Origin of the sequence: Streptomyces sp. Da 82-17, assembly GCF_046098215.1 — a bacterium.
In the GTDB taxonomy this organism is placed as follows: Bacteria; Actinomycetota; Actinomycetes; order Streptomycetales; family Streptomycetaceae; genus Streptomyces.
In genome coordinates this window covers 1-55,623 of the sequence record NZ_JBJURH010000025.1, presented here as the reverse complement: position 1 = coordinate 55,623, position 55,623 = coordinate 1, and the positions used below count along the sequence as shown (strand labels likewise).

At 72.4% G+C, this 55,623-nt stretch carries 51 protein-coding genes, 1 pseudogene and 1 riboswitch; of the genes and pseudogenes, 27 read left to right on the top strand and 25 right to left on the bottom strand.

Translation table 11 applies throughout. The annotated features are described in order from the left end of the window. The first annotated feature begins 64 nt into the window (after positions 1–64). Entirely contained in the window at positions 65–1,339 is a 1,275-nt protein-coding gene (locus tag ACIDOF_RS31970; RefSeq protein WP_409009676.1) for an APC family permease, read from the top strand. Positions 1,340–1,342: 3 nt separating this feature from the next. On the opposite strand, the gene ACIDOF_RS31965 is transcribed toward ACIDOF_RS31970, so the two are convergent. Continuing rightward, entirely contained in the window at positions 1,343–1,648 is a 306-nt protein-coding gene (locus tag ACIDOF_RS31965; RefSeq protein WP_409009675.1) for a PadR family transcriptional regulator, read from the bottom strand. Positions 1,649–1,788: 140 nt separating this feature from the next. On the opposite strand from ACIDOF_RS31965, the gene ACIDOF_RS31960 reads away from it, so the two are divergent. The 3 genes from ACIDOF_RS31960 (at position 1,789) to ACIDOF_RS31950 (ending at position 4,263) form a co-directional block, all read left to right on the top strand. Next, a complete protein-coding gene (locus ACIDOF_RS31960) occupies positions 1,789–2,586 on the top strand; it encodes a thymidylate synthase (RefSeq protein ID WP_409009674.1) in 798 nt (265 codons plus the stop codon). A gap of 109 nt (positions 2,587–2,695) precedes the next feature. Next, positions 2,696–3,382 carry a dihydrofolate reductase family protein gene (locus ACIDOF_RS31955; protein ID WP_409009673.1) on the top strand — a complete coding sequence of 229 codons (687 nt, stop codon included), beginning with the start codon at positions 2,696–2,698 and terminating at the stop codon, positions 3,380–3,382. Between the two features lie 32 nt (positions 3,383–3,414). Then, positions 3,415–4,263, top strand: coding sequence for an arginase family protein (locus ACIDOF_RS31950; RefSeq protein WP_409009672.1), 849 nt, complete (start codon positions 3,415–3,417; stop codon positions 4,261–4,263). Positions 4,264–4,301: 38 nt separating this feature from the next. Here the strand turns inward: ACIDOF_RS31950 and ACIDOF_RS31945 are convergent, their stop codons facing one another. Both ACIDOF_RS31945 and ACIDOF_RS31940 read right to left on the bottom strand, forming a co-directional pair. After that, positions 4,302–5,966, bottom strand: a complete 1,665-nt coding sequence (locus tag ACIDOF_RS31945; protein WP_409009671.1) for an FAD-dependent oxidoreductase — start codon at positions 5,964–5,966, stop codon at positions 4,302–4,304. A gap of 510 nt (positions 5,967–6,476) precedes the next feature. Next, positions 6,477–7,451 (bottom strand): zinc-binding alcohol dehydrogenase family protein, encoded by a 975-nt coding sequence (locus ACIDOF_RS31940; RefSeq protein WP_409009670.1) that lies wholly within the window; start codon positions 7,449–7,451, stop codon positions 6,477–6,479. Between the two features lie 122 nt (positions 7,452–7,573). Here ACIDOF_RS31940 and ACIDOF_RS31935 point away from each other — a divergent pair, with 122 nt between their 5' ends. After that, positions 7,574–7,951, top strand: a complete 378-nt coding sequence (locus tag ACIDOF_RS31935; protein WP_409009669.1) for an ArsR/SmtB family transcription factor — start codon at positions 7,574–7,576, stop codon at positions 7,949–7,951. A 105-nt stretch (positions 7,952–8,056) separates the two neighbouring features. On the opposite strand, the gene ACIDOF_RS31930 is transcribed toward ACIDOF_RS31935, so the two are convergent. Both ACIDOF_RS31930 and ACIDOF_RS31925 read right to left on the bottom strand, forming a co-directional pair. Beyond that, a complete protein-coding gene (locus ACIDOF_RS31930; RefSeq protein WP_409009668.1) occupies positions 8,057–9,601 on the bottom strand; it encodes a glycoside hydrolase family 32 protein in 1,545 nt (514 codons plus the stop codon). A 279-nt stretch (positions 9,602–9,880) separates the two neighbouring features. Beyond that, positions 9,881–10,888, bottom strand: coding sequence for a LacI family DNA-binding transcriptional regulator (locus ACIDOF_RS31925; protein ID WP_409009667.1), 1,008 nt, complete (start codon positions 10,886–10,888; stop codon positions 9,881–9,883). A gap of 469 nt (positions 10,889–11,357) precedes the next feature. Between ACIDOF_RS31925 and ACIDOF_RS31920 the strand changes: the two genes are divergently transcribed. Further along, positions 11,358–12,749: a sugar porter family MFS transporter gene (locus tag ACIDOF_RS31920; RefSeq protein ID WP_409009666.1), complete on the top strand. Its 1,392-nt coding sequence runs from the start codon at positions 11,358–11,360 to the stop codon at positions 12,747–12,749. A gap of 123 nt (positions 12,750–12,872) precedes the next feature. Here ACIDOF_RS31920 and ACIDOF_RS31915 read toward each other — a convergent pair whose 3' ends face one another. Then, positions 12,873–13,643 (bottom strand): transglycosylase SLT domain-containing protein, encoded by a 771-nt coding sequence (locus tag ACIDOF_RS31915; RefSeq protein WP_409009665.1) that lies wholly within the window; start codon positions 13,641–13,643, stop codon positions 12,873–12,875. A 4-nt stretch (positions 13,644–13,647) separates the two neighbouring features. Beyond that, a riboswitch (cyclic di-AMP (ydaO/yuaA leader) is annotated at positions 13,648–13,812 on the bottom strand. A gap of 552 nt (positions 13,813–14,364) precedes the next feature. On the opposite strand from ACIDOF_RS31915, the gene ACIDOF_RS31910 reads away from it, so the two are divergent. After that, positions 14,365–14,952, top strand: a complete 588-nt coding sequence (locus tag ACIDOF_RS31910) for a class I SAM-dependent methyltransferase (RefSeq protein WP_409009664.1) — start codon at positions 14,365–14,367, stop codon at positions 14,950–14,952. 46 nt (positions 14,953–14,998) lie between these two features. Here ACIDOF_RS31910 and ACIDOF_RS31905 read toward each other — a convergent pair whose 3' ends face one another. Then, positions 14,999–15,235: a hypothetical protein gene (locus tag ACIDOF_RS31905; RefSeq protein ID WP_409009663.1), complete on the bottom strand. Its 237-nt coding sequence runs from the start codon at positions 15,233–15,235 to the stop codon at positions 14,999–15,001. Positions 15,236–15,435: 200 nt separating this feature from the next. On the opposite strand from ACIDOF_RS31905, the gene ACIDOF_RS31900 reads away from it, so the two are divergent. The 3 genes from ACIDOF_RS31900 to ACIDOF_RS31890 all read left to right on the top strand — a co-directional run bounded on the left by ACIDOF_RS31900 (position 15,436) and on the right by ACIDOF_RS31890 (position 18,005). Then, positions 15,436–16,809 carry an MBL fold metallo-hydrolase gene (locus tag ACIDOF_RS31900; RefSeq protein ID WP_409009746.1) on the top strand — a complete coding sequence of 458 codons (1,374 nt, stop codon included), beginning with the start codon at positions 15,436–15,438 and terminating at the stop codon, positions 16,807–16,809. An 84-nt stretch (positions 16,810–16,893) separates the two neighbouring features. Beyond that, the gene (locus tag ACIDOF_RS31895; protein ID WP_409009662.1) at positions 16,894–17,262 is read left to right on the top strand and encodes a rhodanese-like domain-containing protein; all 369 of its coding nucleotides are present in this window, start codon (positions 16,894–16,896) and stop codon (positions 17,260–17,262) included. After that, complete coding sequence (locus ACIDOF_RS31890; RefSeq protein WP_409009661.1) at positions 17,259–18,005, top strand: sulfite exporter TauE/SafE family protein; 747 nt, start codon at positions 17,259–17,261, stop codon at positions 18,003–18,005. The genes ACIDOF_RS31895 and ACIDOF_RS31890 overlap by 4 nt, the downstream gene beginning before the upstream one ends. A gap of 196 nt (positions 18,006–18,201) precedes the next feature. Here ACIDOF_RS31890 and ACIDOF_RS31885 read toward each other — a convergent pair whose 3' ends face one another. Continuing rightward, positions 18,202–18,489, bottom strand: coding sequence for a metal-sensitive transcriptional regulator (locus tag ACIDOF_RS31885; protein ID WP_409009660.1), 288 nt, complete (start codon positions 18,487–18,489; stop codon positions 18,202–18,204). A gap of 83 nt (positions 18,490–18,572) precedes the next feature. On the opposite strand from ACIDOF_RS31885, the gene ACIDOF_RS31880 reads away from it, so the two are divergent. Further along, positions 18,573–19,148 (top strand): rhodanese-like domain-containing protein, encoded by a 576-nt coding sequence (locus ACIDOF_RS31880; protein ID WP_409009659.1) that lies wholly within the window; start codon positions 18,573–18,575, stop codon positions 19,146–19,148. Between the two features lie 413 nt (positions 19,149–19,561). Here ACIDOF_RS31880 and ACIDOF_RS31875 read toward each other — a convergent pair whose 3' ends face one another. The 3 genes from ACIDOF_RS31875 to ACIDOF_RS31865 form a co-directional block, all read right to left on the bottom strand. Continuing rightward, positions 19,562–21,892: a family 20 glycosylhydrolase gene (locus ACIDOF_RS31875; protein WP_409009658.1), complete on the bottom strand. Its 2,331-nt coding sequence runs from the start codon at positions 21,890–21,892 to the stop codon at positions 19,562–19,564. Between the two features lie 341 nt (positions 21,893–22,233). Next, positions 22,234–22,599: a DUF6223 family protein gene (locus tag ACIDOF_RS31870; RefSeq protein WP_409009657.1), complete on the bottom strand. Its 366-nt coding sequence runs from the start codon at positions 22,597–22,599 to the stop codon at positions 22,234–22,236. Between the two features lie 212 nt (positions 22,600–22,811). Then, positions 22,812–23,276, bottom strand: a complete 465-nt coding sequence (locus ACIDOF_RS31865) for a winged helix-turn-helix transcriptional regulator (RefSeq protein WP_409009656.1) — start codon at positions 23,274–23,276, stop codon at positions 22,812–22,814. A gap of 154 nt (positions 23,277–23,430) precedes the next feature. Between ACIDOF_RS31865 and ACIDOF_RS31860 the strand changes: the two genes are divergently transcribed. The 5 genes from ACIDOF_RS31860 to ACIDOF_RS31840 all read left to right on the top strand — a co-directional run bounded on the left by ACIDOF_RS31860 (position 23,431) and on the right by ACIDOF_RS31840 (position 31,952). Further along, positions 23,431–24,702, top strand: coding sequence for an MFS transporter (locus ACIDOF_RS31860; RefSeq protein ID WP_409009745.1), 1,272 nt, complete (start codon positions 23,431–23,433; stop codon positions 24,700–24,702). 60 nt (positions 24,703–24,762) lie between these two features. Beyond that, the gene (locus ACIDOF_RS31855) at positions 24,763–26,022 is read left to right on the top strand and encodes a sensor histidine kinase (RefSeq protein ID WP_409009655.1); all 1,260 of its coding nucleotides are present in this window, start codon (positions 24,763–24,765) and stop codon (positions 26,020–26,022) included. A gap of 4 nt (positions 26,023–26,026) precedes the next feature. Then, the gene (locus ACIDOF_RS31850; protein WP_409009654.1) at positions 26,027–26,695 is read left to right on the top strand and encodes a response regulator; all 669 of its coding nucleotides are present in this window, start codon (positions 26,027–26,029) and stop codon (positions 26,693–26,695) included. A 228-nt stretch (positions 26,696–26,923) separates the two neighbouring features. Beyond that, positions 26,924–27,436, top strand: coding sequence for a CU044_2847 family protein (locus ACIDOF_RS31845; RefSeq protein WP_409009653.1), 513 nt, complete (start codon positions 26,924–26,926; stop codon positions 27,434–27,436). A gap of 37 nt (positions 27,437–27,473) precedes the next feature. Beyond that, entirely contained in the window at positions 27,474–31,952 is a 4,479-nt protein-coding gene (locus ACIDOF_RS31840) for a trypsin-like peptidase domain-containing protein (protein ID WP_409009652.1), read from the top strand. Positions 31,953–31,971: 19 nt separating this feature from the next. Here ACIDOF_RS31840 and ACIDOF_RS31835 read toward each other — a convergent pair whose 3' ends face one another. Next, positions 31,972–32,529 (bottom strand): helix-turn-helix domain-containing protein, encoded by a 558-nt coding sequence (locus ACIDOF_RS31835; RefSeq protein WP_409009651.1) that lies wholly within the window; start codon positions 32,527–32,529, stop codon positions 31,972–31,974. A 168-nt stretch (positions 32,530–32,697) separates the two neighbouring features. Here ACIDOF_RS31835 and ACIDOF_RS31830 point away from each other — a divergent pair, with 168 nt between their 5' ends. Next, on the top strand, positions 32,698–34,005 hold the full coding sequence (locus ACIDOF_RS31830) for a benzoate/H(+) symporter BenE family transporter (protein ID WP_409009650.1): 1,308 nt from the start codon (positions 32,698–32,700) through the stop codon (positions 34,003–34,005). Between the two features lie 15 nt (positions 34,006–34,020). Continuing rightward, positions 34,021–34,224 (top strand): annotated as a pseudogene (locus ACIDOF_RS31825) (DUF6000 family protein); the annotation flags it as partial. A gap of 30 nt (positions 34,225–34,254) precedes the next feature. Here ACIDOF_RS31825 and ACIDOF_RS31820 read toward each other — a convergent pair. Then, on the bottom strand, positions 34,255–35,229 hold the full coding sequence (locus tag ACIDOF_RS31820) for a hypothetical protein (RefSeq protein ID WP_409009649.1): 975 nt from the start codon (positions 35,227–35,229) through the stop codon (positions 34,255–34,257). 146 nt (positions 35,230–35,375) lie between these two features. On the opposite strand from ACIDOF_RS31820, the gene ACIDOF_RS31815 reads away from it, so the two are divergent. Continuing rightward, positions 35,376–35,939 carry a dihydrofolate reductase family protein gene (locus ACIDOF_RS31815; RefSeq protein WP_409009648.1) on the top strand — a complete coding sequence of 188 codons (564 nt, stop codon included), beginning with the start codon at positions 35,376–35,378 and terminating at the stop codon, positions 35,937–35,939. Here the strand turns inward: ACIDOF_RS31815 and ACIDOF_RS31810 are convergent. Genes ACIDOF_RS31810 through ACIDOF_RS31795 form a run of 4 tightly spaced genes read right to left on the bottom strand, consistent with a single transcriptional unit; the run spans position 35,901 to position 39,899 of the window. Further along, positions 35,901–36,791 carry a sugar phosphate isomerase/epimerase family protein gene (locus ACIDOF_RS31810; RefSeq protein WP_409009647.1) on the bottom strand — a complete coding sequence of 297 codons (891 nt, stop codon included), beginning with the start codon at positions 36,789–36,791 and terminating at the stop codon, positions 35,901–35,903. The genes ACIDOF_RS31815 and ACIDOF_RS31810 overlap by 39 nt on opposite strands. Before the next feature lie 43 nt (positions 36,792–36,834). After that, on the bottom strand, positions 36,835–37,671 hold the full coding sequence (locus tag ACIDOF_RS31805; protein WP_409009646.1) for a carbohydrate ABC transporter permease: 837 nt from the start codon (positions 37,669–37,671) through the stop codon (positions 36,835–36,837). Then, positions 37,665–38,552, bottom strand: coding sequence for a carbohydrate ABC transporter permease (locus ACIDOF_RS31800; RefSeq protein ID WP_409009645.1), 888 nt, complete (start codon positions 38,550–38,552; stop codon positions 37,665–37,667). The genes ACIDOF_RS31805 and ACIDOF_RS31800 overlap by 7 nt, the downstream gene beginning before the upstream one ends. A 27-nt stretch (positions 38,553–38,579) precedes the next feature. Next, a complete protein-coding gene (locus tag ACIDOF_RS31795; RefSeq protein WP_409009644.1) occupies positions 38,580–39,899 on the bottom strand; it encodes an ABC transporter substrate-binding protein in 1,320 nt (439 codons plus the stop codon). Between the two features lie 363 nt (positions 39,900–40,262). Between ACIDOF_RS31795 and ACIDOF_RS31790 the strand changes: the two genes are divergently transcribed. The 3 genes from ACIDOF_RS31790 (at position 40,263) to ACIDOF_RS31780 (ending at position 43,428) form a co-directional block, all read left to right on the top strand. After that, positions 40,263–41,264, top strand: coding sequence for an SIS domain-containing protein (locus tag ACIDOF_RS31790; RefSeq protein WP_409009643.1), 1,002 nt, complete (start codon positions 40,263–40,265; stop codon positions 41,262–41,264). Positions 41,265–41,401: 137 nt separating this feature from the next. Further along, positions 41,402–42,313 carry a PfkB family carbohydrate kinase gene (locus ACIDOF_RS31785; protein ID WP_409009642.1) on the top strand — a complete coding sequence of 304 codons (912 nt, stop codon included), beginning with the start codon at positions 41,402–41,404 and terminating at the stop codon, positions 42,311–42,313. 11 nt (positions 42,314–42,324) lie between these two features. Further along, positions 42,325–43,428, top strand: a complete 1,104-nt coding sequence (locus ACIDOF_RS31780; RefSeq protein WP_409009641.1) for a LacI family DNA-binding transcriptional regulator — start codon at positions 42,325–42,327, stop codon at positions 43,426–43,428. A gap of 11 nt (positions 43,429–43,439) precedes the next feature. Here ACIDOF_RS31780 and ACIDOF_RS31775 read toward each other — a convergent pair whose 3' ends face one another. Next, the gene (locus ACIDOF_RS31775) at positions 43,440–43,862 is read right to left on the bottom strand and encodes an ester cyclase (RefSeq protein WP_409009640.1); all 423 of its coding nucleotides are present in this window, start codon (positions 43,860–43,862) and stop codon (positions 43,440–43,442) included. A gap of 475 nt (positions 43,863–44,337) precedes the next feature. On the opposite strand from ACIDOF_RS31775, the gene ACIDOF_RS31770 reads away from it, so the two are divergent. Beyond that, positions 44,338–45,969 (top strand): phytoene desaturase family protein, encoded by a 1,632-nt coding sequence (locus ACIDOF_RS31770; protein WP_409009639.1) that lies wholly within the window; start codon positions 44,338–44,340, stop codon positions 45,967–45,969. A 55-nt stretch (positions 45,970–46,024) separates the two neighbouring features. On the opposite strand, the gene ACIDOF_RS31765 is transcribed toward ACIDOF_RS31770, so the two are convergent. The 4 genes from ACIDOF_RS31765 to ACIDOF_RS31750 all read right to left on the bottom strand — a co-directional run bounded on the left by ACIDOF_RS31765 (position 46,025) and on the right by ACIDOF_RS31750 (position 48,915). Next, positions 46,025–46,852, bottom strand: coding sequence for a Mut7-C RNAse domain-containing protein (locus ACIDOF_RS31765; RefSeq protein WP_409009638.1), 828 nt, complete (start codon positions 46,850–46,852; stop codon positions 46,025–46,027). A 12-nt stretch (positions 46,853–46,864) separates the two neighbouring features. Continuing rightward, positions 46,865–47,476 (bottom strand): hypothetical protein, encoded by a 612-nt coding sequence (locus ACIDOF_RS31760; protein ID WP_409009637.1) that lies wholly within the window; start codon positions 47,474–47,476, stop codon positions 46,865–46,867. A gap of 65 nt (positions 47,477–47,541) precedes the next feature. Next, positions 47,542–47,820, bottom strand: a complete 279-nt coding sequence (locus ACIDOF_RS31755) for an acylphosphatase (protein WP_409009636.1) — start codon at positions 47,818–47,820, stop codon at positions 47,542–47,544. A gap of 327 nt (positions 47,821–48,147) precedes the next feature. Further along, positions 48,148–48,915, bottom strand: coding sequence for an AraC family transcriptional regulator (locus ACIDOF_RS31750; RefSeq protein WP_409009635.1), 768 nt, complete (start codon positions 48,913–48,915; stop codon positions 48,148–48,150). Positions 48,916–48,966: 51 nt separating this feature from the next. On the opposite strand from ACIDOF_RS31750, the gene ACIDOF_RS31745 reads away from it, so the two are divergent. Then, positions 48,967–50,190 carry an MFS transporter gene (locus ACIDOF_RS31745; RefSeq protein WP_409009634.1) on the top strand — a complete coding sequence of 408 codons (1,224 nt, stop codon included), beginning with the start codon at positions 48,967–48,969 and terminating at the stop codon, positions 50,188–50,190. Positions 50,191–50,217: 27 nt separating this feature from the next. Here ACIDOF_RS31745 and ACIDOF_RS31740 read toward each other — a convergent pair whose 3' ends face one another. Then, positions 50,218–50,520 (bottom strand): dsRBD fold-containing protein, encoded by a 303-nt coding sequence (locus tag ACIDOF_RS31740; RefSeq protein WP_409009633.1) that lies wholly within the window; start codon positions 50,518–50,520, stop codon positions 50,218–50,220. A 292-nt stretch (positions 50,521–50,812) separates the two neighbouring features. On the opposite strand from ACIDOF_RS31740, the gene ACIDOF_RS31735 reads away from it, so the two are divergent. After that, on the top strand, positions 50,813–51,688 hold the full coding sequence (locus tag ACIDOF_RS31735; protein WP_409009632.1) for a universal stress protein: 876 nt from the start codon (positions 50,813–50,815) through the stop codon (positions 51,686–51,688). 134 nt (positions 51,689–51,822) lie between these two features. Here the strand turns inward: ACIDOF_RS31735 and ACIDOF_RS31730 are convergent, their stop codons facing one another. After that, positions 51,823–52,413 carry a CBS domain-containing protein gene (locus ACIDOF_RS31730; protein WP_409009631.1) on the bottom strand — a complete coding sequence of 197 codons (591 nt, stop codon included), beginning with the start codon at positions 52,411–52,413 and terminating at the stop codon, positions 51,823–51,825. Between the two features lie 338 nt (positions 52,414–52,751). Here ACIDOF_RS31730 and ACIDOF_RS31725 point away from each other — a divergent pair, with 338 nt between their 5' ends. Beyond that, the gene (locus tag ACIDOF_RS31725; protein WP_409009630.1) at positions 52,752–53,627 is read left to right on the top strand and encodes a universal stress protein; all 876 of its coding nucleotides are present in this window, start codon (positions 52,752–52,754) and stop codon (positions 53,625–53,627) included. A gap of 557 nt (positions 53,628–54,184) precedes the next feature. Here the strand turns inward: ACIDOF_RS31725 and ACIDOF_RS31720 are convergent. Beyond that, on the bottom strand, positions 54,185–55,054 hold the full coding sequence (locus ACIDOF_RS31720; protein WP_409009629.1) for a universal stress protein: 870 nt from the start codon (positions 55,052–55,054) through the stop codon (positions 54,185–54,187). A gap of 204 nt (positions 55,055–55,258) precedes the next feature. On the opposite strand from ACIDOF_RS31720, the gene ACIDOF_RS31715 reads away from it, so the two are divergent. Then, on the top strand, positions 55,259–55,623 hold a 365-nt coding region (locus tag ACIDOF_RS31715), incomplete at its 3' end, for a universal stress protein (RefSeq protein WP_409009628.1).

Here is a 55,623-nt window from a genome sequence, read left to right as displayed (position 1 = left end):
GTTCACCGATATCGGGCCTCGTAAAAGGCAATGTGCCCCCGCCCCGCCGCCGAGGAGTGCTCCCATGGGCCAGCCGTCCGCCACCCCTTCACCGCCGGACGAACTGCGGCGCCACCTGGGCGTGTCCGACGCCGTGCTGATCGGGCTCGGCTCGATGATCGGCGCCGGCATCTTCGCGGCGCTCGCCCCCGCGGCGCGCGCGGCCGGCTCGGGGCTGCTGCTCGGCCTTGCCCTCGCCGCGGTCGTCGCGTACTGCAACGCCACCTCCTCGGCCCGGCTCGCCGCCCGCCATCCCGCCTCCGGCGGCACCTACGTCTACGGCCGCGAACGGCTCGGCGACTTCTGGGGCTATCTGGCCGGCTGGTCGTTCGTCGTCGGCAAGACGGCTTCCTGCGCGGCGATGGCGCTGACCGTCGGCACGTACGTATGGCCGGGGCAGGCGCACGCGGTCGCCGTCGCGGCGGTGTTGGCGCTCACCGCCGTGAACTACGCCGGAGTGCAGAAGTCCGCACTGCTGACCAGGGCGATCGTCGCCGTGGTCCTCGCGGTGCTGGCGTCCGTGGTCGTCGCGGGCCTCACGTCGGGCACGGCGGACGCGGCCCGCCTCGACATCGGCGCGGACACCTCCTTCGGCGGTGTGCTGCAGGCGGCCGGCCTGCTGTTCTTCGCCTTCGCCGGGTACGCGCGCATCGCCACCCTCGGCGAGGAGGTCCGCGACCCGGCCCGCACCATCCCCCGCGCCATCCCGCTCGCGCTGGGCATCACCCTGGTCGTCTACGCGGTCGTGGCCGTCGCGGTCCTCCTCGTCCTGGGCCCGCGGGAGCTGGCCGACAGCACGGCCCCGCTGTCCGATGCGGCACGCGCCGCGGGCGCCGACTGGCTCGCCCCCGTGGTCCGCGTCGGAGCGGCCGTCGCCGCGCTGGGCTCGCTCCTCGCGCTGATCCTCGGCGTCTCCCGTACGACCCTCGCCATGGCCCGCGACCACCACCTGCCGCACGCCCTGGCCGCCGTCCACCCACGCTTCCAGGTGCCGCACCGCGCGGAGCTCCTGGTCGGCGCGGTGGTGGCGGTGGCAGCCGCGACGACGGACGTACGGGGCGCGATCGGGTTCTCGTCTTTCGGCGTGCTCGCGTACTACGCGGTCGCCAACGCCTCGGCGTGGACGCTGAGTTCGGCGGAGGGCCGCCCGAACCGGCTGATCCCGGTCGTCGGCCTCGCCGGCTGCCTGCTGCTCGCCTTCGCCCTGCCGTCGACCTCGGTGATCGCGGGCGCTGCGGTCCTGGCGGTCGGCGTCGCGGCGTACGGGCTGCGCCGCCTGGTCGCCGCCCGCGGGCGGTAGCGGTCAGGACAGGTCGTCGCCGAGCACCTCGCGGGCCAGTTCCCTCAGCGCTTTGCGGTCCTCGGCGAGGGCCTGCCGGCCGGCCGCGGTCGCGCGGTACACCCGGCGCGTACGGCCGTCGACGACGCGCTGCTCGGAGGTGAGCAGACCGTCGGCCTCCAGGCGGTGGAGCGTCGGATAGAGGGTGCCGGGGCTGATGCGATAGCCGTGGCTCGCCAACTCCTCGGACATCCAGGCGCCGTGGATCTCCTCCTCGGCCGCGTGATGCAGGATGTGCAGCCGCACCGCGCCCCGCTGGAACTCCCGCACCGCACCCACCTCCGACAGTGACGAATCCGATATCGGCACCCGATCCTACGCGCGGCCGGCCCCGTCACCCCATGCGGTGAACCCGCCGCCCAAGGTCGTGGCCTCGGGGACCCTCGGGGTGGCCGGTAGACTCGGTGGCTGTGGCGGACACCCAGTACGAAGACCTGTTGCGGCTCGCGCTCACCTCCGGAACGGCCAAGGCCGACCGGACCGGAACCGGAACGAGAAGCGTCTTCGGGCACCAACTGCGCTACGACCTCTCGCAGGGCTTCCCGCTGATCACCACCAAGAAGGTGCACCTCAAGTCGATCGTGTACGAGCTGCTGTGGTTCCTGCGCGGCGACTCGAACATCGGCTGGCTCCACGAGCACGGCGTCACCATCTGGGACGAATGGGCCGACGCGAACGGCGACCTCGGCCCCGTCTACGGCGTGCAGTGGCGCTCCTGGCCCACCCCCGACGGCCGGCACATCGACCAGATCAGCGAGGTCCTCGACACCCTGCGCAGCGACCCGGACTCCCGCCGGATGATCGTCTCCGCCTGGAACGTCGCCGAGCTGGACAAGATGGCGCTCGCCCCGTGCCACGCCTTCTTCCAGTTCCACGTCGCCGACGGCAGGCTCTCCTGCCAGCTGTACCAGCGCAGCGCCGACCTGTTCCTCGGCGTCCCCTTCAACATCGCCGGCTACGCCCTGCTCACGCACATGGTGGCCCAGCAGGTCGGCCTCCGCGCGGGCGACTTCATCTGGACCGGCGGCGACTGCCACATCTACGACAACCACACGGAGCAGGTGACCGAGCAACTCTCGCGCACCCCCTTCGAGTTCCCCCGACTGCACCTGCGCCGGGCCGACTCCCTCTTCGACTACACCTACGCCGACGTGGAGCTGCGCGACTACCGCCACCACCCGGCGATCAAGGCCCCGGTCGCCGTGTGACCGCACGGGGCGCCGGGTCGTTCGAACCGGCTCGCGGCTCGCGGCTCGCGGCTCGCGGCTCGCGGTACGCAGTTCCCAGTTCGCAAGCACTCCCACGGAGGTGGATCCCATGTCCAAGGTCCGCGTGCACAACTTCTTCGTCTCCCTCGACGGCTACAGCGCAGGCGAGACGATCACGCTCGACGAGCCCATCGGGAAGGCCGCGAGGCTGTTCTCGAAGTACGACGGGCGGGTCATCCACGGTGTGGACGCCGTGGACGAACCCATCACCCTCGATCGTGCCCTCACGAGCATGTGGGGCCAGGGCATCGGGGTCGAGATCATGGGCCGCGGCAAGTTCGGTCCGCAGACCGGCGCGTGGGGCGACGACGAGTGGCGCGGCTGGTGGGGCGACGCACCCCCCTTCCGTACGCCCGTGGTCGTGCTCACCCACCACCCCCGCGACCCCATCCACTTCGACAACGGCACGAGCTTCCACTTCCTCGACGCGGGCCCCGAGGACGCGCTCGCCCACGCCCGGAGCCTCGCCGACGGCGGGGACGTCCGGCTCGGCGGCGGGCCCTCCGTCGTCCGGCAGTTCCTGAAGGCGGACCTCGTCGACTTCATGCACCTGGTCACCGTGCCCGTCGTCCTGGGTGTCGGCGGTTCCCTGTGGGACGACGAACTGACCGAAATCCAGGACCGCTTCACCGTCGAGTCGGCGACGTCGCCGAGCGGCCTCACCCACCACTTCTGGAACCGGACCGCCAGAAGCCGGCGACCCGGCGCCCACGGTCAGCGACCGGGCACGGCCTAGGCTGCGTCGAACCACATGGAGGGGAGAGCGTCGTGTCCGGTCAGGTCGTCATCGAAGCGGGGCAGTGGCAGGGATCGGGGGCCGCGACGGCCCGTCGGCTGCGCGGAGGGGCCGCGCGGCTGGCCGAGCTGATCCCCGCGGACCAGCGGCACACGGTCGTGATCGAGGAAGGCGCGGGCGAGACACGGAACGGAGTACGGAACGCCGACGTGCTCCAGCGCCAACTGCACGCCGTACGCGAAGTGTTGGACCAGCTCCCGCCGGGCGTGCGGACGGTGACCGTCGGCGGTGACTGCGCGGTCGACCTCGCGCCGGTCGAGGCCGCTCTGTCCGCGTACGGAGACCGCCTGGCGGTGGTGTGGTTCGACGCGCACGCCGACCTCAACAGCCCGGAGTCGTCGCCGTCGGGCGCCTTCCACGGCATGGTGCTGCGGGCGCTCATCGAGGACGGGCCGGGCGGGCCGGACGAGCTGCGGGCCCGGCACCGCGTGTCGGCGGACCGTGTGGTGCTCGCGGGCGCCCGCTCCCTGGACCCGGGCGAGCAGAAACTCGTCGAGCAGCGCGGCATCCGGCACCTCACCGTCGAGCACCTGGCCGACCCGGGACCGCTCGTCGCAGCGGTACGCGCCACCGGCGCCGACGCCGTGTACGTCCACATCGACCTCGACGTCCTCGACCCGAGGCACTTCCCGGCCGTCGGCACCCCCGAACCCGACGGCCTCGGCGTCGACCAACTCCTCGCAGCCGTACGGGCGTTGACCGACACATTCACGCTCGCCGGTATCGCCCTCACCGAGTACGAGCGGACGGACGACCCGGAACGGGAGGAGGCCGTACTGCGGCGGATCGTCGACGGACTGTTCGCGCCCGACCGCGCCTGACACCCGCCCCCGCGCGCGGACTGGCTGACCGCGCGGGTTCACGCACCGCCCTTCATGTGCGTCGCCGCGACATACCCGAAGGTCATCGACGGTCCGATCGTGGAACCGGGGCCCGGATACGTGTCGCCCATCACCGCCGCCGAGCAGTTGCCCGTGGCGTACAGGCCGTCGATCGGCGTGCCGTCCTCGCGCAGCACCCGCGCGTGCTCGTCGGTGAGCAGCCCGCCCTTGGTGCCGAGATCGCCGGGCCGCACCGGCAGCGCGTAGTACGGGCCGCGGGTGAGCGGGTGCAGGTTGGGGTTGGGCAGCGTCGGATCGCCGTAGTAGCGGTCGTACGCGCTGTCGCCGCGCCCGAAGTCGGCGTCCCGGCCCTGCTCGGCGAGGGCGTTGAAACGGTTCACGGTCCGTTCGAGCTCGGCGGCCGGGACGCCGATCCTCCCGGCGAGTTCGCGGACCGTCCGCCCGGTCCTGAGGATGCCCTCGTCGGTGAAGCCCCGCGGGAACTTCCGGCCGGGCACCAGGCCGAGGAACGGGTACCGCTTGCGGGAGAGCGCGTCGACGACGATCCAGGAGTTCTCGGCGGCGCCGGGCGTGGCGTACATCCGGTCGACGAACTCGTGGTACGGCGCGGCCTCGTTGACGTACCGCCTGCCCCGGCCGTCGACGATCAGCATCGCGGGCACGGCGCGGTCGGCGACCAGGAAGAACAGTCCGCCGCCCGGCGTGGGCGTGGACGGCGCGCCCCACACCTTGTCCATCAGCGCGACCGCCGCGCCCGCCTCGACGCCGGCGGTGAGCACCTCGCCGACCTGGCCGGGGGAGGCGTGCGTCCAGTCGGTGGACGTGGGGCGAGGCAGGTACTTCTCGCGCAACTCCTCGCTGTGCGAGAAACCCCCGGCGGCGAACACCACACCACGCCGCGCCCGTACGTGCACCGTGCGGCCGTCCTGCTCCACGCACAGGCCGACGACCCTGCCGTCCTCCGCCGACACCAGCTCGCGGAAAGGGGAGTCGAGCCACAGGTCGCCGCCCGCCCCGGCGAGGGCGAGCCGCAGCCGGCCGACCAGCGCGGTGCCGAGTGCGGCCGGTCTGCGGCCGGTGAGCAGCGACCTCGCGGCGCCCGCGGCCAACTTGGCGGCGACCCTGCGGCCCTTCCACGTACGGGCCGCCATGTTCAGGAAGCGGAAGTCGAGTTGAGTGATCGTCAGCCCGTACGTGGGGAGTTCGTTGGTGCGCAGGTTCCGCTGCTCGGTGCCGAGTCGGCGCAGGTCGAGGACCTCGGGCTCGATGGTCCGGCCGAGCGGCTTCCCGCCGGGGCGCTCGGGGTAGTAGTCGGGGTAGCCCGGCACGTACCGGAAGCGCACCCACTCCGTCCGCTCGTGCAGGAAGCGCAGCATCTCCGGGCCGCGCGTCAGGTAGGCGTGCTTGCGCTCACGGCTGACCTGGTCGCCGACGGTGGCGTCCAGGTACGTCATGGCGTTGTCGAGCGAGTCACGCTGTCCGGCCTGCCGCAGGTACAGGTTGTCGGGGATCCACAGCCCGCCGCCGGACAGCGCGGTGGAGCCGCCGTAGCGGTTGGTCTTCTCCACGACGAGGGCGGACATGCCGTGCGCCTGCGCGGTGATCGCGGCCGTGAGCCCGCCGCCACCGGAGCCGACCACCACCACGTCGTACTCGTGATCCCACTCCACCACTCGGTTCACCTGCGATCCCTTCGCCGAGGCTCCTGCGCGCCTGCCGTCTCCCGGGCCCTCGGGAGCCCCCGCACGGTCCCTCCGGCACCCACCGGCGGACAAGCGACGATTCCCACTGAGCGGGACGAGCGACGGGCACGGGCGCCGCGGGGGCGGGCAGATACCTCGACGAACCCGCCGACGCCCGCATCGCGGCGGGCACCTGGGGCCACTTCGCGACCGACGCCACCGGCGACGACTCGTACGACGCGATCCTCGCCCGCTTCGCCGCCGCCGGCTTCGAGCCGTACCACCACGGCGACTCGGGCCCCGGCAGCCGCTTCGCCTACCTCCCGGCGGGGGCCGCGGCAGCACGGTCGTCGAGATCCTGGAGACAGCCCGGTGGGGCGACTTCTTCACGATGATCGAGCAGACGTCCCGCGACTGGGACGGCTCGGATCCGGTACGCGAGATCACGGTGTCCTGGCCAACTGCCCACTAGTCGAGGCAAGTTGACGTGGGGTCAACTCCCATCCGCGGTCAGGCGACGCGCAGCACCAGCTTGCCCGTGGAGGTGCGGCTGTCGACGAGGCGGTGGGCCTCGGCCGCGTCCCGCAGCGGGAACTCGGCGGTCACCGGCAGGGCCACCGTCCCGTCGACGACGGCGCGCAGGGCCCGGCCGGTGAGGTCCCGCAGGGCGTCCGGGGCGGTCGCCGCCAGGTTCAGCACGGAGAAGCCGCCGACAGCGAGACCGCGTACGGCGAGGTCGGCCTGCCCCGTCTGCCACGGGGCGGCGCCGCTCGCGTTGCCGAAGGACACGAGCCGCCCGAACGTCGCGAGCGCGTCGAGGCCGCGGCGGAGCGTGTCGCCGCCGACCGGATCGAGGACGAGGTCGACGCCCCTGCCGCCGGTCGCGCGGCGTACGTCCTCGCCGAAGGAGTCGGCCGGGAACACGTCGTCGTACCCGTGCGCGCGGGCGTACTCCGCCTTGGCCTTGCTCGACGTCACCCCGTACACCGCACCGGCGCCCGCCGCGCGGGCCAACTGGACCACGGCCGTGCCGATTCCGCCCGCGGCGCCCTGCACGAGAACGGTCTCGCCCGCGCGCAGCCGGCCCACCTCGTGGATCAGGGCGTGGGCGGTCGGCAGCACCGTCGGCAGAGTGGCGGCGGTCCGCAGGTCCACGCCGTCGGGCAGGGCGAACACGGCCGCCGCCTCCGCGACGACCACCTCCGCGTACCCGCCGCCCTGGAGGAACCCGGCGACCTCCTGCCCCACGCGCAGGGCCGTCACGCCCTCGCCGACCGCCCGGACGTGCCCGGACACCTCCAGGCCGGGGCGGTGGGGGAGGGACGTGACCCGGTACCCGTCCGAACGGGCCTTCAGATCGGCGAAGTTGACGCCCGCCCACGCGACGTCGACGGACACCTGCCCCGGCCCCGGCTCGGGCACCTCGGCCGCCACGAGCCGCAGCACCTCGGGACCGCCGTACTTCTCGAACTCGATCGCGCGCATGGCAGAACCACCCCTCCATGAGTGTTCGACGGGAAGTGAACACTCGCACTGTATGATGCTCATCGAACACTCCGCAAAGGGGTGGTGGCAGAAACAGGGCAGAGCCAGGAAGGGGCCGCGTCATGAAGGACGAAACCGAGGCCCGAAGCCGGACGACCGGAGCCCGGGCGACGGGGAAGAGCCACCGGCCCGCTCCCGTCACCGCACACCCGGACGACGTCCCGCTCCTGACCGCCCTGACCGCGCTCGCCGACCCGGTCCGCATCCAACTCGTGCGCACCCTCGCCGAGCACCCCGACTGGGCGTTGAGCTGCAGCAACTTCGACGTGCCCGTCGGCCGCGCCGCCAAGAGCCACCACTTCTCCGTCCTGCGCGCCGCCGGCCTCGTGGAGCAGCGCGACGAAGGGCCGAAGCGTCTCAACCGGCTGCGCCGCGAGGAGTTCGACGCCCGCTTCCCCGGCCTCCTCGACCTCACGCTCCGCGAGGACGACGTCTCCTGACCCTTCCGTGACGCCGACCTCTCCTCACCTCTCCGTGAAGACGACACCGCCGCCGACGCCCGGCCCGCCGAGAAGGCCGGGTCGGGCGGCGTGTGAGGCCGGGGCTCAGCGGTGGCGGGCCGGGCGGAGGGCGTGGGCCGTCAGGGTGCTGATCCGCATCGCACCCCCGGCCGCGTACGCGCGCAGCGCACACGCGCCCGGGTCCGGGAAGATCTGGTCCGTGAGGCAGACCGTGCCGTCGGCCGCGTAGACCTCCACGGACGAGGCGTCGACCAGCACGCGCAGGTCGAGGCCGGCGGCCGGGAGGGCGAGCGGGGCCCGGTGCACGCCGGGGAACTCCGCGGCGAAGCCGACGTCACCCGACGACCTGCGGTCGATGTACAGCTCGCCCGCGGCCCTGTCGTACCCGATCCGGGTGTACGTGCCGCCGCCGGTGCGGACGTCGAGGCCGAAGTGGGCCGTGGCCGGGCCGTCGGGGGCGAGGACGGCCTCCAGCTCGTAGAACTGGCCCGTGTCGGCGAGGAGTTGATGCGTTCCCTCGGGGGTCGTGCGGTCCGTGAGGGACAGCAGGGTGCGCGTACGGAGGGACGTCAGCTCGTGCACCGGGGCCTGGCTCAACCCGCCGCCGTCCAGGGCGAGTTCGCGCGGGAAGCCCATCGCGCCGCGCCACGGGGAGGTGGGGATGCGGTCGGCGTAGAGCCAGTTGTTCATCCAGGGCAGGAACACCCGGCGGCCGTCCGGGGCGTCGTTGTACGTGATGCCCGCGTAGCAGTCCGCGCCCCAGTCGACCCAGCGCGTGCCCTGGCCCGGGTCGGGGGTGAACGTCGTGCCGTCGAACGTGCCGGTGAAGTACTGCGTGGCCGAACCCCCGGCCGGGCCGCCGGGGTTGAGGCTGACGAGCAGCACCCAGCGGTCGCCGAGCGGGAACAGGTTGGGGCACTCCCAGATGCCGCCGGTCGCGCCGAGCGGCCCGAAGTCGCTGAGATGCTGCCACGACTTGAGGTCGGCGGACGCGTAGAAGCGGATCTTGTACTCGGTGGGCAGTGCCAGGGCCATGACCCAACGGCCGCTGTCCGCGTGCCAGAAGACGCTCGGGTCGCGGAAGTCCCGCGCGCCGATGTCGAGCACCGGGTTGCCCGCGTACTTCGTCCACGTCTCCCCGGCGTCCGTCGAGTAGGCGAGGGACTGGCGCTGCAGGCCGGAGGCGTCCTTGAGGGTGCTGGTGTAGATCGCCACGAGCGGCGGCCGGGCGGCGGAGCCGAGGCCGCTGGTGTTGCGCTCGTCGTACACCACGGAGCCGGAGAAGATCATCTCCTGCTCGTCGTGCAGGATGGCGACCGGCCGCTCGTCCCAGTGCAGCAGGTCCGAACTGACCGCATGGCCCCACGACATGTTGCCCCACACGTCGTCGGAGGGGTTGTACTGGAAGAACAGGTGCCACAGACCCTCGTGGTAGATCAGCCCGTTGGGGTCGTTGGTCCAGTTCTCGGCGGGGGAGAAGTGCAACTGCGGGCGGTACGTCTCGGCGCCGGCTCTGCGCGGCGTACGGGCGTCCGGGGCGGCCGTGGCCGTACCGGCGAGGAGCGGGGTCGCGGCGGCCGTGAGGCCGAGGGCGGTCGTCAGGACGGACCGGCGGCTGGGGAACGGCATGGGTCTCTCCACATCGAGGAGTACGAGGAGTACGGCGCACGAGGCGTACGGCGTACGAGGAGTACGGGGGCGAACAGGTGTCGCCACGTCCCCACCGCACCGGGCCGTTCCCGATCGACCGGTTGCGCGCGGAGGCGTGCGGGGCGCGATCGGACCTCGGGGCCGCCGGCCGACGAGCGGGGCCCGGTCCGATCACCGCCCCGTCACGAAAAGCCATCGACGGCCGGTACGTCAACCCCCTTGCGGCGACCCGCAGTTGAGCGGACCGGGCCGACCCGCTCAGCTCGTACGCGCGCAGCCGCACGACTCCCGGTGCACGAACGTCGGCTCCAGGAGCACCGTCCGCCGCTCGCCGTCCGGGTCCGCGATCCGCTCCATCAGCAGCTCCACGGCCCGCCGCCCGGTCTCCTCCACGGGCTGCGCGATCGCCGTCGGCGCGGGCTGCATGAGGTCGGCCCACTCGAAGTCGTCGAAGGCGCAGAGCGCCACGTCCTCGGGCACCTTGCGGCCGAGCCGGGCCAGCGCGCGCAGCACGCCGAGGGTCATCTGGTTGTTCGCCGAGATCACCGCGGTCGGCGCGTCCGGCCCGGCCATCAGGCGTTCCGTGGCCAACTCCGCCGGGTACGCCTGCGAGTCGCCGACCACGACCAGATCCGGCGACGCCGTGAGCCCCTTGCGTTCCATGCCGCGCTGCCAGCCCCGCTGCCGCTCCGCGCTCGTCCGCAGGCTGCGCCGCCCGGCGACCAGGCCGATGCGGGTGTGGCCGAGGTCGGCGAGATGGTCGACGAGCCGGGCCGTCGCCTCCACGTTGGCGGTCGCGACCTGGTCGAACGCCGGTGACGCACACCGGTCGATCAGCACCGTCGGCAGTCCCGCGTTCTTCACGTACCGCAGCGCGGCCCCGCGCGGGCCGGCGGCCGTGGCGAGCAACAGGCCGTCCACGCGCCGCTCGTGCAGCATCCGGACGACGCTGAGCTCCTCCGCCGGGTCGTCGTGCGTGTCGGCCATGAGCAGGGTGTAGCCCGAGGCCCGCGTCGCCGCGTCCACCGCCGACACCAGCTCCGCGAAGTGGAAGTTGCCGACCGCCGAGACGGCCAGGCCGAGGGTCAGCGTGCTCGACGTCTTCAGGGACCGCGCGACCGTGTTGTGCGTGTACCCCGTGGCGCGGACGGCCTCCAGGACCTGCTCGCGCGTCTCGTCCTTCACGTACCGGGTGCCGTTGATGACGTGCGAGACCGTCGACACGGAGACGCCGGCCCGGCGGGCGACGTCGGCCATCTTCGCCATGAACGGCTCCTCGGCTCGGTTCAGCGCTGTAGGGGACTCGTACGGATCGTGGTCGTACGGATCGTACGTGAGACAACTCGCGAAAACGATTGCGCAAACGGTTGCGCGGATCGTTCTCTGCCGTCACGATGCTGCACCGGGGTCGGTCGCTTCCCGACCGGACGTCCACGGCACCCGACGACGCGTGCCGCCACGACGCCCGTGACCGTCCCCGGAGCCGCTCAGCACGTCCCGACGCCCGCAGCGGCGGCCGCAGTCGGGGGCCCGTCGTCCCGCCGGCCGACTCGCGCGGGACGACGGGCCCCCGGCGCACCGTCCCGTGCGGGGCGGCGGGCCCCGACGCACCAACTCCCGTACGCCAAGCCTCCGTTCACGCAGCGAGATCCCAACTCCCGTACGTACGCGACCGCCTGTCCCGGCTCACCCGCGCCCGTACGCCATCACCTGTCCCACCGTCAGGAGCCGCACCATGCCGCACACCGCCTCTGTCGAAACCAGCACACCGCCGGGCCCGCCGCCCCTGAGTGCCGCCGCGCGCCGTTCCGTGCTCGGGGCGTCCGGGGTCGCCGCGCTCGGCGGGTTCCTCTTCGGGTACGACACCGGGATCATCTCCTCGGCCCTCCTGTTCATCGCGCCGGAGTTCGGGCTCTCCGACGGGATGCAACAGGTCACCGTGGCCTCGCTGTTGCTCGGCGCCATCGTCGGCGTGCTGGGCGCGGGCGCGGTGACGGATGCGGCGGGCCGGCGGCGGACGCTGCTTGTGGGCGCCGCGGTGTTCGCCGTCGGCGCGGTCGCCTCCGCCCTCGCGCCGGGCGTCGAGGTGCTGATCGTGGCCCGGGTGCTGCTCGGCCTGGCGATCGGCACGGCGTCGCTGACGGTGCCCGCGTACATCGCCGAGATCGCCCCGGCCCGCTCCCGCGGCCGGCTGGTGTCGCTCAACCAACTCATGATCACGGTCGGGATCTTCGTCTCGTACCTGGTCGGCTATCTCTTCGACGACGGTGAGGGCTGGCGCTGGATGCTGGGGCTCGGGCTGCTGCCCGCGCTCGCGATGTTCGCCGGCGTGCTGCGCCTCGCGGAGAGCCCGCGCTGGCTCCTCGACCGCGGCCGCCGCGACGAGGCCCGCGCCGCGCTGCTCCGCACCCGTACGCCCGAGGCCGCCGACGCCGAACTCGCCGAGATCGAGGCGCTGTCCGCGGCCGAGACCCGCACCAGCTACCGCGATCTGCTGCGCCCCGCGATGCGTCCCGCCGTAATCCTCGGCGTGGTCGTCGCGGCCACCAACCAGCTGGTCGGCGTCAACGCGGTCATCTACTACGCGCCGACCATGCTCAAGCAGGCCGGTTTCGGCAGCTCCGCCGCGATCCTCTCCTCGCTCGGCATCGGCCTGGTCAACATGTGCCTGACGTTCGTGGCGCTGCTGCTCGTCGACCGGGTCGGCCGCCGCCCGCTGCTGCTCGGCGGCACGTCGGTCGTGGTCCTGGCGCTCGTGCTGCTCGGCGCGCTGTACCTGATGGGCGACGACGGGCGCCCCGTCTCCGGCGGCCTGCTCGTGGCCGGGCTCTGCCTGTACATCGCGGCGTTCGCGCCCAGCCTCGGCCTCGCGATCTGGCTCATCAACAGCGAGATCTTCCCGACGGCGGTACGCGGCAAGGCCAGCTCCTTCGGCAACGTCACCCACTGGGGCCTCGACTTCGCCATCTCCCTCACCGTCCTCACCACCATCAACGCCCTCACGCCCACCGGTCTGTTCTGGATCTACGGTCTCTTCGGCCTGCTCGGCGTGGTCTACCTGCACCGCAAGCTGCCGGAGACGAAGGGCCGCAGCCTGGAGGACATCTCGGCGTCGCTGCGGGGCTGACGCGCCTCGCCATGTCATGCGCGGAGGGGGCGTCACGACGGCGGAGACTTCCGCTGCCGTGACGCCCCCTCCGAGGCGGTCGCCGTGGCCGACGGGACGAACCCGTCCGGCCCGACTGCTCGTTTAGTACGGGCCGTTGACGTTGTCGATCGAGCCGTAGCGGTCCGCCGCGTAGTTGCAGGCGGCGGTGATGTTGGCGACCGGGTCGAAGCTGTCGGTCGACGTGCCGGGCACGTGGTAGGCCTCGAAGGTGGGGGCGATGACCTGCAGCAGACCCTTGGACGGGGTGCCGTTCTGGGCGTTGATGTCCCAGTTGTTCATGGCCAGCGGGTTGCCGGAGGACTCCCGCATGATGTTGCGGTGGATGCCCTCGTACGTGCCGGGGATGCCGTGCTGGGCCATGATGTCGAGCGACTCGCGGATCCAGCCGTCGAGGTCGTTGGTGTACGCCTTCTTCGCCGCGGCGGGCTGCACCTCGGTGGCGCCCTTGCGCTCGGAGCGGTCGGCGCGCTCGGCGGAGGCACGGGAGGCGTCGGCCTTCTCGGCCTTCTTGCCGAGGGTGAGCTTCAGGCCGGGGTGGATGAGGCCCGGGTTGTCGCCGAGGGCGTCGCGGTTGGCCTCGTACAGCTTCTTCCAGCCGCCGCTGAGGGAGTGCTCCCGGGCGATCGCGGAGAGGGAGTCACCCGCGACGACGGTGTACGTCTTCGCGGCGGCCGGCTTCGCGGCCGGGCTCGCCTGAACGGCCTCGGCCTTGGCCGCACCCGCGGGCGCCGCGCTCGCCGCGGTCGCGCCGATCACCGGAAGTACGAGCGCTGCTCCGCCGGTCCCCACGAAGGCGATTCCCCGGTTGAGCGAACGGGACTTGGGGCGGCGGTGCTTTCCCTTTGCAGGCATGACGAATTCCTCTCCGTCGCCTACGAGGTGAGCTGTCGGGTTCGGACGGGAGATGTCCGGTCGCACTGCGCATGCGACTTCACCCCAAGCCGTTCCGGACGTGCCGGACCGGCGACTTACCTGGGTCCCCCGCTCCTGCCGTGCGTAAGTGAGTCGGTGTGAGGTTCTCCGGGCGGCGGCAGGATTCGGCGTTCCGTCCGGATTCACGGTGACGTTAGGCGAGAAAGTCGCGGAGGAACAAGGTCGGAAATTGAACGGGGAATGTACGGAGCGCATTCATGTGTCCTGGAACACGCCGCCCGCCGAGATCGAAAAGGCTCAACTCGCTTTGCGGGAACCGGATGTGCGTTTTCGGCGTCTGTCGGGGGGACGGTTGTTCCGTGTGACCCGTCTCACTGAATTCGATACGGCCGTGAAATGCGGAAGTCGGGCGAATCTGACGGGCAATTCAGGTGCTGTGTCACCAATATGGGCGCTAATTTATGTAAGCCGCCAATGCTGTAATGAGGTGACTTAATCGGGCGAACTCGGACATAGGTGAGCGGGTGGGGGTGAGCGGGATCGGGTGGGGCGACTTGGGGCACCGGGTGGGCGCCGGCGGCGGGTCGCGGCCCCGTGCGGGCGCGCGTAGCTTGACGGCTGTGGGGTCCGGCGACGGAGTGGGCCGCGGGGCTCGGTGGTCGGGGGCTCGTCGGTCGGAGCGCGAGGAGGAGTGAGGGACGTGGACGCGAACGCCTGGGACGAGCGGTACGGCGCGGAGGAACGCGTATGGCCCGCCGAGCCCAACCTGTGGGTCGTCCGTGAGACCTCCGAACTCCCGCCCGGCCGCGCCCTCGACCTCGCCGCCGGGGAGGGGCGCAACGCCCTGTGGCTGGCCCGCCGGGGCTGGAGCGTCGACGCGGTCGACTTCTCACCCGTCGCCGTACGGCGCATGGCCGACCTCGCAGAACGCCAACAGGCCGATGTGCACGCCGAGTTGGCCGACGTGACGCGCTACGCCCCGCAGGAGTCCGCGTACGACCTGGTGCTCCTCTCCTACCTCCAGCTCCCTCGGCAGGATATGGAGGGGGTCCTCGACACCGCCTGCCGTGTCGCCCGGCCCGGAGCGACCCTGCTCCTCGTCGGCCACGACATCAGCAACCTCGACCACGGCATCGGCGGCCCCCAGGACCTGCAGGTCCTCTCCAGTACGGACCAGGTCACCGCGGCCTGGGAGCCGTACGCCGACATCGCCGTCGCCGAGGTCGCCCGCCGCCCCGTGGGGGACGCGGCGGCCCTGGACACGGTGGTACGAGCGGTCCGCCGCTGAGGCGTACTCCGGGTTCTCCGGGTTCTCGGGGTTCTCCGGGGCCTTGTCACAGCCCTGAGGGGTGGGCGGGCAGCCACTCGGCGTGCCGCCCCCGCATCCGGTCCCGCTCGGCCGCATCGGCCTCGTCCTCCGCGTACCGCTTCGAGCCCGGCAGGCTGTGGAAGCGCACCCAGGCGTCCCGGTACGGGCCGCGCAGCTCATGGCCCACAGGCGGGCACAGCGGCCGGTGCCGCGCCCACAGTTCCGTCGACGCCGACGCCTCCTCGCCCCGTACGGCCCCCACGTCTCCGCTCCTCCCTCTGCGCTCTGCGTTCCCGCTGCGCTGTGTTCCCGCTGCTCCCGGCAGTGGCGAGAGTGCCGCACCCCAGGCGGTTGTCGGGTCCGTCACGTGCTCACAGCCCCGGAAATATACCCCCGGGGGTAATGCTGTTAAGGTGAGTGACATACCCCGGGGGGTAATTTTCGTCCGTGAGGAGTTTCCCTGTGTTCTTCGTCGACACCATCGAGCTCGAGGGCCTCGGCAACCGCAGCTACCTGGCCGGCGGCGAGCGCGCGGCAGTGGCCGTGGACCCGCCGCGGGACATCGACCAGGTCCTGGCCGCGGCCGCGCGGCGGGGCGTGCGCATCACCCACGTCGTGGAGACGCACATCCACAACGACTACGTGACCGGCGGCCTGGAGCTCGCCCGCCTCACCGGCGCCGCCTACCTGGTCCCGGCCGGCGCGCACGTCTCCTTCGCCCGGACCCCCGTGGCCGACGGGGACACCGTCGACGTCGACACGGACCTCGCCCTGGCCGCCGTCGCCACCCCCGGCCACACCCCGCACCACACCGCGTACGTGCTCAGCGACGCCGGCCGCCCGGTCGCCGCGTTCACCGGCGGCTCCCTGCTCATCGGCACGGTCGGCCGCCCCGACCTGGTCGAACCCCGCCTGACCGAGCAGCTGGCCCGCGCCCAGCACGCCTCCGCCCACCGGCTCGCCGACGCCCTGCCCGACGACACCGCGGTGCTGCCCACCCACGGCTTCGGCAGCTTCTGCTCCTCCGCGCAGGCCGACGGCGACGCCACGACCATCGGCAAGGAGAAGGCCGCCAACAGCGCCCTGACCGCCGACGTGGACACGTTCGTCGCGGAGCTGCTCGCGGGCCTGGAGGACATACCCGCGTACTACGCCCACATGGGCCCGGACAACGCCAACGGACCCGCCCCGCTCGACCTCACCCCGCCCGCGGTCGCCGACCCGGAGGAGATCGCTGCGCGGCTCGCGGCGGGGGAGTGGGTCGTCGACCTGCGCAACCGCATCGCCTTCGCCGAGGGGCACGTCGCCGGTTCCTTCAACTTCGAGGCCGACGGCAAGCTCGCCACGTACCTGGCCTGGATGATCCCGTGGGGCAAGCCCGTCACGCTGCTCGCCGAGTCGCCCGAGCAACTGGCCGTCGCCCAGCGGGAGTTGGCGCGCGTCGGCATCGACCGCCCGGCCGCGGCCGCGACCGGCGGCCCGGGGCGCTGGCTCCGCGACGGCGACAGCGCCGCGTCCTTCCCGCGCGCCACGTTCGCAGACCTGGCCGCCGCCCGCGTCCGCGGCGAGGAGGGGCTGATCGTGCTCGACGTACGCCGCGACTCCGAGCGCGCGCACGGCTGGATCGACGGCTCGGTCCACATCCCCGTCCACGAGGTGCACCGCCGCGTCGGCGAGGTGCCCGCGGGCGGCACGGTCTGGGTGCACTGCGCGGGCGGCATGCGCGCCGGCATCGCGGCGTCGGTGCTCGACGCGGCCGGCCGGGACGTCGTGGCCGTCGACGACGGCTTCGACGCGGCGGAGGCGGCGGGGCTGCGGATGGTTGCGACCGTCTGAGCCGAGCTGCTGGTCGCGACCACGTGACCTGAGCTGCCGGGCTCCTTGAAGCATCACTTGTACGAGAGAAAGTCGACGTCGACCATGCCCCTCTTCTTCCGTGAACGCGCCCCCCGCCTGACCGTGGACGAGGCGCGCGCCCGCACCGGCGGCGACCGGCCCGAGGCCGTCCTGCTCGACGTGCGGGAGCAGCCCGAATGGCAGTCCGGGCACGCCCCGGGCGCCGTGCACGCCCCGCTGACCGGGCTCGTCGCCGGCGCCGCACTGCCCGCCGCCGCCCAGGGCCGGCCCCTTGTCGTGATCTGTCGCAGCGGCAACCGCTCGCAGCGCGCGGCGCGGCTCCTCGCCGAACGCGGAGCGGACGCGCTGGACGTGAAGGGCGGCATGGACGCGTGGGCCGCCGCCGGACTTCCGGTCGTCGACGAACGCGGGAACAGCGGCCCGACAGCGTGAACACCCTGATCCTCGCCCTGATCGCCGGGGCGGTCATCGGTCTCGCCCTCGGCGCGCTCGGCGGCGGAGGCAGCGTCCTCGCCGTCCCCGCGCTGATCTACCTCCTCGACTTCTCCCCGGCGTCCGCGACCACCGCAAGCCTCATCATCGTCACCGCCACCTCGGCCACCGCCCTCTACGCGCACGCGCGGGACGGCCACGTGGCCTGGAAGACCGGCGTCCTCTTCGCGGCGGCCGGGATCCTGCCCGCGTTCCTCGCCGGGGCGGCCGCCGGTCACCTCCCCGCCGCGGCCCTCACCGCCGCGTTCGCGGTCGTGGCCGCGCTGGCGGCCGTACGGATGCTGCGCCCGGCCGCGGCTCAACTGCCCGAGCGCGTGAGCCCGTTGAAGGCGGCGGGCACCGGGGCCGGGCTCGGCGCGGTGACCGGGTTCCTCGGCGTGGGCGGCGGCTTCCTCGCCGTACCGGCCCTGGTCGGCGTTCTCGGCCTGCGCATGAAACAGGCCGTGGGCACCAGCCTGCTGGTCATCACCGTCAACTCCCTCGCCGCCCTGATCGCCCGGACCGGCACGTCCGGCGGCGACCTGCGCTGGGAGGTCATCGCCCCGTTCACGGGCGCGGCGATCCTCGGCGCGTGGGACGGCAAACGCCTCTCCGCCAAGATCACAGGCCGCACCTTGCAACGGCTCTTCGCGACCGTGCTGTTGGCGGTGGCGGGGCTCATGCTGGCGGACGTGGTCTGGTGAGCGGCGCGTACGGAAGGTCTGCTTGGCTACGCGTACGGAGGCTGCCTCGCCGGGAGGGGGGCCGGGCCGCGCGGCGTCTGCGTACGGCAAGGCTGCGGCCAGGCCCGGATCAACCCTCGGGGCGGGCCCGGACCAAGCCTCGGCTCGGGGCTCGGGGCTCGGGGCTCGGGGCTCGGCTCCGGGCCCGTCTCCGGGCTCAGGCCAGCGAAAGGAACAACTTCTCCAGGCGGGCGCGCATCGCGTCCCGGTCCTCGGCGGGACGGCGGCCGTCCTCCATCTCGGTCATGCACTGCTGCAGGCCGGTGGCGACGATCGCGAACCCGGCCCGGTCGAGCGCCCGCGACGCGGCGGCGAGCTGCGTGACGACCTCCTCGCAGTCCCGGCCCTCCTCGATCATGCGGATCACGCCGGAGATCTGCCCCTGAGCCCGGCGCAGCCGGTTCAGCACGGACTTCAGCTCCGCCGCCGCCAGATCAAGCTCCATCACCACTCCTCACTGCATACCCCCAGGGGTAATATACGCCCCCTCTGCGGGGGAGCAGCCGACAGAAAAGGATGACACCTGCCATGACCTCGCCCACGACCCTCGCCACCGGCGAAGCCCGTACCCGCCTGCACGAGCTGACCGTGATCGACGTCCGCACGCCCGGCGAGTACGCCGGCGGCCACCTGCCCGGCGCCCTCAACGTCCCCCTCGACCAGTTGCAGCGCGCCCTGCCCGACATCCGGCACGCGGCCGAGCGCGGCGAGGTCCTGGTGGTGTGCGCGTCCGGCGCCCGCTCCGAGAACGCCTGCCGCACGCTTGCCGAGCACGGCATCCGGACCGCGACGCTCACCGGCGGCACCGGCGCGTGGGCCGCTGCAGGCCACGACCTGCACCGGCCGGAGGGCGCACCCCGCGCCACGTGGGGCATGGAACGCCAGGTCCGCCTCACCGCCGGAACCCTGGTCCTGCTCGGCCTGCTCCTCGGCCTCGTCGTCCACCCGGCCTTCCAGCTCCTCTCCGCGGGCATAGCCGGAGGGCTCGTCTTCTCGGCCCTCACGAACACCTGCGGCATGGCCGCACTCCTCGCCAAACTCCCCCACAACCGCCCCCGCGCGACGGACCTCGACAACACCTTGGAGCAACTGCGGGCGCGGTGAGGGGGGGTGCCATTGCGACGGGGGCTGGACGTATGGGGTTGATGCTCTCCCGGGCGACGGCGACCGAGATGTGAGGCGCGATCCATCGTCCTGCGGAACGCCTGCCCATAGCGGGGTGGGAACGTGCCCCGTCAGGGGCGCGGGGAACTGCGCGAGCGGCCACGACGGCGGGAAAGCCGGATGCTGCACGCCGACGCGGGCGAGGACGTCGCGCAATTCCTCGTGGGCCAGCTCGGTGGCCGCACCTTGCCCTCCGCGTCCTCCGGGCTCTCGTGGTGTGCGTGCCCATGCGGGCGGCCGGGCACCGGCACCAGTACCGCACCGGAAGGCGTGGCCATGTGCTCCGGCAGGTCCTGCCCCCCGGCCCGGCCTGTCGGGCCGGGGGGCAGGACCGTCAGCGGGGGTGTGGGGGTTCAGTGGGCGTAGTTCTCGTAGTGGTCGCTCACCTGGCCCTCGCTCAGCGCCTCGTCCCACGTCAGCAACTCGTCCAGGTCGCCCCGCAGGCTCGCTCTCGGCAGGCCGATCGAGCGCATCGGGAGGGGGATCGAGGCCGAGACCGTGTCGACTCGCTTGCCGTTCGCGTACAGCGTCGTGCGGCCCGGTTCCGCGACCCACGTCAGGTGGACCCAACTGTCCAGCGGGAGCGTGTAGTCGAAGCTGTGGTCGGCGGGGCCGGAAGGGCCGTAGCGGGTGAGGCCGACCTTGCCCGTGCCGGACTGCTGGAGTTTCAGCGCCCCGAACTTCGAGCTGAGCAGCACCTGTTCGCCCTCGGTCCGGGCCGTCGTCCGCACCCATGCCGAGGCCGTCCAGGGCTCCTCGACGTCGAGGCCGCCGAAGCCCACTCCGTCCCGGTCGTGGTCGAAGCGGAACGCCTCGCCGCGCACGCCGCCGTCGACCAGGGCCGGGTTGTTGATGATGTACGTCGTACCGGGCAGGTCGCCCGCGACGTCCTCCGCCATGATCGTGTTGCCGGGGCTGCCCGCGTACGTCCAGCCGCTCGGGTACGAAGCCCGGTCGAACGTCCAGTGGTGGCTGGGCCGTCCGTCGTCCACGCGCGGCCGCACCGGATCCTGCCGTACGCCGGGCGGATCGCCGATCGCGGCGACGCGGTCGCGGAAGTCGGCCAGTGAGTCAGGCGGCGCCGAACCGTTCCACGCCCGGTCGGCCATGACGGCGCGCGGGCCCGCGCTGTGCTGCTCGAAGTAGCCGTTGTCGGACCAGAAGTTGTAGTCCGCCCAGTGCATCAGGCCCGAACCGAGCATGTCGGCCTCGGAGTTGGGCTTCCACGTGCCGTACATCCACTGCTCGTCGGGGTACAGGTTGTGGTAGTTGTTCGGCGTCACGTAGAACGGGCCGATGGCGATCTCGTCGTGTCCAGGGATGACCGGTTCGCTGCCTGTGCCCTCCCAGGTGAGGAACACGACCGGCCCGTGGACCTGCTGCTGCGGCGCGGGCATGTGCTCGGAGCCGTTGTAGACGGCGGTGCGCTTGCCGTGCTTGGTCACCACCTCGTCGAGGGTGTTGATGTAGCGGTTGAGGAGGTCGCCGAGCGTGCTGACGTCCGGGTCGGCGGCCAGGTACTCCTTCACACGCGGGCACTCGCCGAGCTGCCCCGGCACTTCCTCCGCGCCGATGGAGAACAGCGGCGCGTCGAACCAGCCCGCGAACTCGTCGACGATCTGCTTCGTCTTCTCCACCGCCTTCTCGCTGGTCATGTCGACGATCCAGTCCGCGGTGAGGTGCGAGTGCGTGTGCTCCGCCGTGCACGGGTTCGGGCCTGAGCCGAAGCCGATGTCGAACGCCTCGCTGATGACCGTCGCGTGCCCGGGAACTTCGAGGCCCGGCATCAGCTGCACGTGGTGGCGCGCGGCGAGGGCTTTGAGACGGTCGATGTCGGCCCGGCTGTAGCTGTGTTCGGGTTCGGCCAGGCCCGGGAACCTGGGGCTGTGGAGGCGGAAGCCCTCCGACTCGGAGAGGTGCAGGAACAGCGTGTTGAGCTTCTGGTCTCCCATGCGCCGGATCAGCTTCTCCAGGTGTTCCAACTCCCAGTACTTGCGGCCCGCGTCGAGATGCACCATCCGTACGCGCTGCGTCGGCCGGTCGGTGCTCCGCGCGCGGGGCACGGCACGGTGACCGTCGTCGGCGCGCAGGGTCTGCAGGAGGGTACGGGTGCCGTAGTACAGGCCGTGCGTGCTCGCCGCGTCGACACGGAGCACGTCGGAGCTGTCCAACCGATAGCCCTCGGCGCCGAGTCGGCCGTCGTCGACCAGCCGCAGCCGGATGTCGCCCGGCCGCGCCTCCACGGCCCCGGTGACGATCTCGGGCTCCAGGCCGCTGACCTCCCCGAGCTCGTCGCGGAGTTGCTCGGCGAGCTGCAGCGTGTTCTGCCGGGCGGGCCCGGGCAGCTCCTGGCGCCCGGCGGGCATCGCCGTACGGGAGCGGGACTGCGGGTCGACGACGATCCGCGACTCCTCGCCGAGTCGGACCGTCCCGCCGAGGTCCTCCCACTGCGTGGGTCTGGGGACGACGGGCGGGGGCGCGGCCCGGTCGGCCGCCCCCGACGCTGCTGCTGCTGCTGCTGCTGCTGCGGCGGCGTTCGTGGCCGTGGTCGCTGTGGCGGGGGAGAGGAACAGGCCGGCGAGCATGCCGAGGGCCACGGTGAGTACGGACAGGGCACGTGCGGGGACTACGCGTGCGAGGCGTACGCGTAGGGGCAGGGCGTGCACGGACAGGGCGCGACGCATGGCGCCTCCGAATCGGTGGACGGCAGGGCGGCGGAGCGGCGGTGCTGCGGTGCTGTGGTGCTGTGGTGCTGCGGCGGGACAGGGGCGGGGCCCGCAGACCGTCGAACCCGGGGCTGGCCCGAACTCGACCCGAATCCGACCCGAACCCGAACCGACCCGAATCCGGCCCCTGAGGCGACCCCGGGAGTCCGGTGATTCACCCCACCTCTTTCCGGACACGGTGGGCCATTCGACGGCCTACGCGCCTGGAAATTAGAGATACATCCGATGACTGTCAACCATGCGTGCCAGCCCCGACCGCCCCGAGGGCCACCCTCCCCGCCCCCCTCAACCCCTGCCCCTCATATGGAGGTTGTGCGGCCGTCGACCCGCCGAGCCTGCCCCCGTGCCCGTCCCGGCGCCCGTACGCCCAGCCACACCGCCCCCAGTCCGAGCGGCACCGCGACGACCGCCCCCACGAGCCCGTTCCCCGTGCCCGGGCCCCCGCTGGACGTGGCCAGATGCAACACCGCGAGCGCCGCGCCGACCAACCCGAGGACGACGGCAGACCGTCCGTACGTACGAGAGCCCGCGCCCCGGGCGCGCGCCGCGAACCAACCGAGGGCCAGGCCCAGGAATCCCACCCCCAGCGCCAAGTTGGCCCCGGTCCGTCCGTCCCCGATGATTCCGCCCTCGGCGGCCGCCGTCAGTACCGCTGAAGTGTCCACGCTTCCGTCCTCCCGCTGCTGCTGCCGCATCACCAACTGTCGGCTTCGAGCATGCGGGCCGGACCCCACCGGACGCGTCCCCCTGACGTAGGCACTTCGGTCTGCCACCAGCGGGGGACTCGGGTTACCACGAACGTGGCAGCGGGCACCCCCACGTACCGCGGCCGCGGTACGTGGGGCCGTCAGAGCGCGCGGCGTCAGCGCACGCGGCGTCAGCGCACGCGCCGGACGGAGGCCGTGTCGACGTCCACGGGATGTCCTTGCGCGTCGGTGGGGCGCAGTTCCGGCAGCGGGGAGCCGCTCTCGTCGACGAGGACCGAGTGGGGCTCGTCGGGTGTGAACGCGTGCCGTTCGCCCCACTGGCGGGCGGTCACGATGACGGGGAAGAGGTCGCGGCCCGCTTCGGTGAGGCCGTAGATCTGCCGTCGTCCCGTCGGGGCCGTCCGGCGGTCGAGGATGCCGCGTTCGACGAGGCGTCTGAGGCGGTCGGTGAGGATGTTGCGGGCGATGCCCGTGCGCTGCTGGAAGTCGGTGAACGCCCGCGCGCCGTCCATCGCGTCACGGATGATCAGCAGGCTCCATCGGTCTCCGACCAGGTCGAGCGTGCGCGCGACCGGGCAGGCGGGGTCCGTCCAGTCCATGCCGTCGACGCGGAGCGCCGTGTGCGCCTTCGCCATCACCCCTCCTGAAGAGTCGTCGGATCACAAAGAGTTGCGGATCGAAACCATTCTGCCGTAGCTTCATTTTGGTTGCAATTTGCTACTGATTGCTTGTCGACTACCGCCGACCGCTGATGGCTGATGGCTGATCGAAGGAATGGGGCCCGTGAGCATGACGCTTGGCCGGAGAACGCTGTTCGCCGTGATCTGCGCGGTCGCGGTCGCGACCGTCTACGTGGCGCAACCCGTACTCGCCCGGATCGGCGCGGACTTGGGCGTTCCGGAGGCCGACCTGGGGTGGATCGTCACCACGGGACAGCTCGGCTATCTGATCGGCCTGGCCCTGCTCGTGCCCCTGGGCGACATGTGCGACCGGCGCACGCTCATCGCTGGGCATCTGCTGCTCGCCGCCACCGGCATGGCCCTGGCCGCGGTCGCCGACCGGCTGTGGCTGCTGCTCGTCGGGCTCGCCCTGGCCGGCCTGTTCGCCGTCGTCGTGCAGACCACCGTCGCGTTCGCCGCCGACCTGTCCGCGCCGGGCGGGCGCGGCCGCACGCTGGGCGCCGTCACCTCCGGTGTCATCGTCGGCATCCTCGGCGCGCGCGTGCTCGCGGGCGGCCTGGCTGCGCTCTGGGGATGGAGGTCCGTCTACGTGGCCTTGGCCCTGCTCCTCGTCGCGTTGACGTACCTCGTCCTGAGGCTGCTGCCTGCTGACCCGCGCAGCGCGAACGGCGTCGCCCGCCCCTCGTACGGTGAGGTTCTGGGCGGCCTCGGCGGCCTGTTCCGCGACCGCGACCGCGTGCTCGTCTCGCGCGGGCTGATCGCGTTCTTCCTGTTCGCGTCCTTCGGCACCCTGTGGAGTGGTCTGGCGCTGCCCCTCGCGGCCGCGCCCTGGCACTTGAGCACAGCCCAGATCGGCCTGTTCGGGATCGCGGGGCTCGCCGGAGCGCTGGGTGCGGCCCGAGCCGGGCGGTGGGCCGACGCCGGCCGGGCCCACGCCGTCACCGGAGGCGCACTCGCCCTGCTGGCCGTCTCGTGGGCGGCGACCGGCCAGGCGTCCCGGTCGCTCTGGCCGGTCGTCGTCGGTGTCGTCGTCCTCGACTTCGCCGTACAGGCCGTGCACGTCAGCAACCAGCACCTGCTCACGGCCGCGCACGTCCACCGCACGAGCAGCGCCATCGGGGGCTACATGCTCTTCTACTCCCTCGGCTCCGCGGTCGGCGCGACCGCCACCACCGCCCTGTACGCCGCCGCGGGCTGGGCCGGGTCCAGCGCCCTCGGCGCCGCGTTCGCCCTCTGCGCGCTCACCGTCTGGGCGGTCGACCGCCACAGCCGACGCAAGGACGGTCGCCGATACGGCCAGTACGGGCAGTACGGCGGGTACGGGCAGTACGGCGAGTACGGGCAGTACGACCAGTGCGACGAGTACAGGCAGTGCGGGTAGTGCGGAGAGGGCGGCCGCCACGACCTGTTCGTCCACCCGAACCTTGCATACGGTGCGCGTATGAACGAACGACGGTTCGCTGTCCCGGCCGTGGTCGCGGACTGGACGGTCGCCGTGGCCGTGGCGGCGCTGCTCCTCACCACCGGCCTGTCCGGCCAACACCCCTCCGGCGGCGCGGAGTTGTGGGGTGGCGGCGTGCTGCTCGCGGGTGCCGGACTGGCCCTCGCCGCGCGCCGCCGTTCTCCGCGCCTGGTGTTGGCCGTCACCGCGGCCTGCACGGCGGGGTACCTGGCGGCCGGGTTCGAGGTGCTGTCGGTCGCGTACCTGGTCGCGGTGTACGCAGCCGTACGCGCCGGACATCGCGCGGTCACGGTCGCCGCCTCCCTCGGGCTCGTCGCCGTACTGCACGCCACAGCCCTGCTGGTGCACGACGGGTCCGCGCGCGAGGTGCTGGCGCAGGCGCGCGGCACGCTGGAGCTCGCGTGGCTGGTCGCCGCGTTCGCCGCGGGCGAGGCCGTACGGCAGGCGGAGCGGCGGGCGGACGAGGCCGAGCGCACCCGCGAGGAGACCGCGCGCCGCCGGGCCGACGAGGAACGGCTGCGCATCGCAAGGGAGTTGCACGACTCGCTCACGCACCAGATCTCGGTGATCAAAGTGCAGTCCGAGGTGGCCGTGCACGTGGCCCGGCGGCGTGGCGAACAGGTGCCGGAGGCGCTGCTCGCGATCCAGGAGGCCGGCCGCGAGGCGAGCCGCGAACTCCGCGCGACCCTGGAGGCCCTGCGCGACGACGACACCGCACCGCCGCCCGGCCTCGACGACCTCCCCGAGCTGGTGAAGCGGTTCCAAGTGACCGGGCTCGCAACCGAGTTGACCGTCGAGGGCGACCCGCCCGCCGCGCCCGTACCGGCCGCCGTGGGCCGTACCGCCTACCGCATCGTGCAGGAGGCGCTCACCAACGTGGCCCGGCACGCGGACGCCGCCACCGCCACCGTACGCATCGAGCACGGCCCGCACACGCTCACGATCCGCGTCGACGACGACGGCAAGGCCACACCGGGCAGCAAGACGGGCAGCAAACCGGGCAGCAAGACGGGCAGCAAGGAGCCCTCCGACGGCCACGGCCTCGGGCTGCTCGGCATGCGTGAACGCGTCACCGCCCTCGGCGGAACCCTCCACGCCGCACCGCGCGGCACGGCCGACGGCGGCGGCTTCACGGTACGGGCCGAACTCCCCGTACCAGCACCCGGACCCGCATCCGTCCCCGAACCAGCTCCCGCCAGCTCCCGCACGCCACCCCCTCCCCACGAACGGAGCTTGTGATCCCGTGATCAGGGTCCTGCTGGCAGACGACCAGCCACTCATCCGCAGCGGTTTCCGCGCCCTCCTCGACCTGGAGGACGACATCGAGGTGGTCGCCGAGGCGTCCGACGGCAAGGAAGCACTGGCGTACGCGGCGGAGCACCTGCCCGACGTCGCGCTCGTCGACATCCAGATGCCCGTCATGGACGGTATCGAGGCGACCCGCCGTATCGCCGCGGACCCGGCGCTCGCGTCCGTGCACGTCGTGATGCTGACCAACTACGGCATGGACCAGTACGTCTTCGACGCGCTGCGCGCGGGCGCCGCCGGGTTCCTCGTCAAGGACATCCTCCCGGAGGACCTCCTGCACGCGGTACGCGTCGCCGCCCGCGGAGACGCCCTGCTCGCCCCGGCCGTCACCCGCAAACTCATCGACCGGTACGTGACCCAGCCCCCGCGCCCCCAAGTCCCGGACGCACTCGCCGAGTTGACGGCCCGGGAGCGGGAAGCGGTCGTGCTCGCCGCACACGGCCTCTCCAACGACGACATCGCCGAACGCCTGGTCATCAGCCCCTCGACCGCCAAGACCCACATCAACCGGGCCATGACCAAACTCCACGCACGCGACCGCGCCCAACTCGTGGTGGCCGCCTACGAGTCGGGGTTGGTGACGCCGAGGATGGGCGGGCGGTGAGCGGGGGCCGTACGTGATCCGGCCGACGACACCACTCCCGCGACCGGTCTCGGCCAACTCACGGAAACCCGGCGTCGCTTCACGCCACAATGGTCACCGTCGCACCAAGTGAGGGAGTAGCACCGTGAGGACGACCCCGCGTACGACCGCCATACCGGCCCGCGTTCCACGCGCCGCCGCCGACGGCAACGACGTGCCAGCCACCCTTGCCGGAACGGGCGTGGCCCGATGAGCGAGCGGCAGGTGCGTACCGTCGAAGTCCCCCTGGAGGACGGCAGCGACGACGTCGTGCGGGTCCAGATCCGTGAGGTGGACGAGTCGCTCGTACGCGTGGGGCGCGGGGGCCGGGCGGTCGCACGGGCGGAACAGACGCTGGGGGAGATGCTGGACACCGTGCGTCCGGTCGCGGACAGCTTCGTGGGACGGTTCCGCGGCCTGGCCCAGCCCCCGGACGAGATCGCGCTGGAATTCGGGGTGTCCCTGTCGGCGGAGGCGGGCGTCGTCATCGCGTCCACGGCGACCTCGGCCAACTTCTCGGTCAGCCTCACCTGGAACAGAACCGACCGCCCCGAACCGACACCGGCAACAGAACCGGCACCGGCAACAGAGCCAGCGCACGCCACAGAGCCGACACCGGCAACCGAACCGACACCGGCAACAGAGCCGGCGCAAGCCACAGAGCCGGCGCAGACGACAGCACCGACACTGCCGACGGCAACCACCGGACCGGCCGACCGGTGACCCGTCGCGTTCGTGACCGCGGGGAAGCGGAGGCCACGTGACGGGGGCGGCGGAAGGGCAGCGGCCCGATGAGGCCCTCGCCCCGTCGGTCGTCCGCATCAAAGGGCAGGACGGCCGGCCCATCGGCGCGGGTTTCCTCGTCGCCCCCGACCGTGTCCTGACCTGCGCGCATGTGGTGACGTACGCCTTGGGGCAGGCGCCGGAGGCGGTGGGAGCGTCGGTCGAGCTGGACCTGCCGCTGGACCCGCGCCTCGCCGGAACGGTCCGGTCCGCCCGGGTGGAGCACTTCGTCGCGGAGCGGGACGACGGCACGGGCGACGTCGCCGTCCTCCGCCTGCCGTCGGCCGTCCCCGGTTCCCGCCCCCTGCCGATGGTCGAGCCCAGGACCGCGTGGGACGACGAGGTCGGCATCGTGGGGTTCACCGGCGCCTCGCCGGGCGGCATCTGGGTCAGGGCCAGACTCGGCGGCCCCACCGGAGAGGGCCGACGCCAGTTCTCCCGTACGGACGGGGAGACCGCGTACGTCGAAGAGGGCTTCAGCGGCAGTCCCGTCTGGGATCCGCGGCACCGCGCCGTCGTCGGCGTCGTCTCCGTCGCCCAGCCCGGCCGCCAGGCCCAGCAGGCGTTCGCGATCCGCAAGGACTCCGTGGTCCGGGACCTCCCCGAGCTCGACGCCGTCCTGACCCCGGCCTCGCCCTTCCTCGGCCTGGAAACCTTCCGGGAAAGCCACGCACACGTCTACTTCGGCCGTACGGGCGACGCCGCCAGGACGGCCGCCGCACTCACCGCCCACACCAGCGTCACCGTGTACGGCCCCTCGGGGTCGGGCAAGTCGTCGCTGGCCCTCGCCGGTGTGGTGCCGAGGATGCGCGCGGACGGCTACGACGTGCTCGTCGTGAACGCCGGAGCCGTCTCGTCGCCGCTGGCCGCCCTCGCCACCACCCTCTACGAGGACTTCGCCGCCGGACGCCGCGAGGAGCCCGTACGAGCACGCGGGGCGGGCGAAGTGCAGGCGTGGCTCACGGAGTTGGGGCTCGCCGACACCCTGCACCGCGTACGCGGCACGGCGGGCGGCAAGCTTCTGCTCGTACTCGACCAGGCCGAAGCACTCCTGGCCCGGGACGGCGACGAGGTGGCCGAACTGGTCCGTGTGCTCTTCCCGGAACGCGGACCGGCGCCGGGACTGCGGGTGCTGCTCACCCTCCGGGCCGACTTCATGGACGACGCCCTCAAGCACCCGCACCTCGGCCCCGCACTCCGGGACGGCATGACGCTGCCGCTGACACCGATGACACGGCAGCAGCTGCGCGAGGTCGTCAGCAGACCACTCGACCAGGTCCCGGGCGTGGCCTACGAACGAGGCCTCGTCGACCGCATCCTCGACGACGCCGGCAACGGCCCGGGAACACTGCCACTGCTCGGCTTCGTCCTGCAGAAACTGTGGGAGGACCGGGAGCACGGCCAACTGCGGCTCGCGGCGTACGAAGCGGCCGGCGGCGTCTCCGGGGCGCTGGCCCGGCATGCCGAGAACGCCTGGTCGCGCTGGACCGGAGGCGACGAAACCACCCAGCCAGAAGAATCCGAACGCCACAAGGAACCCGGACAGTCCGTACGGCACAACGAACCAGAAGAATCCGCACGGCACAAGGAATCCGAACAATCCCTACGCCACAAGGAAGTTGAGGCCCGGCAGCTCCTCACCGGCCTGGTCCGCGTCCTGCCCGGCAGCCCGGCCCCGTTGCGCCGCAGACTCACCCGGCAGGAAGCCGGCGAGACGCGATGGCGGATCGCGCAGTGGCTGGCCGGGCCCGACTGGCGGCTCCTCGTCCTGCACGGCGGGCACGGGGAGCCGGAGACCGTCGAGCTCGCCCACGAGGCGCTGGTCACGGTGTGGCCGGCGCTGCAGGAGCAGGTGCGGGCCGACAGCGAGTTCCTGGCCGCCCGCGCGGAACTGGGCCACGAACGCGACCGGTGGACGAACGGACGGCGCGCACCGGGGCTGTTGCCCGGCGCACTCCAACTCGAAGCGATCGAGCAGCGCCTCGGCGCCCGGGCGGCTGAACTCGACGAGGAAGAAAGGGAGTTCCTCACCCTCGCGCGTGAGCGTCGCCGGGCGCAGCGGCGCCGTCGCCGTGCCGCGTGGATCGCCGTCGCCGTGGTGTTCGCGCTGATCGCCGCGCTCGGTACGTTCCTCGTCCACCAGTCACGCGTCAGCACCCAACGCGAAGCGGAGTCACGCTCCCGCCAACTCGCCACCCTCTCGGCCGAAGTGGCGAAACAGGACGTCGGGCAGGGCGCGCTGATCGCCATGGCGGCGTACGAGATCGCACCGACGGACGAGGCCCGCAACGCCGTGTTCCGCCGGTACGACCAACTCAACGGCACCGCCTGGGTGTTGAGCGGCATCGAAGGGCAGATCCGGAACGCGGTGTCGAGCGTGGACGGCAGGGTGACGCTCGCCGTGACGGACAACGGCCGGGCCACGCTCTTCGTACGCCGACGTGGGGGAGAGGTGCTCCGGCTGCAGCTCGGCCTCGACGAGATGGCGTTCCTGCCGCTGGTCAGCCGCGACGGGCGGCGGATCGGGTACCTGTCGGCGACCGGTGCGTTCGTCTGGCGCGACGTCGACCGTACGGCGGACCAGCCGGACGGTCTGCTCGGACCGGCACGCACCGTGCGGTCGGCGGAGTTCAGGGAGATGGCCGGCCTGGCGGAGGTGCTGGGCGACGGGGACAGCCCCATGGCGTTCTCACCCGACGCCGAGGAACTGGCCCTCGTCTCCGGACGGCAACTCCGGGTGTGGGACCTGTCGACCGGGCGCGGCCGCGACGTACCGGGCCGAGTGCCGTGGAACGTGGAGACCCTGAAGTTCGGGCCTGACCGGAGCACACTCGTCGTCCAAGGGCGCGCCCGCGTCGCGGAGAGTTTCGTGACGGCCGTGGACGTCGGCACGGGCAAGGCACGCAAGCTGGCCGAAGACGTCGACACGGGGTCGCTGTACGGCTCGCCCGTCGGCCTGTCGGGAAACGGCGAGGTCATGGTCGTCTGCCGGGAGACCGCCGGGGGCGACGGAAAGACGTATCGCGCCCTGCGGGTCGCGGACGGGCGGGAGTTGAGCCGCTACACCGACAAGAACGACACGTCCGGCTGCGAGAGCATCGCCGTCGACGCGAAGGGCGAACGCTTCGCGGCGAACGAGTTCGCCACATGGACGGTCGTCGACATCCATAAGGGTCGCCGACTGCAGCAGACCCAGGCGCGGCTGTCCGAGAAGACGCTCGGCCCCCTCCTGCACGAGGGGCGGAAGCCGGTCGTGCTGACGCTCGCCGAGGACAAGAACACGCTGACCGCTGTCCCGCTCCGCCCGGGCGACATCGACGGCGGGAACGTGGTCGTCAACGCGCCGCGACTCATCGACGGCGGGAACACCCTGATCGCCCGCATCACAACCGGGCCCGAACCCGCGGCCGACGAGACGCTGGCGCTCGTGGACGTCTCCTCCGGCCGGGCGCAGGCCGAAGCGAAGCGCCCCCACACCGTCGCGACACCCACCATGACCGCCGCGCACGCCCTGGCCGTCAACGACGCGGAAAGCCTCGTGGCCGACGTGACCGGCACCGACAAGATCACGGTCCGGGAGATCCCGTCCCTGCGTGAAGTCACGGAGATCACCACGACGCCCCCTCCCGTCGCCGACAACGGAAACGCGGAACCCCTGACCCTCGCCTTCCTCCCGGGAGGCGACGAACTCGTGACCCTGTCCGGCAGCCGTATCGAGCACTGGAACGCCCGTACCGGCAGCCGCCTCTCGAAGACCGTCGACGCCCGAAAACTCCAACTCGCCAAGAAGAACCCGCCCGTCTACGGCTCGACCAGAAGAGCCGTCGACTCGGGATTCGCGGTGAACGCCGACCCGAAGGCGGGCCACATCCAGGTCATGATCTACGGCGAGCCGGTCCTGCACAGCGTCGACCTGCGCACCGGAAAGGAAGACCGGTCCCGCAGAATCCACCTCGGCGAGGACGTCGAACGTGCCTTCCTCGACAGAAGCGGACGGTACGCGGCAGCGAAAACACCGGGCGGAATGCTGGAGTTGTGGTCGGCGGGAAGCGAAGGAAAGCCGACGCGACTGGCCGGCCCTCTCGGCCCGCTGGGCGCGAACCGCACGTTCACCGGAGAGGGATTCGCCTTCAACTTCACCGGAAAGGAAGGCGAGTTCTACCTGGCCAACGGAAGCACAGTCCGCTTCCAGAAACTGTCCGGTTCCGGAAACGCCACGACGTACGACTTCGCGACGGACCAGCACTTTCTGGCGGCCACCAGGGACGGCCGAACCCTGGTGCGGACCCTGTCGGAAGGCAGCTTCGGCAACAGCGGCGGAGGTCGCCTGGACCTGCTGCGCCTCGACCCCGAACTGTGGCGAGACCACCTCTGCGCCGCCATCGGCCGCGACCTCACCCCGACCGACCGCCGCGGCCTCCCCGCAGACCTCCCACCCAGCATCTGCCCGGCCTGACGGCGCGACGCGGTCGGAGTCAGTCTCTGGGCGCAGCGCCCTTCGGGTACCGGACGAACAACACCCCCTGCACCTCCCCCTCCGGCGCGCTGTAGAAGTGCGGGGTGTCGGCCGGCCAGTGGGCGTGGCCGCCAGGGCCCGCCGTCTGCGGGGCGTCGCGCAGGCCGACGACGGCCGTGCCGGAGAGCACCATCAGGCTCTCCGTCGTACGCGGGACGTGCGCGGCCGACTCCTGGGTCGCGCCGCCGGCGACGGTGATGCGGAAGACGTCCGTCGCCGCCTCGTCGTCCTCGTACCGCTCCATGAGGACGGCCGTGACCGCGCTGCCCGAGACGCCGCCCGTGCGGGCCGTCGTGCCGGGGTCGGGGTCGGGGGCGTCGAGGACGGCGCTGAGGGGGCGGCCCAGGGCGGTGGTCAGGGCGTAGAGGGTTTCCAGGGTCGGGTTGCGGCGGCCCGTCTCCAGCTCCGAGAGCGTGCCCTTGCCGACGCCTGAGCGGCGGGCGAGCTCGGAGAGGGAGAGGCCCTCGTCCTGTCGCAGCTGCTTCAGCCTGCGTCCGACCTCGTCGTTCAGACCCATTGCCCGGCCCCGTCCGTTCCTGAGTTCACGTCTGTCGGTGGGTGTTGCGTTGTGCGTCGTGCGTTGCGTTGTGCGTACGGCTTTGACGTGCCGCCGTCCGCGTCCTTAGTGTTCCACAAACAGAACGTTCCGTTCGTGGAACGCTCCCCGCTTCGGAAGTGATGCCGTATGTCCCTGCTCGCCCGCATACGTGCCGCCGCGCCGCCCACGGCCGTGGTGGCGGCGCTCATCGCGACCACCGTCGGCGTGACGAGCGCCGCGGCCATCGTGTTCACCGCGGCCCGGGCTGCCGGGGCGGACACGAGGGAGGTCTCCTCGTGGATGCTGGCGCTCGGCGTCGGCATCGCCGTGACGAGCGTCGGCCTGTCGCTGCGCTACAAGGCGCCGGTCCTCACCTCCTGGTCGACGCCCGGCGCCGCGCTCCTCGCCACCAGCCTCGCCGGGGTGTCGATGGAGAAGGCCGTGGGCGCGTTCCTGTTCAGCGCTCTGCTCATCGTGGTCAGCGGGGTCACCGGGTGGTTCGCGCGGATCATGGGCCGTATCCCGGTGCCGCTGGCGTCCGCGCTGCTCGCCGGGGTGCTGCTCGACTTCGGCACAGGCCTCTTCTCACAGCTGGGCGGCAGCTTCGCGATCGCGTTCCCGGTGTTCGCGCTGTACCTGCTGGCGCGCAGGCTGCTGCCCCGGTACGCGGTGCTCGTGGCGCTCGGCGGTGGTGTCGTCGCGTCCGTGCTCGCCGGCGGCTGGCATCTGGAGAAGGTCCAACTGTCCCTCGCGCAGCCGGTGTTCACGACTCCTGAGTTCGACTGGAAGGTGCTGGTGAGCGTCGGCGTACCGCTCTTCGTCGTCACCATGGCCTCCCAGAACCTGCCGGGGGTCGCCGTGCTGCGCGGTTCCGGGTACGACGTTCCGGTCTCGCCCGTGCTGACGTGGACGGGCGCCGCGCAGGCCGTGCTCGCGCCGTTCGGGGCGTTCGGCCTCAACCTGGCGGCGATCACGGCCGCGATCTGCACCGGCGACGAGGCCCACCCCGACCGGCGGCGCCGCTACCTCGCGGCCGTCTGGGCCGGCATCTTCTACCTCGCCGTCGGCCTGCTCGGCGCGACCGTCGCGTCCCTGCTCACGGCGATGCCGCACGCACTCGTCCTGGCCGTCGCCGGGGTCGGCCTCCTCGCCACGATCGAGGCCTCCCTGACCGCCGCGCTGTCCGACCCGGAGTCGAGAGAGGCGGCACTCGTCACCTTCCTCGCAACCGCCTCAGGCGTGACCCTGCTCGGCATCGGCCCGGCGTTCTGGGGCCTGCTCGCGGGCGTACTGACGAGCGCAGTCACCACGACTGGGAGACGGCGGGGCCGAGGAGTTCGGGTGCCGGGTGCGGCGCCGGGCTCGGGTCCGGGGTCAGATGCAGGTCCAGGTCCCGGGTCTGAGACGGGGACTGTTGCGGCGGGGGAGCGGGGGCGGGAGGGGGCTTCGGCTTGACCCCGGCTTGCAGCGGCCTGGCTGATCGGCGTGAGCCGCCGGGAGCGGTTCCGTGAACGCCTTGGCGAGCTGTTGTCGGGCAGCGAGTTGACGTACGCGGGGCAGGGCTACTGCTTCGCCCTGGCCCGACTCGGCACCGCGAAGGACGCCGAGCTGCTCGTCGCCTACCTGGAGCGGTGGCTCCCTCGCGTCGACTGCCGGTACGACCAGCGCGGTTGAGAGCGCCTGGGTGCGGCTCAGGGGAGGGTTTCACGTGCGCGTGGATTCAGGAGTCGCCGCGCGCCCTCGCCCCCGTACGCCTCTCGCGCCGCGCTGCTCGCGGGACAGCGAGGCGTACCAGGACGCCACCGCGATCAGGCAGCAGATCAGCGTCAGCGACGTCGCGTCGAAGCCGCCGTGGAAGACGGTCTCCGCGAGGTAGGTGGCGCCGGGCAGGGTGGTGAGGAGCACCATGGCCACCATCGGGTCCGCGCGCTGCAGACCGGTCTGCAGCAGGAACAGCGGGATGGTCACGGCCAGTACGCCGAGGAGGAGCAGGACGGGCGGCCCGAGGACCCATCGCCGGTCGAGACCGCCGGTCGCCAGGAGGAGCGCGCCGCCGCACAGGTACGTGAGGTGGAAGCGGTGCGCGGTCACGTACACGGGATCGATGCCGCGCCGCCCCAACTCGGCGGAGATCAGGGCCAGTACGGCGGCTCCGACACCCGCCACGACCACCAGCGCGAGCCCGAGGACCGTACCGGCGGACACCGCGAGCCCCCCGCCCGCACCCCCGTCCTCGCCCCCGCGCCCGCCCGTGAAGCTCCAGCCGATGCCCAGCCCGAGCAGCACCAGCACCGCGGCCGCGACCCAGCCCTTCCGCGAGGCGCGCTGGCCGTGCCCGGCGAGGGCCAGCAGGGCGAGGGCGGCGGGGCCGATCGCCGTCTCGATCCCGGTGGCGAGCGCGGACGGCACCCAGCTCAGCGAGGCGTAGAACCCGAGGAACGTGACCGCCGTGACCACGTTCATCAGCACGAGCAGCCCCGTGGCCCTCGGCGGCCCCGCGACGCCCGCCGCCCCGCGCCGCCGACGCCGCACCGCCAGCACGGAGTTGAACACCACCGCCGCAGCCCCGAATCCCGCACAGGACAGCGCCAGACTCGCCGTGGCGTCCACCCGCCCGGAAACGAACCCGAACACCCCGGCCTGCAACACCACCGACGCCACGATGAACACGATCGGCACGACCCGACTGCCTTCCCTTCCGTACGACCCACACCACGACACCACACACCAGACCCCACCAGCCTCACCTGGCGCGAGTACATCGGTCTTGTACGTTCTTGCGGTCAGGCCAGGTCAGTCGACAACCCCAGCCGAGGAGGCTGCCGATGCGCAGCGTGACCTATTCGATGAGTGCTTCGCTCGACGGGTACATCGTCGGGCCCGACGGCCGGTTCGACTGGTCGGAGCCCGACCCCGACGTGTTCCGGTTCTGGATCGACGACATCCGGCAGGTCGACGTCCACCTCATGGGGCGGCGGCTGTACGAGACGATGCTGTACTGGGAGACCGCCGCGCAGGACCCCTCGCTCGGTGACGCGGAGCGGGAGTGGATCTCCCTCTGGAATCCGCTGCCCAAAGTGGTGTTCTCCACGACCCTGACGAAGGTGGAGGGCAGTGCACGCCTGGCCTCCGGCGGGCTCGCCGAGGAGATCGAGCGGCTGCGGGCCGAGCCGGGGGAGGGCGAGATCGCGATCGGCGGCGCGACCCTCGCCGCCGAGGCGGCCTCGCTGGACCTGATCGACGAGTACCGGGTCGTGGTCCACCCGGTACTCGTCGGCGGCGGCATCCCCTTCTTCCCGCAGCACGAGCGCCGAGTGGACCTCGACCTGGTCGAGACCCGCACCTTCAACTCACGGATCGTGTACCTCCGTTACCGTGTCCGGCGCTGAGAGACCGGCAGGCAGGCCCTCCGAGCCGCAGGCCGCCGCCACCGCCCGCTCGCACTGCTCCACCGCCGCCCGCGGATTCAGGGCGTACGTGCCGTCGCCGAAGAGTTCGAACGTCATGTGGCCGTCGTAGCCGTGCCGTCGGAAGGACGTCAGGTAGTCGGCCAGCGGCAGGTGGCCGTCGCCCCAGGCGAGGTGGCCCATGGGACGGCCGTCGATCAGGTGGACGTGGCGGATCCGAGGGCCGAGGGCCGCGAACGCGTCGTCGACGGACTCGCCGGCCCCGGCCATCGTCGCCGTGTCGAGCACCGCGCCGAGGGAGCGGGAGCCGAGCTCGTCGAGCATCGTCGCGAGGGTGGGCGCATCGTTCACCAGGTTCGACTCCACGCGTTGCAGCGGTTCGAGCACGCAGCCCACCCCGAGGCGTTCCGCGTACGCGGTGATCTCGCCGATCGCGTCCACGGCGCGGCGCCAGGCGGCTCCCACGGGCTCGTCCTCGCGGCCCCTGCCGGGCGTCAACAGCAGCTTCTCCGCGCCCAGTTCGACGCAGAGCTCGGCCGCGCGGCGGAACATGGCGATGCTCCGGTCGCGCAGCGGTGCGTCCGGCGAGGCCACGTTCACCGGGTACATCACCTGCTCGGGAGTCAGGCAGTACGCCGCGAGCCCCCGCCCCTCGATCCGGCGGCGCAGCGCCCGGGCCTGAGCGTCCGTCACTTCGGGAACGTACAAGTGCGGTGCGACGCCCCAGAGTTCGAGCCGCTCACGGCCCAGCCCGGCCGCGTCGTCGAGGAACGTGTCGAACGCCAGGTGCTGGTAGGCGAAGTTGGACCCGGTGAGGCGGGGCAGCCAGGACATGAGGTCGAGGTCTCCTCTCGTACGTACGCGTAGGCGGGTGTGCTCACTTGCCGATGCCGTCGGCGAGGCCCTTCACGATGTAGCGCTGGCCGAAGAGGAACAGCAGCACCACCGGCACGGCGGCGATCGCCATGCCCGCGAACACGACGGGGAAGTCCGTGCCGTGCTTGCTCATCAGGCTGGTGAGGCCGACCGGCAGGGTCTGTACGTCGCTGCCGTTGGTGAACACCATCGCGAACAGGTACTCGTTCCACGCGAACAGCACGTGCAGCAGCACCGTCGACGTGAGGATCGGCTTGCACATCGGCAGGACGATCCGCCAGAACGTGGTCCACCGGCCGGCCCCGTCGATCTGCGCGGCCTCGTCCACCTCGCGCGGCAGGTCGATCATGTAGGCCCGGATCAGGAACGTGGTGAACGGGATCCGGAACGCGGTGTAGAGGATCAGCAGCGCCCAGAAGCTGTTGTACAGGCCGACCGCCTGGAACATCCGCACCAGCGGCACGAGCGCCACGGTCGGCGTGAGCATCAGGCCGCCCAGGATCACCGCCGTGAGCACCTTGTTGAGCGGGATGTCCACCCGCGTGAGGCCGTACGCCGCCCAGGCGCTGACGAACACCGTGGCGACCGTCGACGTCACCGTGACCAGGACGCTGGTCGTCAGGTAGTCGCTCACACCGCGGTTCCACGCGTCGCGGTAGTGCTCGAAGCCGAACCCGGACGGCAGCGCGAACGGGTTGCCGAACAGCTCGGCGTTGGACTTGAAGCCGTTCAGCACCATCCACAGCAGCGGATAGAGCACGACCACCGCGAGGCACAGCAGAAAGGCCCACAGGAAGAGGCGCGCGATCACGCCGAGGAATCCGAGGCGGCTCACCATTCCACCCTTCTGCTACGGGTGAACCACAGCTGCGCCATCGCGATCGTGAGGGTGATCACGAAGATGACGGTGCCGATGGCCGCGGCGTAGCCGAAGTCGTTGCGTACAAAGCCGTTGCGGTAGAGCCAAGTGCCCAGCACCTGGGTCGAGTTGTCGGGTCCGCCGCTGGTCATCACCATGACCTCGTTGAACACCTGGAAGGCGCCCGACACGGTCACCATCACCATCAGCCCGGTCATCTCCCGCACCAGCGGAAGCGTCACCTGGAAGAAGCGGCGTACGGGGCCGACGCCGTCGAGCGCGGCCGCCTCGTACAGCTCCGCCGGGATGCGCTGGATGGCGACCGCGAACAGCAGCGTCGAGTAGCCGAAGCCCTGCCACTGGCTCATCGCGATCACCGCGAGCATCGCCGTGCTCTCCTGGCCCAGCCACGAGTGGTCGAACGTGCCGAGGCCCGCCGCTTCCAGGGCGTGGTTGAGCAGGCCCAGGTTGGGCTCGTAGATGAAGTAGAACAGCAGGCCCGCCACGGTCAGGGAGATCGCGGACGGGATGAAGTACACCGTGCGCAGGGCGCGTTGCCAGCGCGTGCTGCGGATGCTCTCCACGAGTGCGGCGAGGAGCAGCGCGCCGAAGACCTGGAACGCGACCGACAGCACCGCGTACAGCAGGTTGTTGGTGAAGGACGCCCAGAAGACCGGGTCGTCGAACAGCTCACGGTAGTTGCCGAGACCGACGAACTCCTGGCTGCCGCTGTAGATGTCCCAGGTCAGCGTGGAGAACCCGAAGTTCTGGACGAGCGGGAGATAGACGAAGACGCCGAGCAGCACGAGGGCCGGCAGGACCCACAGCAGCCGGGCCGCTCTTCGGTACAGGGGGAGCACCGGACAGAATCCCTTCGGCCGTGCGGCTCACTCGGCGGACCGGGCGGCCGCGCGCACGCCGTCCATGACCTGCTCGGGCGACTTGCTGCCGCTGATCAGCGCCTCACCGCCGGACAGCCAGGCGTCGGACACCTCGGGCTCGGTCACCATGTCGAGCCAACCGGCAAGCCCCGGCGCCTTGTTGACCAGGTCGATGCCCTCGTGCACGGCCTTGCTCGACGTCTTCTCCGTCACCGCCCCGACCACGGTGCTGGGCTGGCCGTACGGCGGGGAGGAGAGGGTCTTCGCGTTCTTCGACTCCGTCACGAACTTCATGAAGTCCACGGCGAGCGGCGCACGCGGCGAGCGGGCGTTGACGAAGTACCCCTCGGGCGCCCCCTCGACCACCTTCGGATCGCCCTTGGCCCCGACCGCCGCGGGAAGCGGGAAGATGCCGAGGTCCTTCGGCTTCAGCGTGCCGCCGGACGTGGTGCTGTCGAACTCCAGGATCTCCTGGTAGTACATCGCGGCCTTGCCGCGTCCGAACGCCTCCTGCGCCGAGGTGTAGAGGACGCCGTTGGTGCCGCGTCCGGTGTCGGTGCAGCGGGAGACCAGGGTCTTGAACTGCTTCAGGGCGGCCACGTACCCCGGGTGGTCCCACTCGGCGGTCTTCGCCCGGTAGTCGGCCTCGCGGACCTCGGTGGGCACGTTGTGGGCGAACAGTTGCTGCAGATAGTGCAGCGCGGGCCAGCCGTCCTTGTTGCCGAAGGCGATCGGCTCGTACCCGGCGTCCCGCAACTCCGGGCAGGCGGCGACGAGTTGGTCGAACGTCCGCGGCACCTCGACGCCCGCTTTGTCGAAGGCCTTCTTGTTGTAGCCCATGAACTTGCCGTTGTTGTACAGCGGGATGCCGTAGTAGCGGCCGTCGTGCGCGAACGCCGACAGGGACGCCTCGCTGAAGGTCCTGCCCCACTCGGTGTCCGGGCCGATCACCTTCGTGAGGTCGGCGGCGCGGCCTCCGCGTACGAAGTTGTCGGCCCAGTTGCCCGTCCACGTGAAGTAGACGTCGGGCAGGGCGTCCGAGGCGGTGAGCGTCTTGGTCTTGTCCTTGATGCTCTGGTCGGTCTCCTGGATGAGCTCGACCTTCACCTTCGGATGCTTCCGCTCGTACGCGGCGGCCAGGTCCTCGAAGTACGGCTCCAGGGGGGCGCCCGCGAACTTGGTGAGGACGCTCAGGGTGCCGGAGAACTCCGGCTTCGCGGTCACGTCGGCCGCCGGGCCCTTCGCGGGTCCGGCGAAGCAGCCGGTCAGGGCGAGTGCCGAGGCCCCGAGGAGCGCTGCGGACCGCGTCATGGCACGTGTGCGCATGGGCTTCCTTTCGTCGAGTGGGCGCACCCCGCCGAAGGCGCGGGCACGTCGGATCCGCTGCGGATGTCCTGGACACGGACCGCTGGCGTGCGGCGACTGTACAGAGATTCTGATACCGGTACCAGAGCGGGAACCTGACGAATTTCCCGGAGCGGTCGGCGGACGCCTCGCGGGGTGGGTCTGCGGTGGTCGTCGACAGCTCAACAGTGCAGGTGAGAGCGGAAGTTGGCCTGGCGGTGCGCGCGTCGGGCGGTGGGGATCAGTTGACGCGTACGTCGCGCTGTGTCAGCGTGTGGGCCGCGTGATACCGGTATCAGGTCGCTCAGCGCCGCCGGTCGCGCCCGTTCCCGAAAGGACGCGAAGATGCTCGGATTCGACGAGCCCGAATTCCTCTCCCAGCTGGCCAGCACGGTGGCCCTGCGCCCCCGCATCGAGGAGCTGGCCGACCGCCTCACCGAGGAAGGCCTCGACAACCTCTACCTCGTCGGCGCCGGCGGCACCTACGCCCAGATGTGGCCGTACGAACGCCTCGCCCGCCGCACCTCGACCCTGCCCGTGCACGCCGTGATCGCCGCCGAGCTGGTCACCGGCGGCGAGGCGGGCCTCGGAGAGCGCTCGGTGGCCGTCTTCACCTCGGTCTCCGGCACCACCGAGGACAGCCTCAAGGCCATCGAGTACTGCAAGGCCAAGGGCGTACGCACCGTCGGCTTCACCGGCGAGGCCGAATCGCCCATCGCGCGGGCCGTCGACGTGGCGCTCGTGTCCGAGCCCAAGGCCTGGCCGTTCGACCCGCAGATGCTCCTCCTGACGGGCCGACTCCTGGCCCGCCGGGGCGAGTTCGAGGGGTACGAGAAGCTCGCCGACGAGCTGCAGGGGCTGCCCGGCATCCTCCTCGACGTGGCGAAGCAGGCCGAGCCGACGGCCGCCGCGTTCGCCGAGGCCCACAAGGACACCGACTACCACTTCCTCGTCGGCGGCGGAAACCTGTGGGGATTCACGTACCTCTACTCCATGTGCATCCTCGAGGAGATGCAGTGGCTGCGCACCACGCGGGTGCACAGCGCCGAGTTCTTCCACGGCTCCCTGGAGCTCCTGGAGGAGGACACCAGCGTGCTCGTCTTCCAGGGTGAGGACGAGACCCGCGCCCTCACCGACCGTGTCGAGGCATTCGCCAAGCGCATCTCCCGCGACGTCACCGTCTTCGACACCCGCGACCACGAACTGCCCGGCATCAGCCCGGAGTTCCGCGGACTGCTCGCACCCCTGGTCCTCGACACCGTCATGGGCCGGGTCAGCAAGCACCTGGAGCGGGTGCGCGGCCACTCCCTCGACCTGCGCCGCTACTACCGGGTCATGGACTACTGACGCCGACCCGCGCCGGCCGCTGCCGCCCCGGAGCAACTCCGGCGGCAGCGGCCGCTGTTCGCGGCCGACCCGCCCGCCGACCCACGCCCCGCCGCCGCCCGCGTCGCGCCCGGCGGGCCCAGCTCACAGGAGAACGCATGAGAGTCCTCGGCTTCGGCGACAACATCGTCGACCGGTTCGTCGACCGCGGCATCGACTACCCGGGCGGCAACAGCGTCAACGTCGCCGTCTACGCGGCCCGCCTCGGCCTCGACGCCGCGTACCTCGGCGTGTTCGGCGACGACGACCTCGGCCGCTTCCTGCGCGCCGCGATCACCGCCGCCGGCGTCGCCACCCGGCACTGCGTCGTACGCGAGGGCGAGAGCGGGGTGTCCACCCTGCGGGTCGACGCCGGCGACCGGGTGTTCCTCGGCTGGAACGGCGGCGGCGTCACCGTACGCGAACCCCTCGCCCTCGACGCCGCACTGCTCGACCACGTCGCGTCCTTCGACCTCGTGCACTCCAGCGTGTACTCCGGCAGCGAACCCGAGCTCCCCAAACTCGCCGCCCTCGACACCCTCGTCAGCTACGACCTGTCCAGCGAGGACGAGTTCCGCACCCCCGCCTACCTCGACCGGGTCTGCCCGCACGCCGACCTCGTCCTGCTGTCCTGCTCCCACCTCGACGAGACCGCCACCCGCGACCTCCTCGCCGACGCCGTACGACGCGGCGCCGGGCTCGCGCTCGCCACCCGCGGCGCCGACGGAGCCCTCGCCCACGACGGCCGTACGACGCTCAGCGGCGGGGCGCGCCCGCTCGCGGGCGCGGCGGAGATCGTCGACACGATGGGTTGCGGGGACGCCTTCCTCGCCGGGTTCGTCGCCGCACTGCTGCGCGCCGGCTGGCGAAAGGGGCACACCCCGGACCGCCCGACGCTGCGGCGCGCGCTGCGGGACGGCGCGGACGCGGCGTACGACCAGTGCTTCACGGAAGCCGCGTTCGGCCGGGGCCGGAGCATAGGGCGACCGCCGGTGTCTAGCATGTGGACACCCGTCGATCACCAGAAGTGAGGTACCGAGCCATGCCAGCAGAGCGACCCCGCGCGTCGGCGTCCCCGACGATCTCCGAGGTCGCCGCGGAGGCGGGCGTCGGCCGGGCCACCGCCGCCCGCACGCTCGGCGGGTACGGATACGTCAGCCCCGAGCTGAAGGAACGCGTGCTCGCCGCCGCGCAGAAGCTCGGCTACCGCGCCAACGCCCTGGCCCGCAGCATGTCGACGGGCGTGACGCACACCCTCGGCGTGATCGTCGCCGACATCGGCAACCCGTTCTTCGCCGGCGTCGTACGCGGCATCTCCGACACCTCCCGCGCCCGCGGCTTCGACACCCTGGTGCTGAGCACGTACGAGCAGTTGGACCAGGAGGTCGCGGCGACCGACGTGCTGATCGACAAACGCGTCGACGGCGTCATCCTCGCCTCCGCCGCCGTCGACCGCGCCTCGGTCGGACACATCCGCACCGCGCTCGACCGCGGCGTCCCCGTCGTCCTCGTCGACCGCGCGGTCTCCGCACTCGAACTCGACGCCGTGGTCATCGACAACCGGGACGCCGCCCGCGAGGCCGTCGAGGTGCTCATCGCCGCCGGACACCGCCGGATCGGCTTCGTCTGGGGCCCGCCCGTCGACCAACCACCCGCGACCCGAAGGGAGTTGATCGCCGCCGCGGCCAGGAACCTGTGGACCGACGGCGAACGCCTGCGCGGCTACCTCGACGCGCTCGACGACGCAGGCATCCCCTTCGACCCCGAACTGGTCATGGTCGGCCCCAAGACGGAGGAGCACGCCGCGCAGGAGGCCGGGCGCATGCTCGACCTCCCCGACCGGGCCACCGCCCTGTTCTGCACGGAGACCGACGGCGTGACCGGCGCCCTGCGCGCCGTACGGGCCCGGGAGTTGTCCTGCCCCGAGGACGTGTCACTGATCGGGTTCGACGACAGCGCGTGGGCCGCGGTCATGGTGCCGCCCCTCACGATGGTCGAACAGCCGGTGCGCCAACTCGGCTCCAGGGCCGCCGAAGTGCTGCTCGACGTCCTCCAGGGCGCCGAGCCCCGCCGCGAGATGCACACCCTGCGCGCCCGCCTCGTCGAGCGGGCCTCCGTGGCGCCGCCGCCGCTGCCGTCGCCGTAGCCGTCGTCGCGTCACTGACCCCCGGCCCCCGGCGAGATCTGCCGCATCAGGCCGAAGATGTCCGGCGCGACCCACTCCTCGGCGATCCTGTCGCCCTCGAAGCGGTACACCTCGACGCTGGTGAACGCGACCCGCCTCCCGGTCGGCGCCACCTCCAGGAACGTGCCGCGGTGCGTGCCCTCGAAGTCGACGAGGACGGTCACCTTGTCGCCGACGCCGAAGATGTCCCGTACGCCGATGCTGAGGTCCGGGAACGCCGACCTCATCGACTCGGTGCCCGCGCGCCACACATCACGCCCGACCGACGGCTCGGGCACGCCCGGCACGTTGGCGATGAAGTCCTCCGTCAGCATCTCCTCGGCGGCGTCCAGGTCGCCGCGTTCCACGGCCCGGTAGGCGGCGCGGGTCAGGGCGATGTTCTCGGTCGTGGTCATGTCGGTCTCCTCTGCCGGGGTTTTCTCCAGTGGAAACCGTGACGTCGCGACAAGGTCAAGGCGAAGCCGGTACGGGGACGCGGGTCACCGCACGGTGATCGGGCTATTGCTCGGCGCCGAACACCGGTGTTAGAAAGATCAGGTGACCAAGCGACGGACCTGCGACGCCCTGCGCGACGCGACGACCGCACCCGGATCGGTGCTGGTACGCCGGTATGCGGTCCTGTGTCCCATCATTCCCGAGCCGCACTGGCAGACCGGGCTGTAGCAGTCCGGGCCGGAGCAGACCGGGCTGAAGCAGCCCCGCCCGTCCCGGAGTTCCGCCGTTTTTCGGCGGCGCCATGGGGACGCTCGTTTTCCCTTTCCCCTTTTTTCATTTCCGGCCGCGAACGGCGCCCCGTTTCGCTCGCCTTCGCCTGCCCGCAATTCCCGGCGGGCCACCGGCTCGTACGCACTCCGACGTCTGGAGAATTCCGTGAATTCCGTTCCCTCGCCTTCCTCCGCCGTACCCGCACGCTCCTCCTACGACGTGGTGATCGTCGGCGCCGGCCACAACGGTCTGGTCGCCGCCGCGTATCTGGCGCGGGCCGGGCGGAGCGTGCTCGTGCTCGAACGGCAGGACCACGCCGGTGGCGCCGCGGTGTCGGCGCAGGCCTTCCGCGGAGTGGACGCGCGGCTGTCCCGGTACTCGTACCTCGTCAGCCTGCTGCCGCAGAAGATCGTCGACGATCTCGGACTGCGGTTCCGCACGCGCCGGCGCCGCATCTCCTCGTACACCCCGACCGTCGCGAACGGGCGGCCGACCGGGCTGCTCGTCGAGGAGGACACGGCCCGCACCCGCGAGTCGTTCCGCCGACTCACCGGCTCCGACCGCGACTTCGAGTCCTGGCAGGAGTTCTACGGGATGACGCAGCGGGTCGCCCGCAAGGTGTTCCCGACCCTCACCGGACCGCTGCCCGCGCGGGCCGAGCTGGAGCGGATCGTCGACGACAAGGAGGCGTGGGAGGCGTTGTTCGAGCGGCCGCTCGGGGAGACGATCGAGGCGAGGTTCGCGGACGACCTGGTGCGGGGCGTCGTCCTCACGGATGCGCTGATCGGCACGTTCACGCACGCGCACGACCCGTCGCTGCGGCAGAACCGCTGCTTCCTCTACCACGTGATCGGCAACGGCACCGGCGACTGGAACGTCCCCGTCGGCGGCATGGGCGCCCTCACCGGCGCACTCGCGGACGCGGCCCGCGCGGCCGGCGCCGAGATCCTCCTCGAACGCGACGTCGTCGGCATCGACACCGACGACAGCCGGGCGGAGGTGCGCTTCCGGCCCTCGCCCGCGGCGCCCGAACAGCGGGTCGGCGCCGGAACCGTCCTCGCCAACGTCGCCCCCGTCACCCTCGACCGGCTCCTCGGCGATGCCCCGGATCCGGCCCAACCCGCCCCCGAAGGCGCCCAGTTGAAGGTCAACATGCTGCTGCGCCGCCTGCCCCGGCTGCGCGACCGGAACGTCGACCCGCGGGACGCGTTCGCCGGTACGTTCCACATCGCCGAGTCGTACAGCCAGCTGGAGACCGCGTACCGCGAGGCCGCGGCCGGGCGCATCCCCAGCACGCCGCCGTCCGAGATCTACTGCCACTCGCTCACCGACCCGTCCATCCTCGGGCCCGAGCCGGCGGCGAGCGGCCACCACACCCTCACCCTGTTCGGCCTGCACATGCCGGCCCGGCTGTTCGCGGACAAGGCGGGGGACGCGGGCAAGGCCGGCCACGCGGGCGGTTCCGACGCGGTCCGGGCCGAGGCGCTGCGCGCCACCGTCGCCGCCCTCGACGACTGCCTCGCCGAGCCGATCGCGGACTGCCTCGCCGTGGACGCCGACGGCCGCCCCTGCATCGAGGCCAAGACCCCGCAGGACCTCGAAGCGGCCCTCGGCCTCCCGTCCGGCCACATCTTCCACCGCGACCTGGCCTTCCCGTACGGCGACGAGGACACGGGCCGCTGGGGCGTGGAGACCGGGCGCCGCAACGTCCTCCTCTGCGGCGCGGGCGCCACCCGTGGCGGCGGCGTCAGCGGCATCCCCGGGCACAACGCGGCGATGGCGCTCCTGGAGCGCTGAGCCCGGCCGGTCCCGCACCGGCCGGGCAGCCGCCGACGCAAGAGTTCCCGGCGCATCACCTCCCGACCGGCGGCGCGGGCACCCACCAGCCACCGATCCGCCCGCGCCGCCGCCCGCCGGTCGACCTCGTACCGGCGTGGGCGGCCCGCTCGCGTGCCTCCGCGACGATCCGTTCGAGCCGCTCGCTGTGCGCGCCCCGCCAGTACACGCGGCCGCAGCCGGGGCAGCGGGTGAAGGAGTCGTGGGTACGGCGGGTGCCGGGTCGCAGGAGGGGCTCCACGTCGGCCTTCCGTACCTCCGTGAGCGGTGACGTGTTGCACACCGTGCAGCGCGTCCACGGCGCGAGGGGCGGCTCGAACCGGTCGAGGACATCGGCGAGTTGACGGTCCGGATCGTCCCCGCGCACATACGCCCCCAGCCACAGCGACCGGCGGCGCAGGAGGCCGCGGTCGCGGGTGAGGAGCACCCGGCGCTCGGCGTCGGCCCGGGCGACCAGCTCGGCGTCGCCCATGTCGTTGTCGTACGCGGTGTCCACCCCGAGCAGCCTCAACTGCCGTGCGAGCGCGCCCAGATGAACGTCGAGCAGGAACCTCGGCGACCGGGGCCGGGGCCACTGCGGACGCCGTACGGGCCGCACCTCCACGCGGTCGCCGGGCCGCGGCCGGTACGCCGGATCGACGCCGCGCCCCGCCACGGACAGCGAGCCGACCTCCGTCAACGGCACCCCGAGCGCCTCCACGACGTGCCCGAGCGACGACACCCCGTCGACCCCCACCCGCACCGGCCCCGCCCCGCGCCGCTTGGCGGGCAGGAACGGCCGGAGCTCGGCGGGGAAGGAGAGGAGGAGACCGGCTTCCCGGCCGTCGGCGGTTGGGCTTGCCATGCCTCCAGGGTGTCACCGCTTCCCGGCGGGCCGCACCAGGCCGCGGTACGGGCGGAACCACAGCTCGGCCCCCACGGGTTCGCCCGGGAACCCGGCGAGCACGAACAGCCGCCGCCCGTCCTCGCGGAGGTAGAAGTACGTGGCCGCGGCGGGCTCGGCGTGCCCTGCGCCCGCGTGGGCCGGGTCGTCGGCCAGGGAGCGCGCCGACGCGGCGTCCTGCGTGTCGTACCAGGTCGCCGTGTAGCAGCGGGCGACGGCGTCCTGTCGGCGCACGGCGCGGTGCGGCACGTAACGGCCGGGAGGATCCGCCGAGTACAGAGCTCGGACGGCGGCGCCGAGGGTCTGCTGGTTGCCGGGCTCGGCGGCGAAGGCGCGGTGCGCTGCGGAGGTCGTCCACTGGGCGAAGTTGAGGACGGTGCGCCCGTCGGACCCGGCCAGGCAGTGACGTGCGAGATACGCGGCGGGCAGCAGGGTCCGCTCCCAGGCGTCCATGACGCCGGACATCACCCGCTCCTGGCGCCAGCGCCCCTCGGTGTGCCACAGGGACGCCAGGACGAGGCCGGCGTCCGGCCGGTCGGGGGCGGGCGGGGCGATGCTTCGGAGGGCGGTGGCGGAAGTCGTCATGACGGCAGGCTGCGACCTCGACCGCTGTCGAGGTCAAGGCAGTTGAGGGCGCCATGAACAGAGCGCTAGTACGGCGTGGGCCGGACCTCGAAGTCCCGCAGGCCCTCCGGCTCCTCGTTCACGACCTCGACGCCCCGTACCGTCGCCGCCGGCGGGCCCTCTCTGGCCCACTCCACGAGGATCGCCACATGGTGCGGCTCGCCCTCGAACACGGCCTCCACCGAGCCGTCCGGCAGATTCCGCACCCAGCCCGTCACCCGGTACTGGAGCGCGGTACGACGACAGGTGTCCCGGAAGAACACGCCCTGCACGTCACCGGTGACGACGACCCGTTTACGCGTCATGCCTCGCCCTTGCCCTCGTCCTTCGTCGTACGGCCGATCAGGGGCCGTTGTCATCATGCGGTACGACGTCGGGGCGTGCCCCGGCACGGGCGGCGGGGGAGGGGGACAGGAGCCGGGGGGGAAGCTGGGCCCGGGAGGTCGGGTGATCGGGCGGCGCTCCCGCCCCCGGGCCAGCTCACCTCCACTGTGGCCGGGCGGACCCGGCGGGCGGGTGGGCCGGTCGGGGCATCCCTGGTGCCGAACGGCCCACCCGGGCAGTCCACCCGGACGCCCCACTCGGACGCGCCGCTCGGTCGTCCCACCCGGAAGGCCCGGCCGCCGCGGCCGTCAGGGGCGTGAGCCGGGCGTGTGCCCGAAGGTGCGCCGGTACACGTCGATGAACGTGCTGGCCGACGACCAGCCGCAGCGGTGCGCGACCGCCGTGACCGGGGTGTTCTCCGCCAGCAGGACCAGCGCATGGTGCAACCGGACCTGCGTGCGCCATTGGGGGTATGTGAGGCCCAGCTCGTCGCGCAGGCGGCGGGAGAGGGTGCGGGCGCCGGCCCCGATCTCCCTGCCGAGGTCGTCGAGGGAACGGCCGTCGGCCGGGTCGGCGCGCAGGATCTCGTGCAGCCGCCGCAGCAGCGGGTCGGTCGGGGTCGGCAGGTGGAGCGGCTGCTCGGGGGACGCCTTGAGCTGGTCCAACAGGACGGCGCGCAGCCGGAGTCGGGGCGGGCTGTGGTCCTCGGGGTCGCGGGTGTGGGCGACGATCAGCTCGCGCAGCAGGGGGCTGACGGCGAGCACGGCCGGCTTGTCGAGGCACAGGGGGTTCTCCGCGGCGGGCAGGCCGACCAGGTGCAGATCGAGCTCGCCGTGCGCCTGGTGCCGGTGGACGGTGCCCGCCGGGATCCACAGCGCACGCGTGGCCGGGGCGACCCACGACCCGGCGTCGGTGGTGACGGCGACGGTGCCCTGGCTCGCGTACACGATCTGGTGGTCGTCGTGGCGGTGCGCGTCGATCTCGCCGCCGGACGCGAGGCGTTGCGTCCGGGTCGGTGCGACGGGCGTGTGCCGGACGTCGGCACCGCCGAGCTGTTGGCGGGTTTTCTGCATCATCTGTCAATCTATCGAAAGCGCGACAACGTCCGCTCCGCCGAGCATGGGCGCGTGCGAACCAAAACCTCGGTGAGAAGACCGATCACCCTGCTGGCCGTGGGCCACGCCTGCGTCGACGTCTACCAGGGCGCTGTCGCCGCCCTCATCCCGTACTTCGTGGCCGAACGCGACTACGGCTACGCCGTCGCCTCCGGCGTCGTCCTCGCCGCGTCGCTCCTGTCGTCCGTGGCACAGCCGTTGTTCGGGGCGCTGACCGACCGGTGGGCGATGCCGTGGCTGCTGCCCGTCAGCACGTTCCTCGCGGGTCTCGGCATCGCGCTCAGCGGACTGACCGGCTCGTACGGCCTGACGCTGGCCTTCGTCGCGGTCTCCGGGGTCGGCGTCGCCGCGTACCACCCCGAGGCGGCGCGGGTGGCGCGGCTCGCGAGCCGGGGGAGTCACAGCGCGATGGGCTGGTTGTCCCTCGGCGGGAACATCGGCTTCGCGCTCGCGCCGGTCATGGTGTCGCTGGCCGTCGGACACGGCTCCCTGCGCTGGACGCCCCTCCTGATGCTGCCCGCGCTCGCGGGCGCCGCCCTGTGCGTGCCGGTCCTCCACCTCCTCGGCCGCGCACGGACGTATACGCCCTCCGCGGGCCTGGGGACGGCCGGGGTCGCCGACGACGTCGCCTCGTTCGTCAGGCTGTCCCTGGCCGTGGTCTGCCGCTCGATCGTGTTCACGTGCCTCAGCACGTTCGTCTCTCTGTACGCGCAGCAGCGCACGCACGACGGACCGGCAGCCGGGACCGTCGCCCTGTTCCTGCTGTTCCTGGGCGGCGCCGTCGGCTCGGTCCTCGGCGGCACGCTGGCCGGGCGCTACGACCGCGTCCGCGTCTGCCGCTGGTCGTACCTGTTGACGGTCCTCGCCGTGGCCGGAGTCGTGCACGCGCCCGGACCGCTCCTGTACGGGTGCGTGGCGCTCGCCTCCGTCGGCCTGTACGTCCCGTTCTCCCTCCAAGTCACCCTGGGCCAGGACTACTTGCCGTCCCGCGTCGGCACGGCAAGCGGCGTCACCCTCGGGCTCACCGTCAGCGTCGGCGGGCTCGTCAGCCCGCTCGTCGGCCGCCTCGCCGACGTCACCTCCCTGCGGACGGCCCTCACTCCGCTGATCGCGATGCCCGCCCTGAGCTGGCTGCTCCTGCGCGCCCTGCCCGAGCCGAAGTCTCCCGAGCCGAGTTCGCCCGAGCCGCGACTCCGCGAGCCCCGGCGGGCCGAGGCCGTACGAGAGGACGCGTGACCTCGTCGCCTGCCACTCCTCCCTGCTTCAGCCCTGCGACGCGTCCGGCCAGCCGACGTACGGCCTGTCGGTGGTCTGCTCCCGGGACTGCCCGGCGGCGGCCATGTCGTGATACGCGGTGCGCTTGAGCTGCTGTGCGAGGTTCTCCAGGGCGCGGGCGGTGGCGAGCTCGTCGCCTATCTCGGGCACCTCGCGGTCGGACGGGTTGCGGCGCGCCATGCCCTTGCCGGTGAGGTGGGAGCTGCCGGTGTCCAGGTCGACCTGGACCTTGGTCGTACGCCCCTTCTCGACCAGATGGACGTTGGCCTGCCAGTCGGTCGTGTGCGACATGGTGTTCCTCCAGCGCTGTGTGCCGGACGGCGCGGTTCTGCGCGGGAGGCCGGACGCCGTACGCAGATCCGTCCGGAAGGGGCCGCTGCGACGCCCCTGACTCCAGCATCGCGCGCCGGGCCCCCAGGACGCATCCGGCCGGACCGATTCCGGATACGGGCCGGCGGAGCGGCCCTGGACGTGCGCGGTGCAGTGGCCGTCCGGGACCCGCTCGGCTGTGCGGGGAGCTGAGATGTGTGGCTTCCTGGTAGCAGTCCGTGACGGTCGTGCGTACGCCCGCAGGAGGTTCCCGATGTCCCGCAATGTGACCGCAGGCCTGGACGGCAGCCCCGAGAGCCTCGCGGCGGCGGAGTGGGCCGCACGGGAGGCGATGCTCCGCGACCTGCCCCTGCGCCTCGTGCACGCCTGGAAGTGGCAGCCGTACACGTACGCGCCGCTGGGCGGTGTCCTGCAGCGGCCCGACGCGGAGGACGCCGAGGAGAACTGGGCCCGGCACCTGCTCCACGAGGCCGAGTCCCACCTCCTCGGCCGCCACTCCGGGCTCCGGGTCGAGACCGTCGAGCTCGGCGACGAGCCCGTCGCCGCACTGCTCGACGCCTCGCAGGAGGCCGAGGCGCTGGTCCTCGGATCGCGCGGGCTCGGCCGCCTCGCCGGGTATCTCCTCGGCTCCGTCTCCCTCGCGGTCGTCGCGCGCGCCGAACGGCCCGTGGTCCTCGTCCGCTCCACCGAACCCGGCCCGGACGGCGACGTGGTCCTCGGGCTCGACACCGCGCAGTCCGCCGAACCGCTCCTGGAGTTCGCCTTCGACGCGGCGGCCCGACGCGGCGCCCGGCTGCGGGTCGTCCACAACTGGTCGCTGACCCGGGAGTACTTCGGCCGCGAACGGCACCTCACCGACAGCGCAAAGGAACGCATCGCCGCTGAACTCCGGGGCAGGCTGGCCGAGTTGCTGCGGCCCTGGCACGAGAAGCACCCCGAGGTCGCGGTCGCGGAGGAGGCCGTGATCGGGCGGCCGGGCTCGTTCCTCGTCGACGAGTCGCGCGGCGCGGGGCTCGTCGTGGTCGGCCGGAAGAAGCGCACGGCGGCGCTCGGCACGCACATCGGGCCCGTCACACAGTCCGTGCTGCACCACTCCCACTCGCCGGTCGCGGTCGTCGCCCACGACTGAGCGGTACGCGACCGACCCGCACGCGACCGACCCGCACGCGACCGACCCGTACGCGACCGACCCGTACGCGACCGACCCGTACGCGACCGGCGCGGAGGAGCCCGGCGCGGAGGAGCCCGGGGGCGGGGCGGGGCTCAGTCCGGGGAGTCCGTCAGCCACTGGCAGGTCACCGACACCACCCCGTCGACGGTCGCGCACATCCGCTCGATCGCGGGCATCGTCCGGTACGGGGCCCGGCCCCCGACCCGCACCCGGCCGTCGTGCACCGTGACGGACAGGCCGTCCGGGGCCATGCCGAGCGTCGCCCGCAGCACGTCCTCGACGATCTCGTGGCGGATGTCGTCGTCCCCGCGCCGGAAGACCGCGAGCAGGTCGTGACGGCCGACGACGCCGACGAGCCGGCCCTCGCCGTCGACCACCGGCAGCCGCTTGACGCCCTCCGCCGCCATCAGCCGGGCCACCTCCACGACCGTGGACTCGGGCCGGGTGCACACCGCGGGCGCCGACATCAGCTCCTCGGCGCGCATCCCCGCTGCAGCGGCCCGGTCCGGCCGCAGCAGATCCGCCTCCGACACGACGCCGAGCACCCGGTTGTCGCCGTCCACGACGGGCGCCGCAGCGACCCGGTGCTCCCGGAGCGCCTGCGTCAGTTCCTCGAACGGCGCGTCGCCGCGCACGCTCACCACGTCGCGGGTCATCACCTCGCTGATCCTGCGGTGCCGCATGCCCCCGCTCCTTCCGTACGTGCAGGGGAGTACCCGCTCCGAGGCGATACGTACGGGCGACTCCCAGGCGGTACATGCGGGGATCGGGCGCAGACGTCGCACCGCCGCGGTCTCGGGCGGGCTCAGCCGTGGTGCGCGCGGGCCGGAAGTGGTTTCCTGAAGGTGAGGAAGGGCCCGCGAAGACGCGGAGAAGCGGGGTCGAACCCGCGCACCGCGCAATCAGGATCCGCGAGAAGCGGATGGGTTCTTCCTCACCGGCGTGCTGCTCCGGCCGCCGAGCCGGCCGCTGTTCCGGCGCTGGTCCGGCCGCCGGTCCGGGCGGGAAGGCGGTGGGCACGATGGAATCGCCCGTAGTGGTGGGCGTCGACGGCTCCGACCCCGGCCTCCTGGCCCTCGACTGGGCCGTCGCCGAAGCCATACGCCACGGAAGACCCCTGCGCGTCGTGCACGCCTCGCTCTGGGAGCGCTACGAGACCGCCGTGCCGTCCGCCGACGACGACCGCTCCGAGGAGCTCGGCCTCGCCGAGAACATCCTCGGCTCGGCCGTCGAACGGGCCCGGCGCCTCGCGCCCGACCTGCTGGTGATGGGGGAGATCTTCGCCGAGGACGCGACGACTGCCCTGCTCAGAGAGGGGCGGGACGCGCTGGTCCTGGTCGTCGGCTCGCGCGGGCGCGGCGGCTTCGCCGGACTGCTGCTCGGCTCCGTCGGCCTGGCCGTGGCCGCCCGCGCGCACGGGCCGGTGGTCGTCGTACGCGGGGAGGAACAGGCCGTCGCGGCCCGCCACCGGCGCGTACTGCTCGGCGTCGGAGACCACGACGCCGACTCGCCAGCCGTACGGTTCGCCTTCCGCGAGGCGGCGGCGCGGGGCGCGGAACTCGACGCCGTACGGACCTGGCGCAGGCCCGCCCACCACCCGGTCGACCATCCGCTGCTCACCGGGGAGAGCGCCGTGTACTTCGAGGAGCGGGCCGCGAAGGCGCTGGACGACGCGTTGGGCGCGGCGGTGGGGGAGTTCCCGCAGGTCCGCCTGCGGAGGTCGACGGTCGAGGGCCCGGCCCGCAAGATCCTCACGGAACGCTCCGCCACGGCAGATCTCCTGATCCTCGGCGCCCGCCGCACCCCCCGCCCCCTCGGCCTCCAACTCGGCCGCACCACCCACCGCGCACTGCACCACGCGTCGTGCCCGGTGGGGGTGGTGCCGTCGGAGGGGTGAGGGCGAGGGCGAGGGTGAAGGCGGGCACGGGGCAGCCCCTTCCGAAGTCCTACGCCCACCTGCGCAGGGCTGCGCCCACCCCGCACTCCGGCCGAGGCGAGCTGGGAGGTACTCGCGGTCACGGGCGCGGCGGCTCCGACCGGGATCCGCCGCTTCCGGGGCGGCAGCCCTCGCCCCGACGACCGAGCTCGGCCCCGGGCCCGACCCTGCCCTCCCTGGGCCGGCGCGCGCGATCCCCCGTCCTTCCTCCCACCCCGCCCGCCCGACCTGTCCTCTGCCCGCCCAACTCCGGCCCTGCCGGCCGGACTTCGCTCGGCGCGGTTCCGCTTCACGGAGGTCCCTCCGGCTCCCCGACGAGGCGGGCGTGCGCGGCAGCGGTCCATCTGGCTGAGGGTTCCGCTCTGCCCGCCTCCAACCTCCGGGCACGGGCCCTGGGCCCGCTCCGGCCAACTCCCGCCTCGCGAGCGCGACTTCACCCGGCGTCTTCGGTCCCGCCTCCCCGACCCCGACCGGGACGTCAGACCTCAGCCCCGGCCGAGCCGACCGCTCCTCACCGCTCACCGGACCGGTACCACCGCGACCCCCACCGGGCTGTGATGGAGGAGTGCGTGGGCCACGTGGCCCAGGTGGGAGGGGGTGCGGGTGGTGCGGCGGCCCACGACGACCAGGGACGCCTGCGTCGACGCCGTCACCAGGCGGCCGCTCGCCCCGCCCAGGACCGACTCGACCCTCGTGCCGACCTCCGGATAGCGTCTGCGCCACGGTTCGAGGAGATCGCCCAGGCCCTTCACGCGGTGTGTGCACATGTCCTCGACCAGGCCCGGGTTCACCGGGGCGCCCCGGCCGTACGAGGGCGGCAGCGTCCAGCAGTTGAGGAAGTGCAGGGAGCGGCCACCGCGCGAGGCCACCGCGAAGGCGAACGCGAGTAGCGCGTCGCACGGGTGGATCAGGTCGACGCCGACCAGGATCTCCCCGCCCGACTCCGCCCCGCGCGCACCCGCCCGTACCAGCGCGACCGGACGCCGCGCCGCACCCGCGACCCGCAGCGAGACCGAGCCGAGGAGGAAACCGCGCAGGCCGTCGAGGCCGCGCGAACCGAGCACCAGCAAATCCGACTCGTTCGCCGCCGCCGTGAGCTCGGCCCCGGCCCGCCCGAGCGCCTGACCGGTGAACACCTCGACCCCGGGGTGGGCCGCGCGCACCCACGCCTCCGCCTCGCGCAGCACCGCCGCACCCGCCCGCCCGTCCCTGTCGTATCCGCCGCAGTCGTCCCCGTCGTACGGCAGCTCCGCCGTGTCGCCCGGCCGCTCCGCGACCCGCACGAGCCGCAGCGGCACCTTCCGCAGCTCCGCCTCCCGCGCCGCCCAGCGCGCGGCCGCCAGGCTCTCCTGCGAACCGTCGACCCCGACGGCGACCTGGGCTGTCATGACCTGCCTCCACAGGGGTGGCTCAGGACTCCAGCCTCGCCCGCGCACGCCCCGGCGAGGAGGGGCCGTACAGGGCCGCGATCGGGACCGAACGGCCCATCCTCAGGAGGCGTTCCGGGGTGACAGCGTGAGACTTGAGATGGCGTCCCCGGGCACCCGACACCGACCTGACCCCACCCCGCGGGACGGCCCGGAGGAGGAGCCATGGACAGTGAGACCCCTGTACGGCCGGAGCTCGGCGAGGTCGTCGTCGGCGTGGACGGGTCTCCCTCCGCACGGACCGCCGCACTCTGGGCCGCGGCCGAGGCGGACCGGCGCGGCAGCCCCCTGTACCTCGTGCACGCCTCCGACTCGGTCCGCAGCTCGGCCTGGACCGACGCCGACACCGTCGAGGCGCTGCGCCAGGCCGGCCGGGAACTCCTCGCCGAGGCCGAGAGCGCGGTCGAGGAGGTCTTCCCCGACCTGCCCGTCACGAAGAGGCTGAGCGGCGACACCCCGGTCGGCGGGCTGCGTGATGCCGCGGGCGACACCGGCACGATCGTCGTCGGCAGCCGTGGACTGGGCGGTTT

Bases quoted from the DNA above. Each gene is read 5' to 3' on its own strand.
- ACIDOF_RS31970 (WP_409009676.1), top strand. From the start codon at position 65: ATGGGCCAGCCGTCCGCCACCCCTTCACCGCCGGACGAACTGCGGCGC.
- ACIDOF_RS31955 (WP_409009673.1), top strand. From the start codon at position 2,696: ATGTCCAAGGTCCGCGTGCACAACTTCTTCGTCTCCCTCGACGGCTAC.
- ACIDOF_RS31940 (WP_409009670.1), bottom strand. From the start codon at position 7,451: ATGCGCGCGATCGAGTTCGAGAAGTACGGCGGTCCCGAGGTGCTGCGG.
- ACIDOF_RS31935 (WP_409009669.1), top strand. From the start codon at position 7,574: ATGAAGGACGAAACCGAGGCCCGAAGCCGGACGACCGGAGCCCGGGCG.
- ACIDOF_RS31930 (WP_409009668.1), bottom strand. From the start codon at position 9,601: ATGCCGTTCCCCAGCCGCCGGTCCGTCCTGACGACCGCCCTCGGCCTC.
- ACIDOF_RS31925 (WP_409009667.1), bottom strand. From the start codon at position 10,888: ATGGCGAAGATGGCCGACGTCGCCCGCCGGGCCGGCGTCTCCGTGTCG.
- ACIDOF_RS31920 (WP_409009666.1), top strand. From the start codon at position 11,358: ATGCCGCACACCGCCTCTGTCGAAACCAGCACACCGCCGGGCCCGCCG.
- ACIDOF_RS31915 (WP_409009665.1), bottom strand. From the start codon at position 13,643: ATGCCTGCAAAGGGAAAGCACCGCCGCCCCAAGTCCCGTTCGCTCAAC.
- ACIDOF_RS31895 (WP_409009662.1), top strand. From the start codon at position 16,894: ATGCCCCTCTTCTTCCGTGAACGCGCCCCCCGCCTGACCGTGGACGAG.
- ACIDOF_RS31885 (WP_409009660.1), bottom strand. From the start codon at position 18,489: ATGGAGCTTGATCTGGCGGCGGCGGAGCTGAAGTCCGTGCTGAACCGG.
- ACIDOF_RS31880 (WP_409009659.1), top strand. From the start codon at position 18,573: ATGACCTCGCCCACGACCCTCGCCACCGGCGAAGCCCGTACCCGCCTG.
- ACIDOF_RS31875 (WP_409009658.1), bottom strand. From the start codon at position 21,892: ATGCGTCGCGCCCTGTCCGTGCACGCCCTGCCCCTACGCGTACGCCTC.
- ACIDOF_RS31865 (WP_409009656.1), bottom strand. From the start codon at position 23,276: ATGGCGAAGGCGCACACGGCGCTCCGCGTCGACGGCATGGACTGGACG.
- ACIDOF_RS31860 (WP_409009745.1), top strand. From the start codon at position 23,431: ATGACGCTTGGCCGGAGAACGCTGTTCGCCGTGATCTGCGCGGTCGCG.
- ACIDOF_RS31855 (WP_409009655.1), top strand. From the start codon at position 24,763: ATGAACGAACGACGGTTCGCTGTCCCGGCCGTGGTCGCGGACTGGACG.
- ACIDOF_RS31845 (WP_409009653.1), top strand. From the start codon at position 26,924: ATGAGCGAGCGGCAGGTGCGTACCGTCGAAGTCCCCCTGGAGGACGGC.
- ACIDOF_RS31835 (WP_409009651.1), bottom strand. From the start codon at position 32,529: ATGGGTCTGAACGACGAGGTCGGACGCAGGCTGAAGCAGCTGCGACAG.
- ACIDOF_RS31830 (WP_409009650.1), top strand. From the start codon at position 32,698: ATGTCCCTGCTCGCCCGCATACGTGCCGCCGCGCCGCCCACGGCCGTG.
- ACIDOF_RS31815 (WP_409009648.1), top strand. From the start codon at position 35,376: ATGCGCAGCGTGACCTATTCGATGAGTGCTTCGCTCGACGGGTACATC.
- ACIDOF_RS31810 (WP_409009647.1), bottom strand. From the start codon at position 36,791: ATGTCCTGGCTGCCCCGCCTCACCGGGTCCAACTTCGCCTACCAGCAC.
- ACIDOF_RS31805 (WP_409009646.1), bottom strand. From the start codon at position 37,671: ATGGTGAGCCGCCTCGGATTCCTCGGCGTGATCGCGCGCCTCTTCCTG.
- ACIDOF_RS31795 (WP_409009644.1), bottom strand. From the start codon at position 39,899: ATGCGCACACGTGCCATGACGCGGTCCGCAGCGCTCCTCGGGGCCTCG.
- ACIDOF_RS31790 (WP_409009643.1), top strand. From the start codon at position 40,263: ATGCTCGGATTCGACGAGCCCGAATTCCTCTCCCAGCTGGCCAGCACG.
- ACIDOF_RS31785 (WP_409009642.1), top strand. From the start codon at position 41,402: ATGAGAGTCCTCGGCTTCGGCGACAACATCGTCGACCGGTTCGTCGAC.
- ACIDOF_RS31780 (WP_409009641.1), top strand. From the start codon at position 42,325: ATGCCAGCAGAGCGACCCCGCGCGTCGGCGTCCCCGACGATCTCCGAG.
- ACIDOF_RS31775 (WP_409009640.1), bottom strand. From the start codon at position 43,862: ATGACCACGACCGAGAACATCGCCCTGACCCGCGCCGCCTACCGGGCC.
- ACIDOF_RS31765 (WP_409009638.1), bottom strand. From the start codon at position 46,852: ATGGCAAGCCCAACCGCCGACGGCCGGGAAGCCGGTCTCCTCCTCTCC.
- ACIDOF_RS31760 (WP_409009637.1), bottom strand. From the start codon at position 47,476: ATGACGACTTCCGCCACCGCCCTCCGAAGCATCGCCCCGCCCGCCCCC.
- ACIDOF_RS31755 (WP_409009636.1), bottom strand. From the start codon at position 47,820: ATGACGCGTAAACGGGTCGTCGTCACCGGTGACGTGCAGGGCGTGTTC.
- ACIDOF_RS31750 (WP_409009635.1), bottom strand. From the start codon at position 48,915: ATGATGCAGAAAACCCGCCAACAGCTCGGCGGTGCCGACGTCCGGCAC.
- ACIDOF_RS31740 (WP_409009633.1), bottom strand. From the start codon at position 50,520: ATGTCGCACACGACCGACTGGCAGGCCAACGTCCATCTGGTCGAGAAG.
- ACIDOF_RS31735 (WP_409009632.1), top strand. From the start codon at position 50,813: ATGTCCCGCAATGTGACCGCAGGCCTGGACGGCAGCCCCGAGAGCCTC.
- ACIDOF_RS31730 (WP_409009631.1), bottom strand. From the start codon at position 52,413: ATGCGGCACCGCAGGATCAGCGAGGTGATGACCCGCGACGTGGTGAGC.
- ACIDOF_RS31725 (WP_409009630.1), top strand. From the start codon at position 52,752: ATGGAATCGCCCGTAGTGGTGGGCGTCGACGGCTCCGACCCCGGCCTC.
- ACIDOF_RS31720 (WP_409009629.1), bottom strand. From the start codon at position 55,054: ATGACAGCCCAGGTCGCCGTCGGGGTCGACGGTTCGCAGGAGAGCCTG.